62 protein-coding genes and 2 tRNA genes (1 of these 64 running past the window's edge) are annotated in these 57,671 nt (G+C 30.8%); 24 read left to right on the plus strand and 40 right to left on the minus strand.

From position 1 onward, the window contains the following. Nucleotides 1–79: 79 nt before the first annotated feature. Genes C7448_RS10170 through C7448_RS10185 form a run of 4 tightly spaced genes read right to left on the minus strand, consistent with a single transcriptional unit; the run spans nucleotide 80 to nucleotide 2,030 of the window. Entirely contained in the window at nucleotides 80–562 is a 483-nt protein-coding gene (locus tag C7448_RS10170) for a pyridoxamine 5'-phosphate oxidase family protein (RefSeq protein WP_115901278.1), read from the minus strand. Between the two features lie 3 nt (nucleotides 563–565). After that, on the minus strand, nucleotides 566–856 hold the full coding sequence (locus C7448_RS10175) for a DUF1272 domain-containing protein (RefSeq protein ID WP_115901279.1): 291 nt from the start codon (nucleotides 854–856) through the stop codon (nucleotides 566–568). Beyond that, on the minus strand, nucleotides 857–1,471 hold the full coding sequence (locus tag C7448_RS10180; protein ID WP_115901280.1) for an FMN-binding negative transcriptional regulator: 615 nt from the start codon (nucleotides 1,469–1,471) through the stop codon (nucleotides 857–859). It abuts the gene before it with no gap. A 19-nt stretch (nucleotides 1,472–1,490) separates the two neighbouring features. Further along, a complete protein-coding gene (locus C7448_RS10185) occupies nucleotides 1,491–2,030 on the minus strand; it encodes a DinB family protein (RefSeq protein WP_115901281.1) in 540 nt (179 codons plus the stop codon). Between the two features lie 82 nt (nucleotides 2,031–2,112). Here C7448_RS10185 and pdxR point away from each other — a divergent pair, with 82 nt between their 5' ends. Next, nucleotides 2,113–3,609, plus strand: coding sequence for a MocR-like pyridoxine biosynthesis transcription factor PdxR (pdxR, locus tag C7448_RS10190; protein ID WP_115901282.1), 1,497 nt, complete (start codon nucleotides 2,113–2,115; stop codon nucleotides 3,607–3,609). Here pdxR and C7448_RS10195 read toward each other — a convergent pair. The 8 genes from C7448_RS10195 to C7448_RS10230 form a co-directional block, all read right to left on the minus strand. After that, nucleotides 3,606–3,797, minus strand: coding sequence for a hypothetical protein (locus tag C7448_RS10195; protein WP_115901283.1), 192 nt, complete (start codon nucleotides 3,795–3,797; stop codon nucleotides 3,606–3,608). The two genes, pdxR and C7448_RS10195, sit on opposite strands and share 4 nt — an antisense overlap. An 11-nt stretch (nucleotides 3,798–3,808) precedes the next feature. Continuing rightward, nucleotides 3,809–4,183 (minus strand): hypothetical protein, encoded by a 375-nt coding sequence (locus tag C7448_RS10200; protein WP_115901284.1) that lies wholly within the window; start codon nucleotides 4,181–4,183, stop codon nucleotides 3,809–3,811. Nucleotides 4,184–4,228: 45 nt separating this feature from the next. After that, nucleotides 4,229–4,558, minus strand: a complete 330-nt coding sequence (locus tag C7448_RS10205; RefSeq protein WP_115901285.1) for a roadblock/LC7 domain-containing protein — start codon at nucleotides 4,556–4,558, stop codon at nucleotides 4,229–4,231. A gap of 292 nt (nucleotides 4,559–4,850) precedes the next feature. Beyond that, complete coding sequence (locus C7448_RS10210; protein ID WP_147300525.1) at nucleotides 4,851–5,102, minus strand: hypothetical protein; 252 nt, start codon at nucleotides 5,100–5,102, stop codon at nucleotides 4,851–4,853. Further along, complete coding sequence (locus tag C7448_RS10215; RefSeq protein ID WP_115901287.1) at nucleotides 5,089–5,463, minus strand: hypothetical protein; 375 nt, start codon at nucleotides 5,461–5,463, stop codon at nucleotides 5,089–5,091. Before C7448_RS10215 ends, C7448_RS10210 begins: the two co-directional genes overlap by 14 nt. A gap of 32 nt (nucleotides 5,464–5,495) precedes the next feature. Continuing rightward, a complete protein-coding gene (locus tag C7448_RS10220; protein ID WP_115901288.1) occupies nucleotides 5,496–5,834 on the minus strand; it encodes a roadblock/LC7 domain-containing protein in 339 nt (112 codons plus the stop codon). 259 nt (nucleotides 5,835–6,093) lie between these two features. Continuing rightward, complete coding sequence (gene prmC / locus C7448_RS10225; RefSeq protein WP_115901289.1) at nucleotides 6,094–6,942, minus strand: peptide chain release factor N(5)-glutamine methyltransferase; 849 nt, start codon at nucleotides 6,940–6,942, stop codon at nucleotides 6,094–6,096. A gap of 15 nt (nucleotides 6,943–6,957) precedes the next feature. Beyond that, nucleotides 6,958–7,449: a GNAT family N-acetyltransferase gene (locus C7448_RS10230; protein WP_115901489.1), complete on the minus strand. Its 492-nt coding sequence runs from the start codon at nucleotides 7,447–7,449 to the stop codon at nucleotides 6,958–6,960. Nucleotides 7,450–7,501: 52 nt separating this feature from the next. On the opposite strand from C7448_RS10230, the gene C7448_RS10235 reads away from it, so the two are divergent. From C7448_RS10235 to C7448_RS10290, 12 genes are all read left to right on the plus strand, one after another. Continuing rightward, nucleotides 7,502–7,966, plus strand: coding sequence for an LEA type 2 family protein (locus C7448_RS10235; RefSeq protein ID WP_115901290.1), 465 nt, complete (start codon nucleotides 7,502–7,504; stop codon nucleotides 7,964–7,966). A gap of 4 nt (nucleotides 7,967–7,970) precedes the next feature. After that, a complete protein-coding gene (ribD, locus tag C7448_RS10240) occupies nucleotides 7,971–9,032 on the plus strand; it encodes a bifunctional diaminohydroxyphosphoribosylaminopyrimidine deaminase/5-amino-6-(5-phosphoribosylamino)uracil reductase RibD (protein ID WP_115901291.1) in 1,062 nt (353 codons plus the stop codon). Continuing rightward, nucleotides 9,025–9,636 (plus strand): HAD-IA family hydrolase, encoded by a 612-nt coding sequence (locus C7448_RS10245; RefSeq protein WP_115901292.1) that lies wholly within the window; start codon nucleotides 9,025–9,027, stop codon nucleotides 9,634–9,636. Before ribD ends, C7448_RS10245 begins: the two co-directional genes overlap by 8 nt. Next, complete coding sequence (locus C7448_RS10250) at nucleotides 9,633–10,496, plus strand: EamA family transporter (RefSeq protein ID WP_115901293.1); 864 nt, start codon at nucleotides 9,633–9,635, stop codon at nucleotides 10,494–10,496. The genes C7448_RS10245 and C7448_RS10250 overlap by 4 nt, the downstream gene beginning before the upstream one ends. Continuing rightward, nucleotides 10,496–11,113, plus strand: coding sequence for an IMPACT family protein (locus C7448_RS10255; protein ID WP_211321910.1), 618 nt, complete (start codon nucleotides 10,496–10,498; stop codon nucleotides 11,111–11,113). The genes C7448_RS10250 and C7448_RS10255 overlap by 1 nt, the downstream gene beginning before the upstream one ends. A 108-nt stretch (nucleotides 11,114–11,221) precedes the next feature. Continuing rightward, on the plus strand, nucleotides 11,222–11,581 hold the full coding sequence (locus tag C7448_RS10260; RefSeq protein ID WP_147300526.1) for a hypothetical protein: 360 nt from the start codon (nucleotides 11,222–11,224) through the stop codon (nucleotides 11,579–11,581). Nucleotides 11,582–11,790: 209 nt separating this feature from the next. Continuing rightward, nucleotides 11,791–13,560 (plus strand): 30S ribosomal protein S1, encoded by a 1,770-nt coding sequence (rpsA, locus tag C7448_RS10265; protein ID WP_115901295.1) that lies wholly within the window; start codon nucleotides 11,791–11,793, stop codon nucleotides 13,558–13,560. A gap of 153 nt (nucleotides 13,561–13,713) precedes the next feature. Continuing rightward, nucleotides 13,714–15,108: a phosphoglucosamine mutase gene (glmM, locus tag C7448_RS10270; RefSeq protein ID WP_115901296.1), complete on the plus strand. Its 1,395-nt coding sequence runs from the start codon at nucleotides 13,714–13,716 to the stop codon at nucleotides 15,106–15,108. A gap of 31 nt (nucleotides 15,109–15,139) precedes the next feature. After that, on the plus strand, nucleotides 15,140–15,958 hold the full coding sequence (locus C7448_RS10275; RefSeq protein ID WP_211321912.1) for a hypothetical protein: 819 nt from the start codon (nucleotides 15,140–15,142) through the stop codon (nucleotides 15,956–15,958). A gap of 102 nt (nucleotides 15,959–16,060) precedes the next feature. After that, complete coding sequence (locus tag C7448_RS10280; protein ID WP_115901297.1) at nucleotides 16,061–17,527, plus strand: aminotransferase class V-fold PLP-dependent enzyme; 1,467 nt, start codon at nucleotides 16,061–16,063, stop codon at nucleotides 17,525–17,527. 6 nt (nucleotides 17,528–17,533) lie between these two features. Then, the gene (locus tag C7448_RS10285) at nucleotides 17,534–18,589 is read left to right on the plus strand and encodes a M14 family zinc carboxypeptidase (RefSeq protein ID WP_115901298.1); all 1,056 of its coding nucleotides are present in this window, start codon (nucleotides 17,534–17,536) and stop codon (nucleotides 18,587–18,589) included. 83 nt (nucleotides 18,590–18,672) lie between these two features. After that, nucleotides 18,673–19,152, plus strand: coding sequence for an Lrp/AsnC family transcriptional regulator (locus tag C7448_RS10290; protein WP_115901299.1), 480 nt, complete (start codon nucleotides 18,673–18,675; stop codon nucleotides 19,150–19,152). 97 nt (nucleotides 19,153–19,249) lie between these two features. On the opposite strand, the gene C7448_RS10295 is transcribed toward C7448_RS10290, so the two are convergent. The 8 genes from C7448_RS10295 to C7448_RS10330 form a co-directional block, all read right to left on the minus strand. Beyond that, entirely contained in the window at nucleotides 19,250–20,110 is an 861-nt protein-coding gene (locus tag C7448_RS10295; RefSeq protein WP_115901300.1) for a neutral zinc metallopeptidase, read from the minus strand. A 164-nt stretch (nucleotides 20,111–20,274) separates the two neighbouring features. Further along, a complete protein-coding gene (locus C7448_RS10300; protein WP_245939469.1) occupies nucleotides 20,275–20,982 on the minus strand; it encodes a pseudouridine synthase in 708 nt (235 codons plus the stop codon). Further along, nucleotides 20,975–22,177 (minus strand): multidrug effflux MFS transporter, encoded by a 1,203-nt coding sequence (locus C7448_RS10305; RefSeq protein ID WP_115901301.1) that lies wholly within the window; start codon nucleotides 22,175–22,177, stop codon nucleotides 20,975–20,977. Before C7448_RS10305 ends, C7448_RS10300 begins: the two co-directional genes overlap by 8 nt. Nucleotides 22,178–23,238: 1,061 nt before the next feature. Continuing rightward, entirely contained in the window at nucleotides 23,239–25,512 is a 2,274-nt protein-coding gene (locus C7448_RS10310; protein WP_115901302.1) for an ATP-binding cassette domain-containing protein, read from the minus strand. Between the two features lie 9 nt (nucleotides 25,513–25,521). Next, entirely contained in the window at nucleotides 25,522–26,085 is a 564-nt protein-coding gene (locus C7448_RS10315) for a TetR/AcrR family transcriptional regulator (protein ID WP_115901303.1), read from the minus strand. Nucleotides 26,086–26,088: 3 nt separating this feature from the next. After that, entirely contained in the window at nucleotides 26,089–26,640 is a 552-nt protein-coding gene (locus C7448_RS10320; RefSeq protein WP_115901304.1) for a dihydrofolate reductase family protein, read from the minus strand. An 889-nt stretch (nucleotides 26,641–27,529) separates the two neighbouring features. Continuing rightward, nucleotides 27,530–28,747 (minus strand): DUF5018 domain-containing protein, encoded by a 1,218-nt coding sequence (locus tag C7448_RS10325; RefSeq protein WP_115901305.1) that lies wholly within the window; start codon nucleotides 28,745–28,747, stop codon nucleotides 27,530–27,532. A 9-nt stretch (nucleotides 28,748–28,756) separates the two neighbouring features. After that, nucleotides 28,757–30,142, minus strand: a complete 1,386-nt coding sequence (locus C7448_RS10330) for an outer membrane protein assembly factor BamB family protein (protein ID WP_115901306.1) — start codon at nucleotides 30,140–30,142, stop codon at nucleotides 28,757–28,759. A gap of 637 nt (nucleotides 30,143–30,779) precedes the next feature. On the opposite strand from C7448_RS10330, the gene C7448_RS10335 reads away from it, so the two are divergent. The 4 genes from C7448_RS10335 (at nucleotide 30,780) to C7448_RS10350 (ending at nucleotide 34,007) form a co-directional block, all read left to right on the plus strand. Further along, complete coding sequence (locus C7448_RS10335) at nucleotides 30,780–31,355, plus strand: sigma factor-like helix-turn-helix DNA-binding protein (protein WP_115901307.1); 576 nt, start codon at nucleotides 30,780–30,782, stop codon at nucleotides 31,353–31,355. Nucleotides 31,356–31,404: 49 nt separating this feature from the next. Continuing rightward, nucleotides 31,405–32,304: a sterol desaturase family protein gene (locus C7448_RS10340; protein ID WP_115901308.1), complete on the plus strand. Its 900-nt coding sequence runs from the start codon at nucleotides 31,405–31,407 to the stop codon at nucleotides 32,302–32,304. A 207-nt stretch (nucleotides 32,305–32,511) separates the two neighbouring features. Further along, nucleotides 32,512–33,081: a TetR/AcrR family transcriptional regulator gene (locus C7448_RS10345; protein ID WP_115901309.1), complete on the plus strand. Its 570-nt coding sequence runs from the start codon at nucleotides 32,512–32,514 to the stop codon at nucleotides 33,079–33,081. 5 nt (nucleotides 33,082–33,086) lie between these two features. Next, nucleotides 33,087–34,007: an NAD(P)/FAD-dependent oxidoreductase gene (locus C7448_RS10350; protein WP_115901310.1), complete on the plus strand. Its 921-nt coding sequence runs from the start codon at nucleotides 33,087–33,089 to the stop codon at nucleotides 34,005–34,007. Between the two features lie 162 nt (nucleotides 34,008–34,169). Here C7448_RS10350 and C7448_RS15840 read toward each other — a convergent pair whose 3' ends face one another. Continuing rightward, complete coding sequence (locus C7448_RS15840) at nucleotides 34,170–34,325, minus strand: hypothetical protein (RefSeq protein ID WP_170137034.1); 156 nt, start codon at nucleotides 34,323–34,325, stop codon at nucleotides 34,170–34,172. A gap of 335 nt (nucleotides 34,326–34,660) precedes the next feature. Here C7448_RS15840 and C7448_RS10355 point away from each other — a divergent pair, with 335 nt between their 5' ends. Beyond that, nucleotides 34,661–35,404, plus strand: a complete 744-nt coding sequence (locus C7448_RS10355) for a slipin family protein (protein ID WP_115901311.1) — start codon at nucleotides 34,661–34,663, stop codon at nucleotides 35,402–35,404. A gap of 127 nt (nucleotides 35,405–35,531) precedes the next feature. Here C7448_RS10355 and C7448_RS10360 read toward each other — a convergent pair whose 3' ends face one another. From C7448_RS10360 to C7448_RS10395, 9 genes are all read right to left on the minus strand, one after another. Then, the gene (locus C7448_RS10360) at nucleotides 35,532–36,632 is read right to left on the minus strand and encodes a slipin family protein (protein WP_115901312.1); all 1,101 of its coding nucleotides are present in this window, start codon (nucleotides 36,630–36,632) and stop codon (nucleotides 35,532–35,534) included. A 322-nt stretch (nucleotides 36,633–36,954) separates the two neighbouring features. Beyond that, nucleotides 36,955–37,043 (minus strand) — tRNA-Arg (locus tag C7448_RS15845). Between the two features lie 2 nt (nucleotides 37,044–37,045). Then, nucleotides 37,046–37,114, minus strand: a tRNA-OTHER gene (locus C7448_RS10365). Nucleotides 37,115–37,435: 321 nt separating this feature from the next. Further along, the gene (locus tag C7448_RS10370) at nucleotides 37,436–37,951 is read right to left on the minus strand and encodes a tetratricopeptide repeat protein (protein WP_115901313.1); all 516 of its coding nucleotides are present in this window, start codon (nucleotides 37,949–37,951) and stop codon (nucleotides 37,436–37,438) included. Nucleotide 37,952: 1 nt separating this feature from the next. After that, a complete protein-coding gene (gene prfH, locus C7448_RS10375; RefSeq protein ID WP_115901314.1) occupies nucleotides 37,953–38,645 on the minus strand; it encodes a peptide chain release factor H in 693 nt (230 codons plus the stop codon). Nucleotides 38,646–38,758: 113 nt separating this feature from the next. After that, complete coding sequence (locus C7448_RS10380; protein ID WP_115901315.1) at nucleotides 38,759–40,150, minus strand: RtcB family protein; 1,392 nt, start codon at nucleotides 40,148–40,150, stop codon at nucleotides 38,759–38,761. Between the two features lie 708 nt (nucleotides 40,151–40,858). Further along, nucleotides 40,859–41,155, minus strand: a complete 297-nt coding sequence (locus C7448_RS10385) for a phage repressor protein (protein WP_099214383.1) — start codon at nucleotides 41,153–41,155, stop codon at nucleotides 40,859–40,861. Nucleotides 41,156–41,348: 193 nt separating this feature from the next. After that, entirely contained in the window at nucleotides 41,349–41,948 is a 600-nt protein-coding gene (locus tag C7448_RS10390) for a hypothetical protein (protein WP_115901316.1), read from the minus strand. A gap of 28 nt (nucleotides 41,949–41,976) precedes the next feature. After that, a complete protein-coding gene (locus C7448_RS10395; protein WP_115901317.1) occupies nucleotides 41,977–42,432 on the minus strand; it encodes a phosphatase domain-containing protein in 456 nt (151 codons plus the stop codon). A gap of 150 nt (nucleotides 42,433–42,582) precedes the next feature. On the opposite strand from C7448_RS10395, the gene C7448_RS10400 reads away from it, so the two are divergent. Beyond that, nucleotides 42,583–43,596 (plus strand): helix-turn-helix transcriptional regulator, encoded by a 1,014-nt coding sequence (locus tag C7448_RS10400; RefSeq protein WP_115901318.1) that lies wholly within the window; start codon nucleotides 42,583–42,585, stop codon nucleotides 43,594–43,596. 71 nt (nucleotides 43,597–43,667) lie between these two features. On the opposite strand, the gene C7448_RS10405 is transcribed toward C7448_RS10400, so the two are convergent. Both C7448_RS10405 and C7448_RS10410 read right to left on the minus strand, forming a co-directional pair. Further along, nucleotides 43,668–46,961 (minus strand): M1 family aminopeptidase, encoded by a 3,294-nt coding sequence (locus C7448_RS10405; RefSeq protein WP_115901493.1) that lies wholly within the window; start codon nucleotides 46,959–46,961, stop codon nucleotides 43,668–43,670. Nucleotides 46,962–46,974: 13 nt separating this feature from the next. After that, nucleotides 46,975–47,847, minus strand: a complete 873-nt coding sequence (locus tag C7448_RS10410; protein WP_115901319.1) for an ABC transporter ATP-binding protein — start codon at nucleotides 47,845–47,847, stop codon at nucleotides 46,975–46,977. A gap of 210 nt (nucleotides 47,848–48,057) precedes the next feature. Between C7448_RS10410 and C7448_RS10415 the strand changes: the two genes are divergently transcribed. From C7448_RS10415 to C7448_RS16100, 3 genes are all read left to right on the plus strand, one after another. After that, a complete protein-coding gene (locus tag C7448_RS10415; protein ID WP_115901320.1) occupies nucleotides 48,058–48,852 on the plus strand; it encodes a sensor histidine kinase in 795 nt (264 codons plus the stop codon). Continuing rightward, nucleotides 48,849–49,550 (plus strand): LytR/AlgR family response regulator transcription factor, encoded by a 702-nt coding sequence (locus tag C7448_RS10420; RefSeq protein WP_115901321.1) that lies wholly within the window; start codon nucleotides 48,849–48,851, stop codon nucleotides 49,548–49,550. The genes C7448_RS10415 and C7448_RS10420 overlap by 4 nt, the downstream gene beginning before the upstream one ends. Before the next feature lie 111 nt (nucleotides 49,551–49,661). Continuing rightward, entirely contained in the window at nucleotides 49,662–49,793 is a 132-nt protein-coding gene (locus C7448_RS16100) for a hypothetical protein (RefSeq protein WP_262510986.1), read from the plus strand. Between the two features lie 40 nt (nucleotides 49,794–49,833). Here C7448_RS16100 and C7448_RS10425 read toward each other — a convergent pair whose 3' ends face one another. From C7448_RS10425 to C7448_RS10455, 7 genes are all read right to left on the minus strand, one after another. Continuing rightward, a complete protein-coding gene (locus tag C7448_RS10425; RefSeq protein WP_115901322.1) occupies nucleotides 49,834–50,022 on the minus strand; it encodes a hypothetical protein in 189 nt (62 codons plus the stop codon). A 168-nt stretch (nucleotides 50,023–50,190) separates the two neighbouring features. Next, on the minus strand, nucleotides 50,191–51,081 hold the full coding sequence (locus C7448_RS10430; protein WP_115901323.1) for a pirin family protein: 891 nt from the start codon (nucleotides 51,079–51,081) through the stop codon (nucleotides 50,191–50,193). A 71-nt stretch (nucleotides 51,082–51,152) separates the two neighbouring features. Beyond that, nucleotides 51,153–52,025, minus strand: a complete 873-nt coding sequence (locus C7448_RS10435; protein WP_115901324.1) for a pirin family protein — start codon at nucleotides 52,023–52,025, stop codon at nucleotides 51,153–51,155. A gap of 20 nt (nucleotides 52,026–52,045) precedes the next feature. After that, nucleotides 52,046–52,387 (minus strand): hypothetical protein, encoded by a 342-nt coding sequence (locus tag C7448_RS10440; RefSeq protein ID WP_115901325.1) that lies wholly within the window; start codon nucleotides 52,385–52,387, stop codon nucleotides 52,046–52,048. A 94-nt stretch (nucleotides 52,388–52,481) separates the two neighbouring features. Beyond that, entirely contained in the window at nucleotides 52,482–53,078 is a 597-nt protein-coding gene (locus C7448_RS10445) for a Crp/Fnr family transcriptional regulator (RefSeq protein ID WP_115901326.1), read from the minus strand. Nucleotides 53,079–53,125: 47 nt separating this feature from the next. Beyond that, nucleotides 53,126–53,680 (minus strand): DUF4251 domain-containing protein, encoded by a 555-nt coding sequence (locus tag C7448_RS10450; protein ID WP_115901327.1) that lies wholly within the window; start codon nucleotides 53,678–53,680, stop codon nucleotides 53,126–53,128. Nucleotides 53,681–53,760: 80 nt separating this feature from the next. After that, nucleotides 53,761–54,312: a 1-acyl-sn-glycerol-3-phosphate acyltransferase gene (locus tag C7448_RS10455; RefSeq protein ID WP_115901328.1), complete on the minus strand. Its 552-nt coding sequence runs from the start codon at nucleotides 54,310–54,312 to the stop codon at nucleotides 53,761–53,763. A 105-nt stretch (nucleotides 54,313–54,417) separates the two neighbouring features. Here C7448_RS10455 and rmuC point away from each other — a divergent pair, with 105 nt between their 5' ends. Continuing rightward, a complete protein-coding gene (gene rmuC, locus C7448_RS10460; RefSeq protein ID WP_115901329.1) occupies nucleotides 54,418–55,797 on the plus strand; it encodes a DNA recombination protein RmuC in 1,380 nt (459 codons plus the stop codon). Between the two features lie 65 nt (nucleotides 55,798–55,862). Here the strand turns inward: rmuC and glyA are convergent, their stop codons facing one another. Beyond that, complete coding sequence (gene glyA, locus C7448_RS10465) at nucleotides 55,863–57,137, minus strand: serine hydroxymethyltransferase (protein ID WP_115901330.1); 1,275 nt, start codon at nucleotides 57,135–57,137, stop codon at nucleotides 55,863–55,865. 171 nt (nucleotides 57,138–57,308) lie between these two features. Here glyA and fahA point away from each other — a divergent pair, with 171 nt between their 5' ends. Continuing rightward, nucleotides 57,309–57,671: the beginning of a fumarylacetoacetase gene (gene fahA / locus C7448_RS10470; RefSeq protein WP_115901331.1), read on the plus strand. It continues 915 nt past the right edge of the window; only the first 363 of its 1,278 coding nucleotides appear in the window; the start codon lies at nucleotides 57,309–57,311; its stop codon lies off the right edge, out of view.

Genomic DNA, 57,671 nt, shown 5'->3' on the forward strand with positions numbered 1-57,671 from the left:
TATTATTATAATCAAGAAAGACCACACCAAAGTTTAAATGGTGTGCCTCCTAATATTTTTAACCAAAATTGTCAACGAATTAGTTAACCTTTACAATTTCTACTACTAGAGTTCGTTCTAACTCTTCCGGTTTCATAGGTCTAACACCATCCCAACGTCCCTTCATCATATATTCCATAAAACAATATAAAGCAGCTTCTTTTTCTTTAGGTTTTTCTATTTTTTTTACTGAACCAAATAATGTAGCTGAACGATAATTTACTGAATGATGTAACCCTGAACGGGCTAACACTAAGGCATCTAAATGCATAACAGTCATACTCATCTGTCCAACTTCTAAAAGTGATAATAACATTCTATTTGCTTGTGAACTATGTAAGTAAACTTTATTATCTTTTCTTCCGTAAGCCATAGGTAAGGAAATAGCTTTCCCTTCATATGTGAAGCTTACAAAACCAATAAATCCTGCATCTAAAATAGTGTTGATTTTTTCAACATCATACACAGCTCTTTTTTGGCCTCTTTTAACTCTATTAAGTTTTGACTTTTGGTACTCATTCATAACTTATCTGTTTTCGGGTAAAACATCTATAAATTTTAAACGCTTTTCTTTTGCTTTACCAATATTCTTAGGGTCATAAACCCTTTTTAAAGATGCTGGATTATTAGCTATGTATTTTTTTGGTCTGATTGGTCTAGGAGCAAAATTTCCTGAGCATGTTGGACATACATTTTCGAACAGGTTTATAGCACAATCTTTACAATAAGTACATTCAAAAGTACAAATCATTGCTTCAGTAGAAGTATTGGGTAAATCTTTACCACAATGTTCACAATTTGGTCTGATCTCTAACATTTATAAATTATTTTTTGATTTAATATATTTAGCTAACTCTTTTTCAGTTCCTATTTCACTGTTCTCTAAATGTTCAGCTATTCTTCCTATTTCTGCTTCTTTTCTATTTTGACTTAATTTTTGTTGTCCTTGTAACTCAGTTACTTCTAATTCAAAAGCAGTAATTCCTCTTAACATACCTTTTTTATAGTTCTCAGGTAAATTATTCCATTGTTTTTGATAATCTTTCTCATAGAAGTTTATCATTTCTTTAATAGCTTCTAATTTCTGAACCTCATTATGAAGAATATTTGCTTTACCATAAGCATGCACAGAAATATAGTCCCAAGTAGGAACGTTTTTCTTTTTCTCATAATGAGAAGGTGAAATATAAGCGTGTGGTTCAGTAAAAATAACCAGCGAAGTATTGTTTTCTATATGATTTACTTGTTCGTTAGTTGCTCCAAAATGACCTGAAAGAACTAATTTATTTGAATTTTCTTTGATAACAAAAGGTAATTGAGTTGCAATTGGAACATTACCTTTATTAGTCACAATTGTAGCGAAGCTATACTTTTTCATAAAAGCAATTTTCTCCTTTTTATCATCAAACTTAAACATTGGAGGTATGTGCATTTTTATTATTGTTTTTATGTTAAAAAGTACCTTGTTGGAATTGTAAATAACGTTCTTTAATAATATCCATATGCCAAATACTATGACCTATTAAAATAAAAGCACAAGCTCTAACTGAAATGGGAGAGTTATTAGTCACTCCCATATTATTAAAACTTTTTGTAGGAATGCTATTTATTAAGTTTATAGAATATAAACGTGTTATTTCAAATTCTTTTAAAAGTTCTGCTAAACTTTTATTATTAACTCCTGAAGGTTTTATATAAGAACCTTGATCAAAACCATGTGATGGGGTTTTATCTTGTCTAGCAATTCGTAACATGCGATACATAAAGATACGTTCAGTGTCAATTATATGCTGTAATATTTCTTTAATATTCCATTTTTCAGGTAAATAACGATAGGGTAATTTTTCTTCAGGAATGGAGTTAAAAAATTCAATCAGCAAATCTTTATTCTCTACAATTCCTTTTTTTAGAATTGTTTCATTAGGTATTTTCGATATATAACCAGCATAATATTCACCGTATTCTGTTGGTTGTAATTCTTGTTTTTTCATTGTTTATATTATTTAGATATTCAAATGTATTATATTTATGGTCTATTTTGTTAATCCAGATTTTAAATAATTAATAGTCCAGATGTTTCCTTATAAAACTTCATTAAAACTTAGTAAGTGCCTTAAAGAACCTTTATACTTACAGTTAGCAAATCAATTTATTTTATTAATCCGAGAAGGGAAGTTACTACCAGGAACAAAGCTAGTAGGCTCAAGAACTTTGGCTGATTTACTAAAAGTACATAGAAAAACTATTGTTGCTTGTTATGAAGAATTGTTACTACAAGGTTGGGTAGAAAGTATTCCTAAAAAGGGAACCTTTGTAAATAAGAACTTACCTTTAATTCAAAAAATAGCATTGGTAGATGTAACTAAAACTTCTAAAAAACAAAATTCAGGGTTCAGTTTTTATGAAAATGAAAATCTATTAAAGAAAAATGCAGAGAAAAGAGAAGGGGTTATGTATATTAATGATGGTACATCAGATACAAGACTCACCCCAACAGAAGAAATTGCAAGGATTTATAGAAAATTAGCTTCCAAAAAGAATATTCATACTTTTTTAGATTATAATTCTACAAAAGGAAATATAAAGTTACGAGAAGTATTAGCTACGTATTTAAATAATTCTCGAGGGTTAAAAATAACAAAAGAAAACATTTTAATTACCAGAGGCAGTCAGATGGGAATGTGGTTGTCTTCTCAACTACTCTTAAAAGAAAACGATATTGTAGTTGTTGGAGAAACAAACTATTCTTCTGCTGATATAACTTTTCAATATCAAAAAGCACAAATTAAAAGAGCTTCAGTTGATGAGAATGGTCTTGTAATAGATCAAATTGAAAAATTATGTAAAAAACAACCTGTAAAGGCAGTTTATGTTACCTCACACCATCATCATCCTACAACTGTTACTTTATCTGCTGAAAGGAGAATTCATTTATTAAATCTAGCTCGGAAATACAGTTTTGCAATTATTGAAGATGATTATGATTATGATTTTAATTATGATCATGCTCCTATTTTACCATTAGCGAGCCATGATACTTGTGGAAATGTAATTTATATAGGTTCCGTTTGTAAAACTGTAGCTCCTGTTTTTAGGATTGGGTATTTAGTAGCTTCTGAAGACTTTGTAAATGAAGCAGCTAAACTAAGAGGTTATATTGATAGGCAAGGAGATGCTTTACTTGAGCTAACTTTTGCAGAGTTTATTAAATCAGGTGATTTAGATAGGCACATACGTAAATTAATGAAAATATATTTACAGCGCAGAGACTTGTTTTGTAAATTATTAAAAGAAGAATTAGGAGGTTATTTTCAGTTTAATATTCCTAAAGGAGGAATGGCTATTTGGGGTTATTTAAACAAAGAATATTCTTGGTATGAAGTTTCAAAAGAAGCCAGAAAATATCAACTTGAAATAGGAGAGTGGCAGCGTTATGATTTGGCAAATAAAAAACATAATGCAATCCGAATTGGTTTTGCTAGTTATAATGAGGAAGAAATAAAGTTATTAGTTGACAAGCTGAAACGAACATTTAAGAGCATAAAAAAAGTGCCTATTAAGCACTTTTAAAACATATCTTTTACTAAATCATTCATACTGTCATATTCTTTGAATAAGAATCCGAAAAAGTCTTTTCCTTTCTTTTTTTCGGATTTTAATTCCCCTTCAGAAAACCTAAACTTACGAAACTCTTTTAAGGTTTGGTTAAGGTGTTTTTTTAAGGGTTTATCTATATGTAAATGATTCGAGTTTTTCACAGTTATATTTTTTATAAAGCATTATTTAACTCTACTTTATACTTGTTTAATAAAGCTTTTGTAATACCTAGGTTAGCTTCTTTTGAATCTACAGCTAAGTAAACAAAATAAGTACCACTAGGGGCAATATTGATAATATGTACTTGACTAGATAAAGTAATTGTAATGTCTTTAATTTCTTCATTTAACCCTAATGCATCGATAGCTTTTAATTTAGCTTTAACAACTCCTAAATTGTAAGCTGATGCTAAGTTTGGGTCAAAATCTGGATTCACTGTAAAAGAATCATACGACTCTCCAGAACCAACATCAGTTATTGAAACAGCAATAAACCCTGGAACATTACTCTTTAAATTTTCGATAAAATCATTTAAAATTTCTTTCATTGTAAAATAGTTATTATAATAATTAATAAAAAAAGACTAGGTATTTTATTGAAGGGTTACTTTTTTAAGGGTTAGTTTTATCATGGCAGCTTTAGAAACATCATCTGCTAATAAGCAAACAATATGATTCCTGTCATATTTATTGATAATTACTAATCCTTCTTTTGAAGTTAAAACTAATTGGTCAAGGCTTTCAGAATCTAAAGTATCTTGAAAAAATTCATGAGTCATTGTAACGATGACGTTTGCCATTGCTGCAATATTGTTTTCTTTAGAAATATTGTAAGAATCAATAACTTGTCCCTCAGAATTAAAAACAAGTCCTTTGTCTGCTTCAGACTCTTCTATTAATGTTTGTAAGCTTACTTCCCCCATTTAAGTTTAAACACTTTGTAATATTATTTGTTTTCTTTTGTTTCCCCTTTTTGTTTAAGACACTATTTTTTTAGAAAGGGTCACAAAAATACTACCTTATTTTTTTATTTTTTTTCACAACCATTGCTTTGTGATTTTTTTAACAGTTTTATAAGCGTAATAAACAATAGGTTAGTGATTAAAATAGGTTAAATAAAGAAGTAGGAAAGGAGAATAATCTGTTTCTGTAGAAATAAACAAAAGATATTATATAAACAAAGAAGACTAGATAAAAATCTAGTCTTCCTTATGGTTAATCATCTTTCGGTTTTTGCTTTTTGAACTTAACTAAATCGAGAACATTCTCAAATCTAGGCTCAAAAAAGAAATCATAAACAGCGTTTTTTAAGTCGTTAACATTGTTAATGTTAGTTCCATTATAATCGATAATTGATTCATCTAACAAGACTTTAGTCTTATATTCATTTTGAAAAAAGCTTATATATTTTTGAAACTCACTATCGATACTTATTTTTTTTATATCAATAGCTTTATAAGACATCATTTAATTCTTTTTTGTACTTTTTGAGCATTGTTCTTGTTAAAGCTAAATTAGCTCTGTTGGAATCAACAGCCAGATAGATAAAATACTCTCCACTTGGAGACATATCAACAACATGAATATGATTATCAAGTTTAAAATGAATATCATTAATGTTTTCTTTTAGACCTAAAGTGTCTATAGCTTTTCGTTTGGCGTTTATAATTTCTACATTATAAGCACACGCTAAAGCAGGATCAAAATTTGAATCAGCAGAATCAGAAGCTAAAGATTCGCCCGAGGCTATTTCAGCTACACTAATTGCAATATACCCAGGTATATTTTCTTTTACATTTTGAACTAAGTTGGTTAGGATTTTTTCCATAAATTCCGGGGGGTTAGGTTAGGTAATAATTATTAAATATTAATTGTATTTGTCTCTTTTTTAAACATTAAATTTAAAAGACCTATGTTCGTGTTTTTATCAGCTAAGAAACAGAGCACATATTCTTTATATTTAAATAGTAAAATGGCTTCTTTATCAGATTTTAAAATCATTTCATTTAATTCTGTTTTAAAAAAAAGATTAAAAAAATTGCTAGACATGTTAAAAACAACAGCATCAAATGCTGCTATCTTATCTTTAATTTCCACTAAATCATTCTCATGAGGATAGAAGTCTACAATTTTACCCTCATTATCTATTAGGTAAATAGCTCTTGTTTTAGTCTCTATATGCAGTTTTTGTAAATCCAATTTCTATATAACTTTTTTAGCTAATATAAACTTTTTATTACTCAAAAAAAACTTTAAACCGTGTTTTTATCAATAAAACACATTTTTTATGTTAAAAAAATAAATAAACAAAAACACTATAGTTTTATTGTTGAGTATAATATAATTACAGCTAATTGTGTTTTATGTTCTAAAAATCTTGGTATTATAAAAATTAGCTAGAAAAATTAAGAAATCTACAAACTTAAATATTGGATAAGTATGTCTATATAAAAAAGTTTTATGCTTGAGCTCTAATCATTCGATCATTACCAAACAAGTCTTTACGAAGCTCAACTTTTGTAAAACCTTTACTTTTTAACATATCAACAGTTTCTTCACCTAAATATTGATTAATTTCAAAGAAAAGTAGTCCGGTTTTAGTTAAACTATTTTTAGCTAAATCGGCTATTTTTTTATAGAAAAGTAGCGGATTGTCATCTTCAACAAACAAAGCCAAGTGTGGTTCGTTTTTTAATACATTATTCTTTATTTCAGTTTTTTCTAATTCACGTACATAGGGAGGGTTAGAAACAATAATATCAAACTTGCCGCTTAACTCTTTAGCTTTTAAAATATCTTGATATATAAAAGAAACTTTAACATCATTTAATTCTGCATTTTTTTTAGCAACAGTCAAAGCCTTTTCAGAAACATCAATAGCACTTACGTTTACATCAGGAAGTTGTTTCTTTAGGCTAATAGGAATGCAGCCAGTTCCTGTCCCAATATCCAGAATAGATAATAGTTTTTGAGATTTCTCAATTTCTTTAATTACCCATTCAACCAATTCTTCGGTTTCAGGACGTGGAATAAGTGTGTTTTTATCAACATTAAAAGGAAGTCCATAAAATTCTGTTTTTCCCAATATGTATTGGATAGGTTCTTCTTTTTTTAACCGAGCTAAAGCTTCATCTAACAACCTCTTTTTATCAGAAGGAACTTCAAAAGTAGGTTGAAGTGTAAAATCTATGCGTTGAAAACCTAAATATTCTTCTATTAATAGAAAGAAAAAAGTATTAATTTCTGTCTGAGGAAAAATTGAACTTAATTGTTCTGAAAAGTAAGATTTGTATTGTTTTAATAGCATTTCTATAAAGTGATTTTATAAATCTTTTAGCATCCACACATTACAAGAATAATGACCTGTGTTTCCTAATGGTTTTTCTAAGTCTATAAAACCATTTTTTCGATATAGTTTTGTTGCAGCTTTCATATATGGTAAGGTTTCTAAATAACATTGCTTAAAACCTTCTTCTTTAGCCTTGTTCAAACAGAAGTTGATTAGTTTGCTTCCTAAACCTTTACCTCTTGCTATAGGTAAAAAATACATTTTTTGAAATTCACAAACACTTCCTTCAGAGTTATCCAATTGAGCAAAACCTGCACCACCTACAACAATTCCTTTATGCTCAACAACAAAATACCCCGCTTTTTCTTTTTGATAGCTTTCATACATTTCATCAGTAGCTTTATCTTCGTAAGCAGTTCCTACTTTAGGAGCGTCAAGTTCGATTAATACTTCACGAATTACGGTAGCCATTTCGGCATTATCTTGTGGTTTTATTTCTCTAATAATAAAATCAGAAGGAGTCATAGGAATATAGTATTTTTGCAAGAGCAAAGTACCCAAAAAAACACGAGTTTTCATGAGGAAAATCATTTATTTTTTACCTTTTTTATTGTTAATAGTTAGTTGCTCAGTAAAACAAAAACCAATCTTTTTAAAAGTAGATGATATAAAGCTTTTATCAGCTTCTACTGATACTGTTAGAATAGGTGCCAACGCTTATTTTGAAAACCCAAACGATATAGGTGGCAAAATAGCTACTGATGAGATAAAAGTATTGATTGATCAAGTAGAAGTAGCACAAGTTTCTTCTGAAGAATTTAAAGTTCCTGCTCGTAAAGAATTTCATATTCCTTTAAAGGTAGTAATTCCTGCCAAAAAAGTCTTTGAAAATAATAAAAACGGAATTTTAGGAGGAATATTAAATTCGTTAATAAATCAGCGTTTAAGAGTTCATTTTAAAGGAGATTTAAAATATAAAGTTTTAGGTTTTTCACATATATATCCTATTGATAAAGTAGAAGACTTAAAAATTAAATTTTAAAGCTGTGAATCACGAAAAGTATATACAACGTTGTTTACAACTGGCAAAAAAAGGGGTAGGAACTACGCGACCTAATCCATCTGTAGGTGCGATAATTGTGCATAATAGTAAAATAATAGGTGAAGGTTTTACCTCTCCTTACGGTGGGTCGCATGCAGAAGTAAACGCTATTAACTCAGTTCAAAATCAAGAACTATTAAAAGAAGCAACTATTTATGTCACGCTAGAACCTTGTTCACATCATGGAAAAACACCTCCGTGTGCCGATTTAATAATCAAAAAAGGAATTCCGAATATTGTTATTGGGTGTATTGATACCAATAGTTTAGTTTCAGGAAAAGGTATTGAACGACTTAGAAAAGCTGGTAGAAATGTGATAGTAGGTGTTTGTGAAGAAGCTTGTAAAGAACACCACAAACGTTTTTTTACCGTTCAAAATAAAAAACGTCCATATATTATTTTAAAGTGGGCAGAAACCAAAGACGGATTCATAGCTCCTTTAACCAAAGATGAACAAAAACCAGTATGGATTTCCAATAAATATTCTCAACAGCTAGTGCATAAATGGCGTAGTGAAGAACATGCTATTTTGGTGGGAACTAATACAGTGATAGCAGACAATCCGTCATTAACTGTTCGTAGCTGGAAAGGTAACAACCCTGTAAGAGTTGTTATTGATAAAAACTTGCGAATCCCGTCAGAAGTAACTGTTTTTGATGAAGACGTACAAACAATAATTATAACAGAAGCAGAGAAGGAAATAAGTGTCATTTCGAACGATAGTGAGAAATCTCAAAAACTCATTTACGAACAAATCGATTTTTCTTCTCAAGTAGCAAAACAAATCTGTGAGGTATTACATAAACATCAAATACAATCCGTAATTATTGAAGGAGGAGCACAAACATTACAAACATTTATCGATGCAAATTTATGGGATGAAGCTAAAGTGTTTATTGGTGATGTAAGCTTTGGAGAAGGAGTAAAGCGTCCAATTATTAACACTAAGCTATCTTCCGAAGAAAAAATAGATAACGACATATTAAGAATATATAGGAATGATTAAAAACATCATTTTTGATTTTGGTGACGTGTTCATCAATTTAGATAAAGAAGCAACTTATAAAGAACTTGCAAAATTAGGAGTAACAGAAATCTCTGAAGATATGATGCAACAATATTATCAGTATGAAATGGGATTAATTTCTACCGATGAGTTTGTATCTTTTTTTCATGATAAATTCAATATTTCAAAAGAAGATTTAATTCGCTCTTGGAATGCTATTTTATTAGATTTTCCTAAACACAGATTAAGCTTTTTGAAAGAATTAGCTACTAACAATCAATACAGGTTGTTTTTACTAAGTAATACCAACGATTTACATATTTCTTGGATTCAAAATGACTGGGGTAAAGAGCTCTATAGCGAGTTCAGGGATTGTTTTGAGCAATTTTACTTATCGCATGAAGTCAACTTTAGAAAACCAAATGCAAATATCTTTGAGTTTGTATTACAAAAGAACGACTTACAACCTTCTGAAACTTTCTTTATAGATGACACCAAAGAAAATACCGATACTGCACAACAGTTGGGTATCCATGTATGGAATAACTGTCCAAAAACAGAGGATGTAGTTGATTTACTAAAACGAAAAGAGTTTGCATCGTGATATACTTAATTTTTAGCATTCTTATTTCCAGTTTACTATTTGTTATTTTTAAACTTTTTGATGTTTGTAAGGTAAATACATTACAAGCAATTGTTTTAAACTATGCAGTAGCATTGTCTTTTGGCTTCGTCCATACAGAAGTTTCTATACCCGTCACTGAGATACCAGGTCAACCTTGGTTTTTAGGTGCTTTTATTTTAGGTTTTTTATTTATAGCTGTGTTTAATGTAATGGGAATTACAGCACAAAAAAATGGACTCTCAGTAGCTTCAGTAGCGGGAAAAATGTCGGTAGTAATCCCTGTAGTTATTGGAATCTTCTTATATAATGAGAGTATAGGTACTGTAAAAATTATTGGAATAATTTTAGCGTTAGTAGCTGTGTACTTATCCTCTGCTAAAAGTGATACTTCTCCTGTGGCGTTTAAGAATTTATTATTTCCGCTATTGCTTTTTTTAGGTTCAGGGAGTATTGATACATTATTAAAGTACACAGAAACCACTTATGTAGCTAAAGAAGCTGTACCTATGTTTCTGTCAACTATTTTTGGCTGTGCGTTGCTTTTTGGTTTTTTTATTTTTATAGCTCAATTACTAAATAAAAAAGGACGTTTTGAATGGAAAACACTACTTGGAGGAATTGCTTTAGGGATTTCTAACTATTATTCTATGGAGTATCTATTAAAAGCATTACAAACAAAAGGACTCGAAAGTTCTACAGTTTTTACTATAAATAATGTATCAATAGTGATACTAACCACAGTATTTGCTCTTGCGTTTTTTAAAGAAAAGTTGGTTAAGAAAAATTGGATTGGTATTGGGCTTGCCATAATTAGTATTTTATTAGTAGTTTCGGCGTAATGAATGAAGAGATAAAAGACACTTACAAAACAATTACAAAACCTTCGGAAGAAACCTTGTTTAAAGACCGAAACAGCAAGTTTTTCGGGTATGCCTTTCCTGTTTTTTCTGAAGAAGATATCAAAGAATGTTTAGAAGGACTTCGTAAGCAGCATCATACGGCGCGTCATCATTGTTATGCATGGCAATTAGGAACTGAAAAGACTCGTTTTCGTGCGAATGACGATGGAGAACCTAGTAATTCTGCTGGTCAGCCAATTTACGGACAAATACAATCTTTTGAGGTAACTAATGTTTTAATTGTTTCGGTACGTTATTTCGGTGGAACAAAACTTGGAGTGGGAGGATTGATTAATGCCTATCGGACTTCTGCGCAACTTGCTTTAGAAGCTTCTGATATTGTAGAAAAAACCATCGATATTCATTATAAACTAAAGTTTGGTTACGATATGATGAACAAGGTGCAACGTATTATTAAAGAACGAAACCTAAATATCATCAATCAAAAATTAGAATTAGATTGCGAATACACTATTTCAGTACGAAAAAAAGAAGCAGAAAACATTTTCGAAACTTTTGAAAATTTGTTTAAGGTAGAGATAAAAGAGATGGAATAATAAAATTTATTTTAATATATACTAAGTATACTTAAGTTAATATTTTACTTTCGTAACAATTTGAAATGCATTAATTTAGTGTTTTAATAATTAACTAAAAAAATGAACATGAAATTAAAAAACTTGTTAATTGTCGCATTTCTTTTTCTCTCTTTTCAGCTGTTTTCTCAAAACAGTCAACAAACAATACCAACAAAAGAAAATATTTGCAAAGGAGCAGCAATTAGTGTTGTAGCAAATGTTAAACCTTTTGTAGAAAGAGGTTTCCCGAAATCTGAAATAATAGAAATAGGGAAGGAGCTCGTAAAAGATGTTATAAAAGATTCACCTGCTAAAGCCTACGACTTATTAAAAGATAAAAAATCTAGTGAGGAAGTAACAAAAGTACTTTACAACGATTTTATGAAATTAGATGACAAAGTGGTTTCGAAATTCTTACTTAAACCACAACCTGATGATGATTATTGATTTAGAACCATCTATGTAATACAATTAACTAACTTACTAAAAACCAAAACATTTTAGGTAACTTCAAGAATTATTCGTAAATTTGCACGCCTTTTTACGAGTACAGATTTAAAAAGGGTAGAAAATAACATTTATTAAGTTTAATTTCTCTTGGCGTTAGTATCGTTAGAAATCTGGTTAACAAAAAGATACAAATATTTATTTCAGACATGTCTGAAGAAACAAAAAACACAGCAGAAGCTGTAAATCCAGCAGAATTTTTAGCAACCTTTAACTGGCACAAATACGAAGAAGGTATTGATGAAGTTGATGAGTCTAAATTAAAAGAATTTGAAAAAGCCTTAGAAGGTACTGTAGGGTTCGTAAACGAGCGCGATGTTATTGAAGGTGAAGTAGTACGTATTACTGATCGTGATGCTATTATCGATATTAATTCTAAGTCTGAGGGTGTAATTTCGTTAAACGAATTCCGTTACAACCCAAGTTTAGCTGTTGGAGACAAAGTAGAAGTATTAGTTGACAAAAGAGAAGATGCTTCTGGTCAATTAGTATTATCTCACAAAAAAGCACGTGTAATCAAGGCTTGGGACCGTGTTAACAATGCACACGAAACAGGTGAAATCGTTAACGGTTTTGTTAAATGTAGAACTCGTGGAGGTATGATCGTTGATGTATTTGGTATTGAAGCATTCTTACCAGGTTCTCAAATTGATGTGAAGCCTATCCGTGACTACGATCAATATGTAGAGAAAACTATGGAATTCAAAGTTGTGAAAATCAACCACGAATTTAAAAACGTAGTAGTATCTCATAAAGCGTTAATCGAAGCTGATTTAGAAGATCAAAAACGTGAAATTATCGGTCAATTAGAAAAAGGACAAGTACTAGAAGGTGTTGTTAAAAACATTACTTCTTATGGTGTATTTGTTGACTTAGGAGGTGTTGACGGATTAGTTCACATTACTGATTTATCTTGGTCTCGTATCAACCACCCGAATGAAGTTGTTGAATTAGATCAAAAATTAAACGTTGTAATCTTAGACTTTGATGATAACAAGTCAAGAATTCAATTAGGATTAAAACAATTATCTGCTCACCCTTGGGAAGCTTTAAACTCTGACTTAAAAGTTGGTGATAAAGTAAAAGGTAAAGTAGTTGTTTTAGCTGATTATGGTGCATTTGTAGAGGTTGAAGAAGGAGTAGAAGGATTAATCCACGTATCTGAAATGTCATGGTCAACACACTTACGTTCTGCGCAAGATTTCGTAAAAGTTGGTGATGAAGTAGAGGCTCAAATCTTAACATTAGACCGCGAAGAGCGTAAAATGTCTTTAGGTATGAAGCAATTACACCCAGATCCATGGACAGATATCACTACTAAATATCCAGTAGGTTCTAAACACACTGGTACTGTACGTAACTACACTAACTTTGGTGTATTTGTAGAGTTAGAAGAAGGTATCGACGGATTAGTGTATATCTCTGATTTATCTTGGACTAAGAAAATTAAGCACCCATCAGATTTCGTAACTGTAGGTGATCAATTAGAAGTACAAGTATTAGAATTAGATGTAGAAAACCGTAAATTAAACTTAGGTCATAAGCAAACTCAAGATAACCCTTGGGATGCTCATGAAGCTACGTACAAAATCGGATCTATGCACGAAGGTACTATCAAAGAGAAAAATGATAAAGGTGCAACTGTAGTATTTGCTGATGGTGTTGAAGCTTTCGCTCCAACTCGTTTCTTAGAAAAAGAAGACGGAGGTAAATTAGCTAAAGGTGACGAAACTAAGTTCCAAGTAACTGAGTTTAGTAAAGAGTACCGTAGAATTGTTGTTTCTCACACTTCTATCTTTAGAGAAGAAGAACAAAAGAACATTAAAGCTGCTGCTGCTAAAGCTCAAGATGTAGAAAAAACTACTTTAGGAGATATCGGTGGATTAGCTGAGTTAAAGAAGAAAATGGAAGGAAAATAATCCTTACAACTTCTTGAAAATTAAAAACCGTTAAACTTTACAGTTTAACGGTTTTTTTAGTTCTTTATGTAACAAATGTTACAGTTAAAGCTCTCCCATTTTAAAGGATACTTTCTTAAATAGCTTTATATTTGCTTACCAATTAAAATTAATATGACACTTATAAAATCTATATCAGGTATTAGAGGTACTATAGGCGGAAATACAGGTGATAATTTAACACCTATAGATGCAGTAAAATTCGCTGCTGCTTATGGTACATTTATAAAAAAGAAAAACTCAAGGAAAGAAAAAATAACGATAGTTATAGGTAGAGACGCTCGTATATCGGGTAAAATGATAAGTAACTTAGTAGCTAATACCTTAGTTGGTTTAGGAATTGATGTAATCGATTTAGGGTTATCAACTACACCAACTGTTGAAGTAGCTGTTCCTCTTGAAAAAGCTGATGGAGGTATCATTTTAACCGCATCACACAACCCTAAGCAATGGAATGCCTTAAAGCTTTTAAATGGAAAAGGAGAGTTTTTAAATGGTGAGGATGGAGCAGAAATTTTAAAGATCGCTGAAAATGATGCTACTATTGAATTTGCTCAAGTTGATGACTTAGGAGTGTATAAGAAAAAGAAAGATTATATAAAGAAACACATAAAAGAAGTCTTAAAACTTAATTTAGTAGACGTAGAAACTATAAAAAATGCTAACTTTAAAGTAGTTGTTGATGGTGTAAACTCTACAGGAGGTATAGCAATACCTGCATTGTTAGAAGAGTTAGGCGTAAACTGTGTAGAATTATACTGTGAGCCAAATGGACACTTTCCACACAATCCAGAACCCTTAAAAGAACACTTAACAGATATTTCTGAATTAGTAGTTAAAGAAAAGGCTGATTTGGGTATTGTAGTAGATCCTGATGTAGATCGTTTGGCTTTAATTTCTGAAGACGGATCTATGTTCGGAGAAGAATACACTTTAGTAGCTTGTGCCGATTATGTATTAGGTCAATTAGGTGGCGGTAATACAGTTTCTAACCTATCTTCTTCAAGAGCTTTACGTGATGTTACTGAAAAACATGGAGGAAGATACACAGCTAGTGCAGTAGGAGAGGTGAACGTAGTACAAATGATGAAAGATACCAATACAGTGATTGGAGGAGAAGGTAACGGAGGTATTATTTACCCAGAATCTCACTATGGACGTGATTCATTAGTTGGAGTAGCTTTATTCTTATCACATTTAGCACATAAAAAAATATCTTGTAAAGAGTTAAGAGATTCATATCCTAGTTACTTTATGAGTAAGAATAAAATCCAATTAACACCACAAATTGATGTTGACAAGATTTTAGAAACGATGGCTAATAACTATAAAAACGAAGATGTAAATACCATTGACGGAGTAAAAATTGACTTTACTGAAGAATGGATACACCTACGTAAATCGAATACTGAGCCTATTATCAGAATTTATACAGAAAGTACTAGTCAAGACAAGGCAGATGTATTAGCCAAAAGATTTATCACTGAAATACAACAAATAACACAATAGTTTTTTGAAATTAAAAATAGTAAGTTTATTAATGCTGATCGCTTCAGTATCAATAATAGCACAGGAGAAAAACGAGGAAATTCTTCCAAAGAAAAAAGTAACTAACAAAGGAAAATTCTTCGTTTATTGGGGATGGAACTGGTCTAGTTATTCAGATTCAGACATCCGTTTTAAAGGAGCAAATTACGATTTTACGTTACAAAATGTAAAAGCTCAAGACAGACAAACAAAATTTTCATTTAATGATTACTTCAATCCAGGAAGAGTAACTATTCCGCAAACAAATTATAGAATAGGGTACTTCTTTAAAGAAAATTACACCATTTCTATTGGGGTAGACCATATGAAATATGTAATGATAGCCGACCAAGATGTAAAGATTAATGGAAACATTAATACAGGAAATGCTAAATATGATGGAACATATAATAACGAAACAATCAATTTAGCAGCAGATTTTTTACGTTTTGAGCATACTGACGGTTTAAACTATGTAAATGTAGAAGTAAAACGTTTTGATGACGTAAGTCACTGGTTTGGTTTAAACTTAGAAAACTTACAAATCAACTTAACAGAAGGAGTAGGAATGGGAATTTTGTATCCAAGAACTAATACAACTTTATTAGGAATGGATCGTCATGATGACTTTCATTTATCTGGGTACGGAGCTTCTATTGCAGGGGGGGTAAATATCACGTTCTTAAAGCACTTTTTTGTACAAGCAGACTTAAAAGGAGGATATATTTATATGCCAGATGTTAGAACAACTAAAAGTCCTGTAGATTCAGCATCACAAAGTTTTTACTTTTTTGAGAACACTATTTTAATAGGAGGTAAGTTTAGACTTTAATAACAAAGTGTTATAAATACGTTAATATTATAACTATTTTAGGCTAACAAGTAGTATACTGCTAATTTTACACAACATAACAAACAACTAGAGATTTCAACTATGGATTTAGAACAGTATTTTGATAAGTTTAGAAAAAATATTGTAGGTATAGATCAAACTTTTCAAACACCTTATGGCGAAAAGAAAATGATTTATACAGATTGGACTGCAAGTGGAAGGTTATATCGACCTATAGAAGAGCAGCTTTTAAATAAGTTTGGTCCTTTTGTAGCCAATACTCATACAGAAACTTCAACTTCTGGAGCAGCTATGACTTTAGCATATCATGAAGCACGAAATATTATCAAACGTCACGTAAATGCATCTTCAAACGATGTGTTAATTACGGAAGGATCTGGTATGACAGGTGTTGTAAATAAATTTCAACGTATTTTAGGATTAAAAATAAATGAAAATTTAAAAGAAAACACACAAGTTCCAGAAGAAAAAAGACCTATCGTTTTTGTAAGCCATATGGAACACCACTCAAACCAAACTTCTTGGATTGAAACTATAGCAGATGTGGAAGTAGTTCCTTGTAATGATGAAGGTTTAGTATGTTTGGATAAGTTTGAAGAAACCATAAAAAAATACCTAGATAGACCTATTAAAATTGCTTCTATAGTAGCAGGGTCTAACGTAACAGGAATTAAGACAGACTACCATAAAGTAGCCTCATTAATTCATCGTTATGGCGGTTTATGCTTTGTTGATTTTGCTTGTTCTGCGCCTTATGTTGATATAAATATGCATCCAGAAAAAGAAGATGAGTATTTAGATGCTATTTTCTTTTCTCCACACAAATTTTTAGGAGGACCGGGAAGCTCTGGTGTATTGATTTTTAATAAAAAACTGTATAAAAACATGGTTCCTGATAACCCTGGAGGAGGAACCGTTAGCTATACAAACCCTTGGGGACAGCATGATTATTTTGACGATGTAGAAACGCGTGAAGATGGAGGTACACCAGCCTTTTTACAAACAATTAAAATAGCCTTATGTATTCAGGTAAAAGACCAAATTGGTACAGATAAGATAAAAGAGCGTGAAGACGAAATCAATCCTGTAATCTTTAATTGTTTAGAAAATTTAGAAGGAGTTAAAATTTTAGCTCCCAATCATAAAGATCGTTTGAGTATTTTTTCTTTCTATTTTGAAAAATATCACTTTAACCTTGTTGTAAAATTATTAAACGATCGATTTGGTATTCAAACAAGAGGAGGATGCTCATGCGCTGGAACCTATGGTCATTTCTTACTAAACGTAGATCAAATAAGGTCAAACGAAATAAAAGGGCAAATTTTAGAAGGTTGTAATACAGAAAAACCAGGTTGGGTACGTTTATCAGTACACCCAACAATTACAAATGAAGAAGTACAATTTATTTGTGAGTCGTTACAAGCATTAGCAAATAATATTGAAGAATGGTCTAAAGACTATATGTACGACATTACTAAAAATGATTATGTACACAAAACTATTGAGTCTGTTGAAAAACAGCTAGTAACTGATTGGTTTTCGTTATAGAATGATATGACACACTTAAGCAGCTCTTTTTTAGAAGACAACTATTCAAAAATTAAAGAAGACTCTATATCTGGAAGGTGGATAACATTAACAGATATAGAGCCTTTATATTTAGGCTTGCAAAACTCTGAAATTCAAACAAAAACTATTGGAGAATCAGAAGAGGGAAGAGCCATTTATCAATTAAAATTAGGAAAAGGAGAAAAAAAAATTCTCATTTGGAGTCAAATGCATGGAAACGAAAGTACAGGCACCAAAGCTGTATTTGACTTTTTAAACTTTATTAAACGTTTTCCTACCCACGAAATAACTCAATCTATTTTAGCTAATTGCAGCATTACTATTGTACCAATGTTAAACCCAGACGGGGCACAAGCGTATACACGTGTAAATGCTAACAATGTAGATTTGAATAGAGATGCTGTAAAGCTACAAGCAAAAGAAAGTAAACTTTTGCGTAGTATTCTAGAAGAAGTAAATCCTGGATTTTGTTTCAATCTTCATGATCAAAGAACCATTTTTGGTGTTGAAGGAACAGAAAACCCAGCAACAATATCTTTTCTAGCTCCTTCAGAAGAAGAAACAAGAACAATTACTGAAGGAAGAAAGGAAACCATGAATGTAATTGTAGCAATGAATAATTTGTTACAAGAAATTATACCAAATCATGTGGGTCGTTATACTGATGAATTTTATCCAACTGCTACAGGAGATAATTTTCAAAAGTTAGGACATAATACTATACTTATTGAAGCGGGTCATTTTGCAAATGATTACGACAGGGAGGAGGTTAGGAAATATAACTTTTATGCCCTATTACAGGGAATTTATCACATTTCTTTAGCAAAAAACTTCAATAATTTTGAAAAATACTTAGCTATTCCTAACAATATCAAGAACTTCTATGATGTGATTTATCGATCAAAAAATAATGAAAAAGATGTCGCATATCAGTATGTAGAAAGTGTAGAAAATGATAAATTTGCACTCGTTTTAACAAAAGAAGAAGAAGGGAACTTATCTATGTATTTATCCCATAAAGAATTCATAAAAAATAGTTAAAAATTCTTTTTCTATCAAATAAAACTTATTTTTTTTAGAAAAAAATCATATTTTAGCAATATTACTTGAAGAAAACAAAAAGAATGAAGAAGTTCATACTAGATGAGATTGATCATCAAATTTTAGACATTTTAATTGAAAATGCTCGTACACCATTTACAGACATCGCAAAAAAACTGTTAGTATCTGCGGGTACTATACATGTACGTGTAAAGAAAATGGAAGACGAAGGAATTATTCAAGGCTCTACATTAACCTTGAATTATGAAAAAATGGGGTATTCGTTTATTGCTCATGTTGGGATTTTTTTAGAAAAAACATCTATGACACAACATGTGCTTGATAACTTACGCTTAATTCCAAATGTAACCGTTGCATACGTAACTGCAGGAAAGTATAATATTTTCTGTAAAGTGCGTGCTAAAAACACTAATGATGCAAAAGATATTATTTATAAAATAGATGATGTTCATGGTGTAAATAGAACGGAAACAATGATTGCTCTTGAAGAGAGTATCAATGATAAAAAACGTTTAATGCACGCTATTTTTAAAGATATTTAAAAACTATTTTTATAAAATGTAAAAGGGTAGCAAAATTTTGCTACCCTTTTTATTGTTTAACTAATTAAACTTTTTAGAATATAAGTTTTTTGTTAGTTTATTTTAAATTTTCAAATTCTTCCTTAGAAATTTCACCAGAATTAATTTTTCTTAACTCTTCCATTTTTGATAAGATAAATTTGTGTAAACTTTCGTCAATATCATCTGGTTTCTTTAAATCCTGACGTAAAGCTCCTGGTAATACATAGTTATCATAGTAATAAAAGAAGTTATAATCAAAACTACTTACAGTTAAGTCATAATCTCCCAGTAAATATCCTAAACGAAAAGCTGAACGACGTTGCGCAGGTGTACCATGGTGTCCAGGGCTAGTTGTATTATAGTCACCAATAGAAGCAGCAAAGTTATATGCTGGTGCTGCTTGTGTCCAAGTAGCGTTATAACCATTTGGCTTTTTAATGTAATAACCAGCAAAACCATCAGCTTCTAATTCAGTTGCTCTAGCGGTACTTTCCGATCTTGAAGGTAAGCTATTTTGATATTGTAACTGATGTCCGACTTCATGAGCTTGAACCATAGCACAAGAAATTCTTCCTCCTTGGCTTAAGGCCATGTTATATAATTCTTCTCCAAAAATAACATAACCAGCACCATAAGAAATAGCATTTGCTGTTCCTGAACCTTTAGCAAAGTATAACGGAACAGTATTGATATTAAACACGTCAGCTATTTTAACGTTTTGGTTATTTAAGAAGTTTGTTTCTGATTGGTTTACAATAGTTGAACCAATGTAAGCGTTTTGTCCCCAGTTACCATCAATATAGCTACATACTTCATGAGAATGGGTGTCAAATAATTTAGCATTTGGATTATCAACAGGGTTAGTGTCGTTATCACTACAGCTTACCATTAATATGGCTGCTGCTGTTGCTAATATGAAGGGTTTTAAATTTTTCATTTTTCTTTGATTTAAATCATGTAAAAAAGTTAATTAATTAAACAATCAATAATCTAAGCGTTAAAATGATAAAAATATTGCCTTCTGTTTTAAAAAAATAAAAATTACATAGTTGTTAATTAAGGTTAACTATTGAAAATGAGAACAATAGGACATGTACCTTTTTATAAACTCCAATTAAACTTTTCAAAAATCACATACCAATCTTTAGGAAAATCTGACTCTATAGATAGTTTTTTATTTGAATAAGGATGAGTAAACCCCAAAGAATGAGCGTGTAAAAAAAGATTTTCACAATTAAAATTATCAATAAACATTGTATTATGGTTCTTATCACCATATTTTGGATCTCCAATTAGAGGGTGACTGATTTTATTCATGTGAATCCGTAACTGGTGTAACCTTCCTGTTTTAGGTAGTAACTTAACTAAGCTATACCTTGATGTATCGTAAGGTTTAACAGGAATGTCTACTATAACATTTTTTACAGTAAACAAATGTGTTTCAGCATTTTTATGCACATTAGCATCTCTTCCTTTAACAGGAGAATCTATAATTTTAGTTTCAGGAGCATGACCTCTAACAATTCCGTAATACGTTTTTTGTATTTCGTTCTTGGTAAATAGTTCTTGAAACTTAGCTACAAATTCTGTTTCTTTAGCTAGTAATATAATTCCTGATGTCTTTCTATCAAGACGGTGAACAGGATACATTTTTTGCTTGAATTGTTGCTGAATTAGTTGTAACAAAGAATCTTCATCTACAACGTTTCTTGAATGGTGTGCATGATGCACTACTACATTATTAGGTTTTGATACACAAAGAATATAATCGTCTTCGTAAAGTACATCTAAGTTCATTATACTACTCATTTACGGGTTTTAACTTAGTAAAGTTTAATAGAAGTAAAGACAATAATCCACATATAAAAAAACCTATAAAAAGCGGTAGAGTAGTGGTATCAACATATCTTCCTATTAAAGTAGCAATTGGTACAGCCATGATAGTGGATACAAAACCGTTAATTGCAGCGCCAATACCTGCAATATGCCCAACAGGTTGCATAGCTAATGCACGAAGGTTTCCAAATAAAAATCCGATTGAGAAAAATTGTAAAGCAAAGAACACCAACAATATTGCAATACTTGGGTTTTCTTTTTGATAAAATAATACGATATAAATAACTGGAACTATTGAAAAAATAATTAAAAAGAATGATACGAGTTTATGCATTCCAAACCTCATAACAAACGAACCATTTAAGAAAGTTGCAAAACCAACAGAAATAGCCAATCCAGCAAATATGTAAGGAAATTCATCAATTAATAAATATTGTTCTTGAAAAATTTGTTGTGAAGCACTTAAATACACCATAAACGATCCAGTAATAAAACCAGAAATTAAGGTAAAAATGGTAGCTTGTTTGTATTTTACAAACTCTTTTAATCCATCAGAAAATAAACCAAAAGAAAATTTAACTCTATTTTCTTCTTTTAGTGTTTCTGGTTGACGTTTCCACAACCAAAACATGACTAAAACTCCAAATATTAACTGGCTATAGAATATAGATTTCCAGCCGTAAGCATCTAACATTAATTTACCTATGGCAGGTGCTACAACAGGAACTAAAATAAATATTACTACTATAAATGACATAATTTTTGCCATATAGTTTCCACTAAAACTATCACGAACCATGGCAATACTTATAGTTCTTGGAGCAGAAAGTCCAATTCCTTGTAAAATTCTTCCGAAAACCATCATTTCAATGCTTGTAGCATTAACACAGACAAAACTAGCGATAACAAAGAGTACAAAACCTCCATAAATAACTGTTTTTCTTCCTAAACTATCAGAAATTGGTCCAGAAATTAATTGACCAAAACCTAAACCTAAGAAAATCATGGTTACTAGTAACTGACTGTCATGTGATTCTTTTTGAACACGAATACTAATTCCTATTTGTTCTAACGCCGGGAGTAATGCATCTATTGATAAAGCGACTAATGACATTAAGGAAGCCATTAAAGCAATAAACTCTAACTTTGATTGATTATTTTTTTGCATTAGGCAAAAATACTGCCTTTATTTTGTTTTGAAGTGTGGATTGAAGTTAAAAAAAGGCTGTTTTTTAACAGCCTTAAACAAACAATATCATAACTTTATAAGTCTAATAAAAAGACGCTGTCAAGAATAAAAGTGTAGTAAAACAAAAAAATTGTAAAAGTGAAGGGGCATTTTATTCTAAAACAGCGTCATATTCTATATACATCTTACAGTTTATAAAACAGCTATAATTTAAATAACCCTACTTTTTTTGTTAAAAATTTTTAAATTTATTTTTTTTATAACATAAGCATTCACTTTATCATTTATATGAAAATAAGTTACACTCAATTTTATTTAACATAATATTAATTATAGTACATTTGATAGCTATAATGTAGTATTATGTAAAATATCCCAGAAGCATTTGTTTTCAAAAGAACAATTGGAACTTGGGTCATTAAACTAATAAGCGGTTTGCTTCGCAGAGTTTTTTAAAACATTATGTATCTATAATTAGACGTTATGTAAAATTGCCGCTCGCAAACGCTCGATTGCTTTTTAAAAATAATTATGCTGTCGCAGTAATTTTTTTAAACACAATTATCCATCGCTTGCCAACGCCAAAAAAAAGCAAAACCTTTTGGGTTCTAATTAAATGTTGAAATGCATTAAAGTTCTTGTTATAAAAAATCTCATAAACATTTAGTTAGCTTCACGCAACAGTATAAAATTTTCCAGCCACATTTTCCATGCTTTAAAATTTCTATACACTTGCTCGTTTCGTCTTTCAATTAAACCTTTTAAATTGTAACTATTAATATTATGTAAAATAGAATTTGAACTTTTGAACTCTCAATCTTTTCATTCTTATCTTTTTTTCTTAATAAAAAAAGAAACAAAAAAATCAAGACTGCACAAAACTTTGGAAACAATTACGGTTCGTTACACTATATTTTAGGAAACATTGTAACTTATTCAGATTGCTTTGAGATTATTGTATAATAAGAACTATTAAGAAAATTTATTGCTAAACCCCTAAAATATAAACGCTCCACTCACCTATTGTTTTAGCCAAAGTTTTATGAGGTCGGCAAATTCGAACTATTATAAAGGTTTAGGAATTTTGAAGTATAACTTTCACTTTTCATTTGAAGTTCTATTGGTGTTCCTTCAAAAATCAATTCGCCTCCATTTTTGCCTCCTTCAGGACCAATATCTATAATCCAATCTGCATTATTCATAATATCTAAACTATGCTCAATAACAATTACTGAATTCCCTTTATTTACTAATTTTTCTAATAGTTCAATAATCTTGGTGATATCAGATAAATGCAAACCTGTTGTTGGTTCATCCAGAATATAAATGTTTCCTTCTTTATGTAGCTCACTTGCCAATTTTACACGTTGGCATTCACCTCCAGATAAAGTTGATAATGGTTGTCCTAATTGTAAATAACCTAATCCTACTTCTTGAAGCACATTTAGTTTTTTTAGAATCTTACTATCATTGAAAAATTCGATTGCTTGACTTACAGTTAATTCTAAAACATCTACAATTGTTTTACTATTTAACTTATGTTTTAAAACGTCATCCTTGTAACGATTACCATTACACTTTTCACAAGTAGTTTTTATTGGGTCCATAAATGCTAAATCCATTAAAATGCACCCCAATCCTTTACAATTTTCACATGCTCCATCTGCATTAAAACTATATAACGAAGATTTGGTTCTTGGATTTTTCTCTGCAAATAAATCTCTTATTTGGTCAAATACTCCAGTATAAGTTGCTGGATTTGAACGAATGGATTTACCAACAGGAGATTGGTCGATAACTACAGCATTCGGATATGAATTTAAAAATTCCTTATGAATTAATGAACTCTTACCAGAACCTGCAACACCAGTGACACAAACAAATACACCTTTAGGAATCTTAACATTTATATTCTTTAAATTATTAGCTGTGGCATTATTAACCTCAAAATAATTAGACCAATTTCTAAAGTTCTTTTTTACTGAGATTTTTTGATTTATATATGTACCAGTTAATGTTTTAGCTTTTAATAATTCATCAAAACTTCCTTGAAATACCACTTCTCCTCCTCTACTTCCTGCGTGTGGTCCCATATCGACAATGTGGTCGGCAATTTTTATTAAATCTGGGTCGTGCTCTACCATTAAAATTGTATTTCCTTGACTACGTAACTCTTTTAATAAATCTGCAACTAAATCTACATCTCTTGGATGTAAACCGACACTTGGTTCATCTAAAACATATAGCATTTCTGTTAAACTATTACCTAACTGTTTTGCTAACTGAACGCGTTGTGCTTCGCCACCAGATAATGTTCCTGTTGCTCTGGACAAATTCAAATATCCTACACCAATCTTAATCAGGTTATTTGTTCGCTTAATAAGTTGTTCTAAAACTGTTTCTGCTTTTTTACTTTTAATAGATTTTAAAAAACTATACAACTCTGTAAGTTGTAGATTCCCTAACTCATAAATATTTTTGCTATTAATCCTGCATTCTAAAGCTTCTTTTTTTAATCGTGCTCCATGACAATCATTACAGGTTGTCGTTTTCACAAACTGTGTAATAATTTTTTGTCGTGATTTAGAAAGACTATTAAAATCTTTCTTCAAAAAGCCTCTATTGATTTTTGTAACTATACCATTAAAATTAGCATCAAATCCTTGTTCTCCTTCACTTAATTTAAACTTTAGTCCATCTGCATAAAACAATATTTCTTTTTCCTTTTCGGAATACTCTTTTAATGGTTTATCCATATCAAAAAAACCAGAGTTAACTATCAGTTTCCAAGCTAAAGAATTCACTTTAAAATCTGGAAAGAGAATTGCTCCTTGCTTTAAAGATTTATTCCAATCAATAACTCCATTAATATCTAAATCATTTATTGAACCAGCTCCTCCACATTTTGGACACATACCTTCTGGTGAATTAGGAGAGAAATGATTAGACATGCCAACTTCTGGAGCACCTATTCTTGAAAACAGCAATCTTAAAAATGCAGAAATTTCAGATAATGTTCCAACATTTGAGCGTGAATTACCTACAATTCGTTTCTGTTCTAAAAGGATGATTGGAGATAAATTTTCAATGGAGTCATAATCTGCTTGGTCATATTTTGGCAAACGACTACGTGCAAATGTGCTAAAAGTATCATATAACTGTCTTTGAGCTTCAGCAGTTATAGTTTCAAATACTAAAGAAGATTTTCCAGAGCCTGATAATCCTGTAAAAACTACTATTTGATTTCTTGGGATTTCAACATTGATATTCTTTAAATTATTCTGCCTCGCTCCTTTTATCTTTATATGCTTCATTCTGTTGTGTTATATTCTTCCAAGTATCCAATCAATACCTTTATAAAAATCTTCAATAGTTAATACTCCTAAATCTGTTTTTTCATTTTGAGAGGCAGCAGCCAATGCAAAACCGTGTGTGTAATCTACAATTACATCAGCAAACAGAATACCTTCAGTTTCATCATTAACTAATAAAATGGCGTGTTGTCTAATAGAATTAGTTAAGTCAATTAATTCTTTATTAATTAAGGAATGGTCAGTTAGCAACAATCTTGATACATTTGGATGCTTAAACACACATTTACAATAGTTTCCTAACAATGTTCTAATAACATCTTTAGAGTTGTTAGTTATAGTGATTTCGTTCACATTCTTATAAACAATTTCCACAAGACTTTTTATAAAATTTTGACGTGAACCAACATGATGTTTTAAAGCCATTGCAGTGACTCCGAAGACATTCGCCAATTTTCTAAAAGAAAGTCCATTTTCTCCATGTTCATCAAGAATTTTAAGTGCTTCTTTTAAAATATCATCTTTTGATAATATCAATTTATCATTTGTTGGTCTGCCTAATGATTTACTTGTCATTTTCTATGTATTTAAAACTTCGTAGTGATTTTGTATAAAGCCAAATTTCATAGATTTTGAGTTGATTAATTTTAAATCAATATCATTATTTATTTCTCCAAACAAGCGTTTCCCTTTGCCTATTAGTATAGGAATTTGTGTGAGCGTAATTTCTTTTACAAATCCATCATTAATAAATGATTGTACTAACTTACCGCCATCTATATAGGCTTTTTTAAGACCTTTCTCATAAAGAATTTGCATTAGCTCTTTTGGTTTTAGAGCTTTAATAATTACTTGCTTTTGTAATGATTCAGGAACATCATCTTGAGTTAATCTTCTACTTAAAACATATACAGGCATTTTATAAGGCCATTGTTCAAAACCAAGTACCGTTTTATATGTACCACTTCCCATTACTAATACATCTATTTTTTTTGTAAACTCTTCAAAGCTATTATCATCTTCGTCTACACCATACTTCATTAACCAATCTAATGAGTTGTCTTGTCTAGCTACAAAACCATCTAAACTTGAAGCCATAAAGACGTAACCATTTGAATACTTATCCTCCATATCATTTAAATTAAAAATGTAAATATACAGTGTATAATTTTAACATCAAAACGATACTTTCCATTCCACACATATTACACTTCCCTCCTACGTCGTCGTGTAAAAAGTGTTCCATTAACATTGCAGAAGAAACTTTCGATAAAGATTTTTTTTGAGAAAATTTGGTAAGAAACTTTGCTTTACCAAAGCAAAGTTACATAACGGAAAACATTATAGTACAAATGTTGTATATAGTTTATATGAGAGGAATCCATTTGATAGTTATAATTTGTCGTTATGTCAAATTGCCGCATGCCAATGCGCTCGATTGCTTTTTAAAAATTTAAATGCCATATAAGGCATTTATTTTTAAACACAATTTCCAACCGCTTTGCCAGCGCCAAAAAAAAGCTAGCTTTTAGATGTTATCATAATTCTCGTAATTGATTTATAGATAATATTTTTTTCTACGCGATTCTCGTAAGCTTGCCATAAGAGCTTAAATTTTATGAAGGATAAAATTCTAAGCACTTGTTATATTTAGAACTTCAATTTATCCTTTTTTATTTTTTTCATTATTAGGTATTTTAAAAATTGATACTCAATCAATTCTTTAAAATAGTGTCTTGAAACAGAAGAAACAAAAAAATCAAGACTGCATAAAACTTTGGAAACAATTAACGGCTCGCTCCACTATATTTTAGGAAATATCTAAACTTTTAAGATTATTTGATAATATTATGTAAAATAGGAATACTTAATAAACTGTATTACTAAACCTCTAAAATATGGACGCTCTACTCGCCTATTATATTACCCAAAATTCTAAGAGGCCAGATTAATGAATTCAATTGAAGTTTTTTTCGTCCAAAACCCCGTTAAAACAATTTCGAAGTCCCCTAATCTGAATTTATTTGAATATTGTATTAACTGTAGTACCAACTCTACGATTTGGGCCGTATAATATAATCGTTTTTTCTTCTTCAGATCTTCCAAAATAAGAAGGAAATAAATATCCATAATCCAATGTAAGAGTTAACTTTGTTTTTTCATTATTTACAGTTAGGTCATAATTGTTAGAGTTCTCAATAATAAAAGTAGACCCATTTGAAGGAATAGAAATTGTACTGGGTAAATTCTCGCCAGTGATAATTAATATATCATTTCTAACGTATAGTTCTTGATTTAATGAAGTAATAACAGGTACATTTTCTGCTAGAACATCAATATTAAAAGTTGATATCGTTTTTACTTCCCCATCTATCAAATATTTAAGTTTGTAATCTGTAGCTGTGGCTATATTATCTGGAAGACTAAAACTAAAGGCATTAAAAGGCATTCCGTTTGTATAAGTAGAAGTGTTCGTAATATTTGTATCTTGTAGAATATAAGAATTTTGTTCATTCTCTAACACAACAGATGAATTTGGTACAGATAGATCAATACCTGTTCCTGAAGTACTTGCGGTCGCATTGCTATAAAACACCTTATAGTTATTATCAAAAAAATTAAAAGCTTTGACTGTAAGCGTGTATGTGACAGTTGTACCATTTTCAGCAGTTACTATATACTCAACCGGTAAGTAGAAGTTTTGTGAACCTTCTTCAACCGGGGCAATTGACGCCCCCTCAGGTAAAGAAAATACAATATCAGCCATATCTAATGTATTATCCGTTTCGACATATAAAGTTTTAGAATCATTATCTACTGCACCTTCATAACTTTTGGTATCAATTAATAATTGAAAATTGAGAATATCTTTGTTAGAACTTACATTGTTTACAACAACTCGATATATACTTGATTCTCCGTTCTCGGCTATAACTGTATATGCAACCTCATTATTAAAATTTTGCGCCTCGTTTACTGCGGGAGATATGGTTGATTTTTTAGAATACTCTATTTTCGGAACCAGTGAATTTAAATTCGCATCTTCCGTATCTAATGTAATTAGTTTTTCATTCTGATCAATTGTGCCAACAACGGATACTCCTTCAATAGTTAATTCAAAAGATGTAATTTCATGTTTATCGCTTAAAACAGCAGGAGGTGTTTCTACAGCATCGTCTTTTTGACACGAAGTGAGTATCCCAAAAAATAACACCAGAATAAAGATCGTATTTTTCATTTTTATAATTTAATTTTTTAACCCGCTAACGCTTGGGTAAATGATAGCTTTCCCTTCTCCAACAACAATTGTCGGGGATTTAAATATAATTTCTTCAGTTTTTATTTTCCAATCAAGCAGACCTGTTTCAGCATTAACAGCATACATGTTTTTTTTCCAATCTCCTATGTAAACAATATCCTCAAATACTATGGGAGAAGATGTTGTGTTGTTTTCTAAGGCATAACGCCAAATTACCGATCCATTAGTTGCATTTAGGCATAATAATTCGCCACTTCCATTCTTTGATATTCCAATATATACCTTGTCATTATAAATAAACGGAGATGTTTCTAATGAACCACCAGTTAGCCCATATTCCCATATAATGGCACCCGAATTTATATTATAAGAATAGAGCGTACTATATGTACCCGTAATAATTGATTCGTTAAATTGTGTTGGAGAGGAATAGAATGAATTAAATTGACCAGCGTTGACACTCCAGTTTTCAGTTCCCTTATTTTTATCAAAAGAATAAAACCTGCCAATATTATCACCAAAAAAGATATCACTATTAACTATCAACGGATTTGTTTTTATGCTTGGAGCAGCACCTGTACTATTACTCAGTCTATAGCTCCAGTCTGCCAGTCCTGTTTCTTTATTAATGGCATATAAATGATCATTATTCCTACTACTCACAAATATTCTATCTGAATCAATAGACAAGGGTGCGTAATAATTAAGAAAGCTTCGTTCCCATAGTTTTCCTCCTGTAACTTTATCTATACGATACAAGGTAGAATTAGAACCAAAAGCATAGATATGAGTTTCGTCTACAATAATGTTTCTATACTCGTCGTTGTTGTTAGCATTTGGCGTGCTCGTCCATTTAATTTCTCCTGAAAGAATATCTAAACCATTAACACCACCCAAACCCGAATAAATAAGACTCTCGGATATCGTATGGCTTTCGATAAATGAAGTTTTAGCTGCCCACATGGGCGTTGATGTATAAAGATCTAATGCATAAAGAGTTCCTGAACCATCTGAATACAATAGTAGTTTACTATCAGAGCTTGAAAACTCAAAACTGAACTCAGTAATACCACCTTTTCTATCAGTACCAATTATTCTTCCAGTATATCTTTCATTATATGCTAAAGTTGTAGAACTTATCGATTCAGTAGTTTCTGAAATGAGTATTGAATTTATATATAATTTATAAAATATTTGATCCCCGTCTTTATCTATTGCATCACTCCAGTCAATAGTAATTGTTGGACCATCTAAAATAATATCATCAATTTTTATAGATTCTGGTTCAGAGTTTGGTATAACTGTAGAACTTCCATCATCAGACGAACAAGATAAACATACAATAAGTAGTATCATAAAAGTGATGTATTTCATTAAAATTATTTTATTATGAACTAAATTTAAACAATATTATTTACAGGTTTTTATTAAAAATAATAGTGTGCAAATATAGTAAGTTTTACAAAGGTATATTTAATAAAAACTTGTATAAACAGAAACTATATTTAATTTATATCATTTCACACATATTATGCTTCCCCCCTACGTCGTCGTATAAAAAGTGTTCCATTAACATTGTATAAGAAACTTTTTAGAATAATTTTTTTCAAGAAACTGTAGAATAACTTTCGCTTTTAACCAAAGCTCAAGTTACATAACGCGGAACATTATAGTACACTTTATTAAAACAATGTTTAGTTAAAGGTTTGATGTATGTTACTATGTAGCTATAATTCTATATTATATAAAATATCCCACAGTATTTAGTTTTCATAATAAACGTTTGTATTTGGGTCATTAAACTTCATCATTTTTGTTTCTCGCATAATTTTAGAAACTTATCGTTTACACATTTGTAGCTTTAATTTGCGCCAGTATGTTAAAATTGCCGCACGCCAATGAGCTCGATTGCTTTTGGGGTCATAAAACAGTTATCTTTTTTGCTGTTCATATAATTTAAATATTCCGTACTTTCGAGTATGTACAATTTGAAAATTAAAATGTAGAACTAATGATCTTCAATACAATTTGGAACAACCATAAAAGTCATTTACATAATTTCATCAAAACAAAAATTGATAATGATTATATCGTTAATGATATAATGCAAGAAGTGAGCATAAAGTTGCTAGATAACATCAATAGAAAAACAGAAATCAAAAACTATAGAAATTGGCTTTTTCAAGTTGCTAGAAATACGATTGCAGATTATTATAGAAAGTATAAAAAGCATACTAACCTAGTTGCTGAAAATACTGAATTAAACTCAGAGTCAACTACTTGTGTTTGTGATTTGTCAGGTTTTGTTATTCAAAACTACCTTCCAGAAAAATATGGAAAGCCTCTTTATTTAAGCGATATTGAGCAAAAGCCACAACAAGAAATTGCGGATATTCTGCAGTTAAGTTTAACCGCAACAAAATCTAGGATACAAAGAGCTCGGAAACAATTAAAGGAATTGATTTCTGATTGTATTGAGGTAACATATAATACTAAAGGACAGATTTCTGATTTTCAACTAAAAAAATACTGTGAGCTTCCACCGGAATTAAAAAACGAAATGGAACGATTAAATATAAGCCTTTAATCCTGCGTCTTTTTGCCATCTCTTTACGACTACAAGAGAAAGTAAACACATGAAACATAAAATAATAGCAACAGCTGTTGTACCATCCTTATTAATTTTAACAGGAATTATTAGTTATTTAACCATCAGAAATAATTGGAATTTTGAAATAGCCTCCTATATTATATTTCTTTTTACAGGCATCTATATCTTAATTTTAGAACGTATTATTCCTTTGAAGCAACAATGGAAATCCAAGAAATTAGAACTTCTTACAGATTTGAAACACTTTATTTTTTCAGCAGCTATTTTTGATGCTTTAGGTAAAATGATGGCTCTATCATTGGTTCTCTATCTTCAAGAGCATTTTTTTAAGCTATCTTATTTTTGGAACGTTTTCCCTTTTTTTATTACATACATCATCGCAAATTTAATTGGCGAGTTTCTACCTTATTTATACCATAGATTAAGCCATAAAGGAAACCCTAATTCGTACATAAGTCTTTTGTTGTGGAAAATCCATTCTATTCATCATTTGCCAACACGTTTAAATTGGTTTAAAACAAATTGGATACATCCAATAAATATGCTCTTAAACACATTTTTAAAGATGATGCCTTTATTAATTTTAGGTTTTAATAAAGATATTATTTTTTTAGTTGGCGTAACTCATGTTGTTATTGCTCATCTATCTCACGCCAATATTAGAACTACACATAGTTTTTTGGACTATGTAATTGTTACGCCACAAATTCACCATTTTCATCATAGCATTAAAGTGGAAGAAGCCAAAAATTTTAGCAATATTTTGCCGTTTTGGGATTTACTTTTTGGAACATATTACAACCGTAAAGGAACTGTCGACAAAGTTGGAGTTATGAAGTATTTGAAAGCAGATTACCCAAAAAGTATAGCGTATGTTAAACAACTCACCTATCCGTTAACCACATATAAAAAATGCTGTCCTTAAAATATATTTTAAAACCTTAACGTTTTTATAAACAGTTACGTATAATATACCATAGATCAAGTTACAGAACTCAGAACATTCAATTCTTGTCTTAGTATCTTTTCTAAACCTTAAATGACCTTATTCAACATAAGTAACTTCAAAAAAACAAAATAAATTTGTCTCACTCGTGCGACATCTGTATTTTTGTCTCATAATTGAGTCATTATGAATGATACTAAAACTAAAATTATAGCTGCTGCAATTGAAACATTCAGTAAAGACCCTAACGCATCGATGGAAGAAATTGCTAAATCTATCAATTTAAGCAGAAGAACGCTTCATCGATACTTTAGTGGTAAGTCAGAACTTGTTGAAGAAATAATAAATTATGCAAGTAGTCTTTGTTTACAAAAAACAAAAGAATCAATACAATCTTCTACTGATCCAAAGATTCAACTCTATACAATGTTTCTGTGCGATATTAAAAGTGGGCATCAATTTCGTTTTTTATATAGCTACAGAGAAAGCTATAAAGGAATGGAAAATGAGTCTTCAGACTTTAGAGATATGATGCAGGTTTTTAGAGACTTGTTAAAAAAGTTACAAACTAATGGTTTATTTAATTCACAACTTACAATGGATTGGATTGAGAGCCTCTATTTCTCTACAATTGATGCCGCTATAAATCTGATTCTTGAAGATGAATCAAAAGTACAAGAGATTGTTGAAATGGCTTGGATATCTTATTTCAATGCTGTCAGTCATTCAAAAAATAAAAACAAATTAAAAAAATAAAAGATATGAATTATGAAGTCATAATTATTGGTGGTGGTCCTGCAGGAATGAGCGCTGCCTTGGTTTTAGGTAGAAGTAGAATAAAAACATTGATTTTAAATACCGAAAGCCCCAGAAATAATATAACAACACATTCACACGGATTTTTAACCCAAGATGGTAAGCATCCTTCTGAAATATTCAAGGTAGCTAAACAACAGTTAACAAAGTACACATCTGTAGATTATAAAAAGGAAAAAGCGATATCGGTAAAGGGTGAAAACAGTAATTTTTTGGTTGAAACAGAACGCGATATATATTCAGCTAAAAGAGTTATTGTCGCAACAGGACATAAAGATAACATTGCAGAAGTTGGAATTGAAGGTTTAACAGATGTCTATGGAAAATCTGTTTACCCCTGCCCTTTTTGCGATGGTTTTGAAATGGCCGATAAAAAATTGGCGGTATTTGGAGATGCTGTAATGGCTCCAATGTTTTCAAAAACAATATCGCATTGGTCAAAAAATATTATAGTTTTCACAAATGGCGAAAAAGTTGAGGATAAAGAATTACTATCTAACCTTACTAAAAATGGAATACAGATAGTTGAGAAAAAAATTAAAAAGCTGATATCAATTGAAGGTCAACTTACAGGTGTTGAACTTATTGATGATACAGTTATTGAAAGAGAAGGTGGTTTTTTACCAGACACGAAATCTACAGAGAGTACTGACTTCGTTAAAAAAATGAATATTTCAACTGAAATCGGTCATTTTGGAATGGAACTTTATAAAGTTGATGACAATAAAGAAACAGAAATCAAAGGATTTTATATTATTGGAGATGCCAGAACTGGATGGAGCGGTATTGCGTCTTCAATAGCTGAAGGTAGTGAAGTTGCTGCTGCCATTACACATCAAATAATTGAGGAAAATTGGAAATTATGATTAATTTATGAGTATAAAAAGGTCTGTTTATCAGACCTTTTTATAGTATTGAGAATTAGTAAGAGGTTATAGTCTTACTTCTCTTAAAGAAAAAAATGGGTTAAACACTATTCATTTACACAAAAAAACGGACTTTTAATCCGCTTATATTATTTACCTCTGTTAATTATCAGGAGGGCAACCATCTGGTAAATGGCAACACCAATCAGTACTAGGATCTGCACTAAATTCACATTCCTTTATACCACCACCTCCATTAATAGCTTTTTGTGCTGTTTTGTTTAGGGAAGTACCTAAGTTTGTAATCTTTTTTAACATCATATAAAGTTTTAAGTTTCTCAAATTTAAACAACTACAAATAAGAAGAGAGCTTAAAAACCATAATAGAACTACGGTAAAACCGTAAATTTTTAATTGTAAAGATTTTTAACAGATATTTTTATAAATCTTCTACACCTTAATGTTAATTCATTGATTTACAAAACATAAAACAACTGTTAAGTTTTTATTTCCATTGAAAAATTCGTAAATTTATAAGGAACACTCAATTTACTTATCGAATAAGTACAATTAGGATAACAAAAGTAAAAACATTGTGTAAGGGATAGCCTTTTTCTTAAAGTATATAGTAACATACCATAATACTAGGAACCATGAATAGATTTACAATCCTTTTCGTCATTTTAGGCATATTATTACTTGCTGGAATTCGTATAATTTTTGAATATAAAAGAGCACTAAAATTTAGGTTTGGAAAATACATCAAAACTTTAAACCCTGGATTTAGATGGATTATTCCGTTTATTGAAACCATTCAAATTGTTGACATTAGAGTTATTACTTTCAATGTAAATTCTCAGGAAGTGATGACCGAAGATAATGTGCCTTGTAGTATAGATGGAGTTGTTTTCTTTAAGATTAATGACCCTGAACGTGCCGTTTTAGAAGTGGAAGAATACAAGTTTGCTATCACGCAACTAGCACAAGCAGCACTTAGAGATGTATGTGGTAAGGTTGAGTTAGATACCATACTTTCTAAGCGAGAAGAAATGGGAAGGAACATTAAAGAAATTGTAGAATTGGAAACTAAGGAGTGGGGAATTGAAATAAATGATGTTAAAATAAAAGACATTCAATTACCAGAAAACATGCGTCGTATGATGGCAAATCAAGCTGAGGCTGAACGTTCTAGAAGAGCACGTATCATTCTTGCTTTGGCAGAAGAGCAGGCAGCGAGAAAGCTTCTTGAGGCTGGTAAACTTATAGATCAATCACCTTCGGCTATTAAACTACGTTTATACCAAACATTATCTAATATAGCAGCGGAGAAAAACTCAACAATACTATTCCCTTTTCCTGAGGAAGTATTGCCAACCAAAAAAAAGAAGTCTAAATAGGTTGGTTATTATTAGAACTGAGTTACGCTTATCGTTAGCTAACTCATAGAATCATAAATAAAAACGAGAACTTGTATAATTAAGTTCTCGCTTTTTAGAATTTAAATCTAATATAATCAGCCATATACTACTTATTGGTAACAAATATTTCTTTTAATTGCTTAATTACATTTCCGTTTCCAGTGACTGTAATTTCTCCAATTTTATCGGCTATTTTCTCCACATACTCCATTTCTTTTAACTTAAACAACATTTCGTTGTCTTCCATTAATTTAGCAGTATTTAATAAGCTTCTTGTTGAAGCTGTTTCTTCTCTTCTAGTAATAATATTGGCTTGTGCTTTCTTTTGTGCTACCAATACCTGATTCATGATTTCTTTCATTTCTCCTGGTAAAATAACATCTCTAATTCCGCAACCTTGAATTACTACACCTAAATTTTCAGCATTTTCCTTCGTTTCTTCAAAAACTGCTTTTGACACATCTTCTTTATTGGCTAATAATTCATCTAATGTATAGTGTCCTACATATTTTCTCAATGCCAATTGCATGTTTACATACAATTGTTTTTCATAATCTTTATTAGCTAATAATACTTTTTCAATATCAATTACTTTGTATTGCGTATAAAAGTTAACTCTAACATTTGCTTTGTCTTTGGTTAACAATTCCTGACCTGCAACTTCTAATTGCAATTGTCTGGTATCTACTTTCGCTATTTTAATAGTTGTTTCATTTTTCCAAAACCTATACGTCCCTCCTACCAATGTTTTTTGATAGGTATCATTTACTAATAATACAGCTTTTTCATAGGCAGCAACTTCAAAAGTTCTAACATATTTGCTCACTTCATAATTATTGAATAAAGATGTATCTACTTTTTCAGTAATCTCGATCTTGCTTAGATCTATTTTTTGAAAGGTTCTAGTAATAAATCCTTTCCAGAAAACGTGTCTTCCTGCATTTAAAACTCTTTGAAAGTTGTTGTTTTCGTACATAAAAACTAACTCGTTGTCTTGTACTTCTACAACCTCTAACATTGCTGCTAAAGTTGTGTCTTGTAACAACACTTCTAAGGCTATTGATGCATAAAAATCTTTTGTTAAATCGTATTCTACCATTGTTTGATTAAACCCTAACCAATGTGTACCTGCTTTGATTACTTTTATGTAATCTCCTTTTTTAAATACTAATCCTACTTTTCCTTGGTTAATTGTTATTCTTTTCATAATCTTTTTGTTTTTAATTGTTTATACGTTGTTTTCTCACCCTAGAGAAATTTGTTTGTTTTTGTAAAAAGTATTGAATGTTAATGCTTATAAGCCTACGGAAATAATAAGATTGCATAGCTTTTGTATTGTTGTTTACTACATGGGTTATACTAATTAATACTATAACTGATATACTAAAGTTCAATACATTGTTTATGTAATGGTTATTATTTCAAAGTACGTTTATAAGTGTTTATTTAAAAACTCATTAAATATTCAACACTTTTGGTTCATCAGTTTTACAAGGTGATGAGCTTCCTGATGACTTTTACTCAAGTCGTGAGGTCGGACTCGAACCAACATGCCGTTAGGCTTACCATAATTACTAGAACCGAAATCTAGTGCGTTTGACCACTCCGCCATATCCTCTCAGATAGTGGGATTCGAACCCACGAATTTTAAATGTCTATTGTTCTACCTAATTGAACTACATAACCTTTCAATTATGACGGGACTCGAACCCGCAACACATAGAGTGAGATTATTTTTTGGTGAATAATCAAAACCTTCAAGACTAGTTGCATATACAATTCTAATACATATACTGTAAGAATGTATACAATGGTGCTATACAGAAACACGCAACAAGACTTGCTTGATATTTTTATCTATTTATGTAAATGAACTTTTATTATCACCTCATTACACTGCTCGTTATAATGAGGCTTTTCTTAGCAATTTTTCCAGCTCTTCAAATATCTTTTTCATAATTACACTGCAAATATTACGTTGTACTACGCAATGTTTTTGCGTACTAAAAATTATTTTTGTTTTTTCTTACTTTTTTTCTTCTTTTTCTTAGGAAGCTTATCCTTTACTCTTTCTGTATGCTCTCTTAGGGTTCGCATATAGTCTTCGTTATAGGTGTGTGTTTTAGCAACCTTTAAAGTCTGCAATGATTTTTTATACGCTTGTTTTTGTTCATATAGTTGAGCTTTTCCAATGTATAGAATTGCTTTATCGGATCCTTTTACCGTTAATGCGAAATCAATGAATCGCTCAACTTCCTCATAATCTTCATTCCATAATAACACATTGATGTAATGCGGATATACGTTAAAAGCATACATGTTTTCTGCTAAAGCTTCTGTATAATACAGTTTTGCTTTTTCAAAATCACCTAAGTGTTCTGCGTAAATGCGTCCCATTAAGCACAACGCTACTACATTTTTTTCTTCATACGCCAAAGCATACGTTAATGCCTCCATTGTTTCTTCTAATTCATAAGGAAAAGCATCTAATGCTTTAAATATGTAATTGTTTGCTAATGTTTTCATCTTATTCTAATTGTTTACGCAAATCGCTTTTTAATTGATTACGTGTTGTTTTAAATCTTTTTTTGTTGTTTTTAACTTTAAAATCAGTTCCTACAAATACTTTTACTGGATTTCCTCTTTCTAAGTCTAAATGGTTTTCCCATTCTTGTTTTATAGTGTGTTGTAATTGATTTATATTATGATTCGCTATCAAGTTTTTTAAACGTTGTACAGCTATTTTTTTATTCTGATGCTGTGAACGACTTTCCGAGACCAATACTTGAATTCCTGTTGTGTTATGTTTTGCTCGTACAGCAGAACTTACTTTATTTACATGTTGTCCACCAGGGCCAGAACTTCTAATTGCCTGATACTCGATGTCCTTTTCTTTTATGGTTAACTCATTGTTATACTGCAATTCAAAACAACCAATAAACCAGTTTTTACGTTTATGGTATTTTCTAAAAGTGGATGTTCCTATCCATTGAATAGTTCCTGCCCAATCTTTTAAAAATAAAGACAGGTTATTTCCTTTTAGTTGAATACTTACTGATTGTATGGTTCCATTCTCTATTCCATTTTCTTTATGAAGAATGTCATACGTTATATTATGTTCTACTACAGCTTTTATAAATGCTTTGAGCACTTTTGCTACTACCCAGCAGCATTCTGAAGGTCCACGACCCGCTGTAAATTGTATTATTTTTATGTCCATTTTAATTTTCTATTCATATCATTACGAGTATGAAACGAAGCAACCTGTTAATTGATAGACAGATTACTTCATTATCTCATTTTGTTTCCTTCATCGTAAAGACAATTGTTCTTTTACTTATCCATTCGTACAATTTTAGGCGTAAAAGTTCCTAATACTTCAACCAACTCTTGCTGATTAGCCATTACTTTTTTGATATTTTTATACGCCATAGGTGCTTCATCTACTCCACCTCCAATAAGCGTAACTTCATTCATTTTTAACTGATGTTTCATATCACTTTTAGTAAATTTCTCTTTACACGTTCTTCTTGAATGTTTTCTTCCTGCTCCGTGTGATGCCGATTGTAAACTCTCCTGATTTCCTAAACCTCTAACAATGTATCCTGGTGCGGTCATAGACCCCGGAATTATACCCAATGCTCCTTTATTAGCGGGTGTTGCTCCTTTTCTATGTACAATACATTCAACTCCATTTAGCTGTTCTTTCCAAGCAAAATTGTGATGATTCTCAATCATTGCTAAAGATTTTACACCTAGTAATTTCGCTATTCGTTTGTGAATATTATCATGACATGCTTTGGCATAATCACCTGCTAAATTCATTGCTAGCCAATATTCTTGTCCGTCGTGCGTATCTAAATCTAACCATGCTAAATGTTGTACATTTTTAGGTAACGGACATTGTTTACTCGCTAAATAGGTATAGTGTTTTGCTATGTTTGCTCCCAATCCACGTGATCCGCTATGCGTTAACAATCCTACATATTCTCCTACGGGCACATTAAATTCATTGTGTTCATCTGTTATGGTTACCATTCCGAACTCCACAAAGTGATTTCCACCTCCAGAAGTTCCTAATTGATTATATGCTTTTACTTTTAACCGTTTTAGTAAAGGGATGTCTTGGAACTCATTCCGTTCAAAAATTTCATAATCTTGTTTTTTATCATGTGTTTCATACATTCCAAACTTGGTATGTTCCTTCAAGATATTTTCTAATTGATGCTGCTTCCCTTTTAAATAAGAAGCGTTCATCGGAAAAATACTCAATGCCATTCTACAGCCAATATCTACTCCTACCCCATACGGAATTACTGCATTTTCAGTAGCAAGCACGCCACCTATGGGTAATCCGTACCCAGAATGTGCATCAGGCATTAAAGCTCCTTGTACCGCAATTGGTAATTTTAAAGCATCATACAACTGAAACTTAGCTTGCTCATCAATTTCATTTTCTCCATAAATAGAAAACGGAGCTCTTGTATTTCGCAATTCATGCATTTTAATTTCAACAGGCTTGGTTAAGCCTTCAGCAACTTTACCCCAAATAGCATTTCCTTGATATTTTTCTGGATAAAGCAATACATTTTTTGCTTCTTCTAAAATACGTTCTTTCTTTTCTTTTTTTCTATATCGGTTGATTTGCCCTAAGGCAATATTTATACTATTATTTTTTGGAAAGCCTAATTTGATTAGATCTTTTCCTTTTAGTTTATTTCCCATGTTGAGACATTATAAGGTTGGGCACCAATGTTCTAATTAGTGCTTTGTATCAATATTTTTCTCTTTGCTTCGGAAATTGAAAACTATACGGAAATGTGTCGCATAAAAAAATCCGAAACGTTATTGAGGCTTCGGATTTTTCATATATAAGTTGTTGTTATTTCTATGTATGAAGAAAATCGCGAAGCATGTGTACAAAAGAACCTGGTTCTTTTATTGTACTTATGTTTAATTGATATTTGAACATGGTTACTTCGTTTTTAAAAATTATTATTTTGTTATTGAGTATGTTTATACTTGAACTGCGCTCTGTAAAAAAATTACTGGTGCAAAGATGTGAGCCTTTTTTGAATTACACAAGTTTAAATCGATTTTATTTTACTGAAAATCAAACACTTATATTAAATTAGAGATATAAGTGTCCTGTCCGAATTTCTTCAGATTAGTAACCTATTGGTTGTAAGCTATGTAGCATTTTACATATTGATTTCAAAGGCTTGAATTTTTTTATAAAAAAAGCGTCCAAATTTTATAATTTGGACGCTTTTAGTGATTTTATACTACAATAACCTTATTGATAACTCCATAAAAATCGCTTTTGAGCGTCCGATATGTGTATGAATTGCATTAGCATAGGTTAAAATTTCGTTTAATTAATTTATAAAATATGTGAGAATCTTCATTCTCTTTTTTTCTTTCTTAAAATGCCTATGGCATTGGTAATATCTCTACTACTATTCCATATACATTCTTAGTCCATCCGTTTATTCTTCCATGATTATTTCCTATTAGCAAACCTCTTTTGTTATTTTTTCCTTTTACAAGGTGCGTAAAACAGTTTCCACGAACTTTGCAATACACAATATCGCCAACCTTACAATCTTCCCAGTTTATCGGTTTTAGTTTTACAGGTTGTTTAGATTTTAAAATAGGCAACATAGAATTACCTGGCTCTTTTGAAATAATGGTTTCTCCATTATTTAATTTTTGAATTTTCCAATTCATTAGTATTATATTTTATAAATTATGTAAAACACTATTGCCTTACATATCTCATAAAATTTCTAAGCCATTTCAATGAACTGCTGCAAATATGATATTTTTAGTTGATTTTACCTATTAGATTTATTTTAAATTAAGTATTACTAGTTTAACCTACTCCTAAAGCTTGTTTAAATAAATCGATACTCTTTCTTATTCAACTTTTGTTTTCATCTAGTTTTACTTCTTTTATAACATTATTTTGTTTTAAGACCTTATCATCACTTTTTACTTCTATTTCGCAATTTAAAAATCCATACCAATTTTCATTTTCTTTGAATGAATTAAATTTTGAAATGACTTTTTCTGAAAATAATTTTGCTCTATCTACCACCTGCTCATTTGTTAATGAATAATAATAGAAGCCATCCCCTAAAATATTGTCATTTAACATATAAAATTCAAATAATATATCATATTGATATTCAGTTTGTGAATTTAAGCTTGATAATGAATTAATTGCACTTAAAACAACCTCATTTTCATTAGAACTTGATAGTGTCAAACATAAAGAATACACTTCTAAACTTAATAGTTCTTCCTCAGAGCTGTTATCTTTTATAAGGTTTAATAACCTTCTTCTATAATCATTAGATTTATAATTAATATTTATAAAGTCAAATAGTAAACCTTCACTGTTGAATTCGTTATTTTCTACCAGTTTGTATAAAAAGCTTTCAAAAACTTCTATGTCAATTTTATCTGCCAAAAGCCGATATGCCTTTTGTTTTAACTTTTGAGTTATTTTTCTTTCCATTATTTTTTAATTAATTGTTCATGATTTTTTAAAAATCACCATAAAACACTTGTAAACAAGGGAGTTTTAATTCTTTTCTCCATAAATCAACCACCTGATTTCTATCATCTAAAACAAACTCAATAAAGTACTTATGCTCTATTTTCCTTTTAAATAGTTCTTCTTTAATAATAGCATCTTTTCTATTATCTCTTGATTTACGCATCCATAAATTGTCATAAGCTATTTCATGTTTTTTTAACCAAGACTCTGTTTCTGGTTGGTATTTAGCTTCTCTACCTGATAAAAGAAGTATTTTATATCCTAATTGTTGGTAATTCTTTACTAAATTAACAATAGGTACATTAGGTAAATCTTGTTCACACCTACTACCATCAAAAGGACTTCTGTTATTTATCAAAGATAAAGTTCCGTCTAAATCACAAATAATAGCTTTTGGTAAAGCTTCATCTTGATTTCTATATTCATTTTTAAGTTTTTTCATTTTTCTACGTTTTAAATATTTTCATATCCATAACAATTTCCCCACTTAAACGACCTCTTTTTCTTAATCACACTGCAAATATTTCATTTTATTGCGCAATCTTTTTGCGTACTAAAAAAGAATTCATCATTTTTACTAAAAAATTATAAAATGGCTTCTAATAAAAACGCCCTAATTCGATATAAAACAATTGATCAATGCCTCCGAAACACCATGCGTACTTGGACTTTGAATGATTTAATTAATGCTTGTTCTGATGCTTTGTACGAATACGAAGGGAAAGATATTTATGTGAGTAAAAGAACCGTTCAGTTAGATATTCAATTGATGCGTAGTGATAAATTAGGGTATAATGCTCCAATTGAAGTCTATCAACGAAAATATTACCGTTATGCTGAAGAAGGGTATTCTATTATGAATATTCCTGTGACTGAAAACGACGTTAAAGTGATGAATGACGCTATTCAAGTATTACGTCAGTTTAAAGATTTTTCTTTATTCAAAGAAATGGGTGGAGTGCTACAACGTTTAGAAGATTCAGTATACTCTTCTCAAAAAAACAATAGGGCTATTATTCATTTAGATAAAAACGAACAGCTAAAAGGTTTAGAATTTATTGATCCTTTATATAATGCAATACAACAACAAAAAGTTTTAGAAATAACCTACCAATCCTTTAAAGCTAGAGAAGCTAGGAATCTAACAATTCATCCACAGTTGTTAAAAGAGTTTAATAATAGATGGTTTTTACTTACTTATCATAAAAAAGGTTTTATGAATTTGGCGCTAGATAGAATTATAAGTGTAACTGAAGCTAGCAATTCAACCTACATTGATAAACACATAAATGGTGATGAGTATTTTAAAAATATAATTGGGGTAACCGTATCCAACTCAAAAGTTAGAAGAGTAGAATTCTGGATTGAAAGAAGATTAGCTCCTTATGTTATTACTAAACCATTTCATCATACGCAACGAGTTATTAAAGAAACAGATGATTGGGTAGTTTTTAATATTTTAGTCCAAATTAATTTTGAATTAGAACGCCTATTACTTAGTTATGGAAGCTCTATAAAAGTGACGAAACCTATAAACTTGAAAAATAGAATTATGAATCAACTAAAAGAAGCTCACAGTTCTTATAACGTAAAAAATGAACAGTAATCAAAGAAGTGAAAATTAAAATATGCTTTAGTTCTCACTTCTTTTAAACTATAAAACCATATAAATACTGATTATTTATCAACTTTTTCTAGTACAACAATTTCTTTGCTATCTACGGTTTCAAATAAATCATGAATAACGTACTGTAACGAACTAGGAGTTACTTCTTTTAAGTAGTACAATAAATCCTTCGTGGTAGCATATCTGTTCGTGGTTACTTTTATTTTTCCGTTGTAGGTATTCCAATCATCAATAAATCGTTGTAACGCCAAATTCACCTTATCCTCTCCAATCTTATCCTGTAGTATGTACATTGCTAAAGCACCCTTATTATAGTACACATAGTCCTGATTTCCTACCAATGCTAAAGAAGGTTCTGACATTTTAGGTTTCTTTCGCTCTCTTTTATAGGTTTCTTCTTGATATGCTAAAAACTGTGTTACTTTTTCCTTCGGATAATTGTTTTTTAACACCATTAAGGCTCCGTATTGTGCTAGTGTTTCTAAAATCATGTGTTTTCCTTGCACATTAGCAGCTTCTACTTGCATTCCCCACCATTGATGTGCTACTTCATGCGCTGTTACATAAAAAGCCATGTCTACATCTTTTTTATCATCAATATCTAACACAAAACCTATCGCTTCCGAAAACGGAATTGTACCCGGAAAAGATTGTGCAAATTCTGCATACCTAGGAAACTCCATTATACGTAGTTGCTTGTACTGGTACGGACTGAAATGAGTACTAAAATAATCGAGTGACTTTTTCATAGAATGCATCATTCTATCCAGATTATAATCGTGTTTTTTATGATAATAAATCTCTAAATCGACCGTGTTGTCTTTATACAGCCATTTATCTTTTAAAGTAGCATATCTCGCAGAAACAACGCTATAAAAATTAATCATTGGCTGGTTCATTTTATAATGAAAATAGTTGCGTTTTCCTTTTCTCCATTGCTTGATTAAATTTCCAGGAACCACCGCAGTTTGATCTGAAGCTGTACCAATAATCATTTCAAAGTGTATTCCGTCAGAATCACTTCCTGAGCGTGCATTTACAAGTTCATGAGTGTCTTCTCTCCTAACCTTATTTAATCTTGGTTCTAGTTTAAATTTTGCTCGTTCGTCGGTATCTCGAAGCTCATACTTTCTATTGTAACCTATTGTGGGGAATTCCTCATTGTTAAAAAACGTTCCGTTCTGTACAATATGAGTTTTTATGTTTTCATCGGTAAACCCTATTGGACTAAAGGTTTGTTTGAAACTCATCTTTATAGAGTCGTTAGGTTGTAACTCTTTAGATAAGGTGTAAACAGTATATTCAAATGGATTGTACTCTGTTTTTTCTGTCGTAACCCCTTCAAAACTTAGAGAGTCTAGCTGTACATGAGATGCGATTAGTTTTTGAATATGAATTTCATTGATAGGTTTATCAAACGTATTTTTCAGCATATAATAACCTTCAACTTCATAAGCTCTCCTATTAGGATACAGTTCTACTTTTAAGTTTACTGATGTAATCTTTGGTAGCGAAAGGTATTCAAAAGGTTTCAATGTCTTTTCATACTGAACTCTAAACGCTATTTCTTCAGCATTTGTCCAATATTCATTAAGAATGTTTGTGTTATAAAATATATAACTTCCTATACCTATAAAAAACATACTTACAATCATTATGTATCGTATCAATGGCTTGGTTATACGGCTTTTTAAGGCTTTTACACGTTTTATAAGGGTCGTTTCCGAACCTCTTGTTATTAATAGTGAACTTATGAGTAATAGTAGGCTACCAAACAGAAACCAATAGGCTTTAATCCATAAATAAGGTTGTAAAAAGTGTCCATAACCATTCATTTCAGAATACGTTCCTAGAGTTTTTCCTCCAAACTTGTATAAGCTATGCTGAAACCCTAAATATTCTGAAGCAATATTTGTAATGAAAAAAAGAAGTACTAAAAAAATACCAACAAATTTGTTATTACTAATTGCTTGGAAGAAAAAGGCTACAAAAGTGTACAGTATCAAGAAAGGTAATATTTCTACAAAGAACCCGAAAAAATATACATCAAGCTCAAGTTGATAGTATCCATTAGCTACCTGAAACAGGATTCCTGTAGCAATCAAACTCAACATCAATACTATATAAATAACAATAAGAGCAATAAACTTACTTGTTAAAGCAATTGCATCAGAAATAGAAGTAGCATCGTATATCAAATTCAGCTTCACAGTGCGTTCTTTCCAAATAAGTTCCCCTGAATAAAATATAAGAATGATGATGAAAAAATACATCGACATTTCTTGTAACTCTTCTACTATAAAGTAAGTTGCAGGGTAACTATCTACATCGTAAACTGTTCCTAAATTCACAGAATTAATTAAAATGATGATAATTCCACAAATAGCAATCGCCCAAAACGATGTTTCCTTCAGTAAGGATTTGACATAAAACTGAGAAAGTTTTAGTAATTGTATGCGCTGTGTTTTAAAATTATAATTGATGTTTATCTTAGGAATTGGATAATTTGTTTTTGTAGAGTTCTTTGACTGTTTCTCTAACTCTACTCTTTTTCGTTTTGGTACTTTTGTTACTAAGCTAAATGAAAATTTACGGGAACCAATTAGTAAGATAACTACCCCTAAACCACTCCAAAGCAACTTATTGTAAAGCAGCACCCCACTAAACGGTATACTAAACACACTACTTTCTACAGCTGATAAATCCTTAGCTACCTGTGTTAATGTTGTTAATGAAAAAGGGTCTAAAATTGCTTGTAAAAACTCGTTTGTTACCGCTTTGGTTAGTAAAAAGACCACAAACAAAATAATACCTTGTGTGTAAACAACTAACAATTTTCTACTCAACATTCCTGACACAAAAAATAGGCAAGCCCCAAAGAACAGTATGGGTAAAACAATAATTGTAAACAATTGTATATAAGTAGCAGCGTTAAACGGTAGCATATCTTTATGCCAAGGTAGATACTCGCCCACCATCATACCAAATAGTATTCCGCTAAAGATGATTAGCAACACCGTAAAAGAACCTACAAATCGTCCTAATAAATAATCTCGCTTTTTAATAGGATTTGTAAACAGTAAAGCTTCTATATTATACTGATAATCTCGAAGTATGGGAACTCCCATAATCATAGATGCCATAATCATAAAAATTCCCGTAATGGCTCCCATGGTTTTAGCAATTATTAATGGACTGTTTTTTTTCATCAACCCTATTTCTACTCCTTGAAAAATAAAATCGACACCTACGATTGAAAACAAAAAAAGAAATACAAAAAACACATACGTTTCCGGACGTTTAGCTCTATATTTTAGTTCAAATTTGAATATTTCGTACCACATAATTTTAGCTGTATTAATAGTTATTAATTTGTGAGAAATACACATCTTCTAATCCAGCTGGTACAGAGGTAAACCCATTTTTAGGGTCAGATTCGTTCAAAATATTTATGATTGGTTTTCCTAGGAATAGCTTTTCATTAATAACCCTATACTCTTGCTTATAGTGATCTAATTCTTGTTTTTGTATTGTTTTTTGGTATACTTTTCCTTCTAAGTTTTCTATTAGTTTTAAAGGACTCCCTTTTAATGCTACTTGCCCTTGATTAATGATGGCCATGTTGGTACACAATTCTTTAACATCCTCTACAATATGTGTAGATAAAATAACAATCGTGTTTTCACCAACTTCACTTAATAAGTTGTAAAATCTATTACGTTCAGTAGGGTCTAATCCTGCAGTAGGTTCATCAACTATAAGTAATTTAGGGTTGTTCAATAATGCCTGAGCAATACCAAAGCGTTGCTTCATTCCTCCTGAATACCCTCCAAGATTTCGCTTTCTTGCTTCATAAAGGTTTGTTTTATGTAAAAGAGCATCTACTAGTTCTTTACGCTCACTTTTATTAACTATACCTTTTAAAACAGCAAAATGATTGAGTAGTACTTCCGCAGTTATTTTTGGATATACACCAAATTGTTGTGGTAAATAACCAAGTACTTTTCTCACGGCATTCTTGTCGTTCGCTACATTTAGATTGTCAAGCATTACAGAACCTTCATCAGCATCTTGTAAAGTAGCAATGGTTCTCATTAAAGTTGATTTTCCTGCTCCATTAGGTCCTAATAACCCAAACATTCCTTTAGGAATATCTAACGATACATTTTGTAGTGCTTTGACACCATTTGCATATGTTTTACTTAAATTTTTAATAGTTAAACTGTTCATTTTTTTGAGTGTTTAATTGATATTGAACAAACCTAACATTACAGCTTGCACTATTAAAAATTATGTGATGAACCTATACTGTAATGTGATACAAGTAGTACTCTGAGTCTATAAAAGTATTTTGTCACAGTTAGTCACATTCTCATCCCTATTAAAGATACGTTTATCAACTAATTTGTGAGGCATCTTTTATTTAACTAATATTGACTTATGAATTTTAAAATTACGGATAGAAAGAAGGCTGTTATAAAACGAATTTATAGAGTAACACTTGTTTTAACAGGTATAATCATTGTGCTTTTTAATGACACTTTTGGTAAGCTAGAAGGCTTTCCAGAATTCATTACATTATACTTTCTAGCCATACTTGTAACTATTTTTTATTGGTTGTTTAAACAAATAAAATCGATTATTCGATTGAAAAATGAAAAAACGAAAACAGAACTGATGCATTTAAAGAGTCAGGTTAATCCCCATTTCTTTTTTAATATGCTTAATAACCTTTATGGTTTAGTAGATAAAGATGCTAAAAAAGCGCAAGAGCTTATCTTAAAACTTTCTGACATGATGCGTTATAGTGTGTATGATGGCGAAAAAGACACGGTTTTACTTTCTGAAGAAATAATATACTTACAAAATTATATAGAGCTTCATAAAATGCGCTATCATAAAGCTATTGACATTCAATTCAATATTGATGTTGCAGATAACGATTATAAAGTGATGCCTTTGCTTTTTATTATTCTTTTAGAGAATGCTTTTAAGCATGGTGTAGAAAATTTAAGAAACAATGCGTATGTCTACTTAAATTTAACAGCTCACAATAATGCTATACATTTTGAAATTGAGAATAATTTTGATACTTCAGAAGAAAATCAAGATAAAGGTATTGGTTTACAAAACTTAAAAAGAAGATTAGAATTGGTGTATCCTAAAAACCATACACTTACTACTTCTATAACTGACGATATTTATTACGCTAAATTGAATATTAAAAACGTATGATTAAATACATAATTGTAGATGATGAGCATATTGCTCACGATATTATTAAGGGCTATTGCGATTTATTACCAACTATGGAACTTCAAAAGCATTGTTATGATGCAATTGAAGCTTTAGAATATTTAAATAAACACCAAGTAGATTTAATTTTCCTTGATTTAAACATGCCAAAACTAAAAGGATTTGAATTTTTAAAAACATTGGCTTCTCCTCCTAAAGTAATTGTTACTACAGCTTACAAAGAGTTTGCGCTTGAAGGTTATGAACTTAATATTGTTGATTATTTACTTAAACCTTTTGGTTTTGAACGCTTTTTAAAAGCTGTAAACAAAGTTATTGGTACCCCACAAAAAACTCAAATACAAAATATTCCAAAAAATAATACTGAAAACACCAACAGTATTTTTCTTCGTAGCTATAAAAAATATATTCAGGTTACTATTGATACTATTCAATATATTGAAGCTGCTGGAAACTATACCAAAGTAGTTACCACTGATGATACCATTACTATAAGAGAAAAAATATCCAATGTGTTACTATTGTTATCTGAGAATGATTTTTTACAAGTGCATAAATCGTTTGCTGTAACAAAAAAACATATTAGTAGTATAGAAGGTAATAGAATTTTTATAGGAAATCATATAATTCCAATTGGAAAAATGTACAAAATGAATGTCGATAAATTATTGATTTAAAACTCAAAGGAAGTTTTATTTCGTTTTATCTTATTATGATAGGTCATTTTGGAAATGTTCTCAGAAGTATGGGATAGAAACATCTTTAAGCTTAACTAACATGCGTACTTTATGTATAAACAACTTTTTTCTAATACTAAATCAATAAGAGATTTAAAGATTGAATACCTACCTATTAATAAGGCTATAGATGGTGCTATTATCTATTTTTCTAAAGTAATTAACAAAAAAGACTTTAGTTAATACACCAAAGTCTTTTTCTTATATTCTTATTAAACAGTTTTTAACAAATATAGTCCATAGTGGTAGGTCTGTAACAACATACCTTTACACCATCTTGATAAATGAAAGAACCATCTCCTCCACATTCTTTAGGAAAAGGAAAAGGTACTGCATTTCCTCCTTTAATGTTTTTTAACGTTGTTTTTGTTAACTCTTGTGATCCTTCTACGTTTAAAATTACTTTTTTCATTATAAAGTTTTTTTGGGGTTATAAATATTATTTTGCCCTCCGAAAATAATCTTAAAAAAATAGTTTACCCTAAAAAAAACCATACTTTTAGTACGGAAAAACCATACTTTTATTTTTATTCCCCTTAACCTTTTTTCTCTCTAGAGTTTACTTAATAAAGTAATCCTTTTATCCACCAAAACGTCTTTGTTTTAGTAATGGAATTCGCTCAGTTTCATTTGGTACAGGAGGAAATTTATCATTTTTCCAATCTTCTTTTGCTTTTACTATCAATTTTTTATCAGAGGCCACAAAATTCCACTCAATAAAACGCTCTTCTTTAAAAGGTTCTCCTCCAAAAATATATACAGTAGAGTTAGCAGAAATTTCAAAACTACATAAGGTAGTATCTTTTGCTACCAATAATTGTTTGGCTTCATAAGTATGTCCATCACTAGTAATACTTCCTTCTAAAATATATAAAGCGCTTTCACCAAACAGATGTTCTCCTATAGTAACTACTTTCTTTTCATTTGATTTAATTTCAATAAAAAATAACGGGCTATACACTGGAACTGGTGATTGTTTTCCAAACGCTTTTCCTGCAATAAGTTTAAATTGTACTCCATCAACTTCCTCCCAACTAGGAATTTCATCCACAGAAATATGTGCAAAAGAAGGTTCACATTGTTCTTTTTCTATAGGTAAAGCTACCCATATTTGCAATCCGTGAAGTTCTTTGGAAGTATTTCTTAGATGTTCAGGAGTTCTTTCTGTATGTACTATTCCTTTTCCTGCTGTCATCCAATTTACAGCTCCTGGTGTAATTTCTATTTCAGTTCCTATACTATCTCGATGCACAATAGCTCCCTCAAACAAAAAAGTAAGTGTTGATATACCTATATGAGGGTGCATAGCTATATCTAAATTATCTTTTTCGCTAAGTTTTACGGGGCCCATATGATCAATAAAAATAAAAGGACCTACCATTCGTTTTTGTCTAAAAGGTAACAAACGCCCTACTAGAAAATTACCAATACTCGCTGCTCGTTCTTCTATAATCAATTGTGTATTTGACATGTTATATACTTATTGAGGATTTTATCAAAAAAAGCAACTCAAAATAAGAAAGTTGCTTTTTAAATTTATTGTTAATCTTCTAAATACCCAAACTTTCCAGTATTGAAATCTTGAAATGCTTCTATCAACTCTTGTTTGGTATTCATTACAAACGGACCATGTGCTGCAATAGGTTCGTTTAAAGGCTCTCCGCTTAATACTAAAATTACCGCATCTTCTAAGGCTTCTAAAGTAAATGTATCTCCATCATTTTTGAACAATGCAAAGTGATCTTCTAAAACATTATTTGATTCATTAACTTTAACACTACCTTCAACTGATAAAATAGCTGTAGTATATTTTTCTGGAAAGGTTAACTGGGTTTTTACTCCTTTCTTTAACTTTACATTAAACATATTAACGGGCGAAAATGTAGATGCAGATCCTTTATTTCCTTTATATTCTCCTGCAATTACCTCTATTTCTCCTCCTCCATCTGTTAATGGTATTTTAGCCATTTCTGCATTAGCTATTGCTTGATATTTTGGCGGACTCATTTTATCCTTAGCTGGTAAATTTACCCATAACTGTACCATTTGAAATTCTCCTCCTGTTTTACTCCATTCGGTTTCATGAAACTCTTTATGCAAAACTCCTGAAGCTGCCGTCATCCACTGTACATCTCCTTCACCTATAATTCCTCCACCTCCAGCACTATCTCCATGCTCAACTCGCCCTTTATAAGCTATTGTTACCGTTTCAAAACCTCTATGTGGATGAACTCCTACGCCTTTTGGTTTATCTGTTGGAGGAAAATTATATTTCGAATTATAATCCAACATAATAAACGGATCCATTCGTTGCATTGTTGAGGTTCCTGGTATAAAATTATGAACTCTAAATCCGTCTCCTACAAAATGTGGGGTTCCTGGTTTTACTATTTTTTCTATACTTCTTGTTTTCATTTTAAATTCCTTTTTAATTACTATAAACTATTAGCTAATTCGATTTCAAATGAATTGTCTAAATAACTACGCTGTAACTGAGGTTTATTTTTAGACCAATATCCACTCTTAACGCTTTCGGAGAGTGTAGACTCATTACTAAACTCAACTAAAATCGCATTAGGAAATAGCACAGTAATAATCTTTTGTAATTTATTTTTATCTATTTCATTGGTATCTTTTGAAATAGCTAAAACCTTGTATGCCTGTTGATATAATTTTTCAATGGCTGTTTCAACATTAGGAACAGTTGAAACTTGCCAATTCAAAATTTTGGCTATTGTTGTATTTTGGGTTACAACTAATGCATTTAAATGTCTCATAATAAATCCTTTTTTATTTCATTGTAAAATTACGGCAACAAAAAAAGATATGCATTGACCTATGGTAAGAAGTGATTTGTAAGTTGTAAGTCAGTTATTGGGGTTTAAAGTTTTCTTCAGCAAGTGATTTACGAACGCGACTCAGACTTTCTGGAGTAATTCCTAAGTAAGAAGCAATCATCCATTGAGGAACTCGTAGCATAATGTCTGGATACATCTGTACAAAATCTAAATATCGTCTTTTAGCTGAAGCTCCTAATAACTGGCTAATACGTTTGTATAGTTGACGGATATGTTTTTGTAATAATTGTTCATTTTTTCTTCTAAAATCAACATTTATTTTTGATACTTCATTGATAAAGTCTTCATCTAACATTACAACTAATGTTTCCTCCACTGCATCAATGTAATATGTTGAAGGTTCTTGAAAATATACACTACCTCTATCGCTCACAATCCAATTCTCAGTAGCAAACTGTAAAATATTTTCTTTTCCCTCTTCATTTAGGGCATATAAACGTAACAAACCTTTTTCTACAAAAAAGAAATGTGAACACACATCTCCCTCTTTTAATAAAAAATCACTTTTAGAAACGTTTTTTACAGTAATAAACGATTGTATTTGAAGGTAATCAGTTTCTGATAATCCTCCTTTTTCAATAAGATACTTTTTAAAGTTAGATAGCTCCATACATTGTTGTAATGAGCTACTAAAAATACAGTATTATATACAATATTCTACTTTTCTTTTGAAGTTTTAAGTACTTTACCTCTATATCTAATTGAGTTTTTTTGCGTACTATTTACATAGATAATACTCGATAAGCTAGGATATACTCTAACTATAACATTATAGTTTTCAGTTGATGTATTTTTATCCTTTATTTTAAAACTAATTTTGTAACTATTTTCTTTATCTTCAGATATAACTAAGTCTTCAGGAGTTCCTTCAAATTCAATTCCAATATCTGTACTTCCATAAGAACCTCCCATTTGCCGCTCACCAAAATATGGTAAATATGCCGCAACAGTATCTTTTTTCATTTTGAAAAAATTACTATTTCCTACTAAATTAATGTTTCCAGCGTTACTTCCTATAGGTAACAAACCTGCATTAGCTATTTGTGCCATTGCATATGTAACCATTGGTTCAGCCCATTCTACTTCTATTTCAAAAGTTTTACTTTCTATAAGAGCGTTTAAGTTATCTATTTCTGACTGAGTTATGTTTTTAGAAGATGCACAACTAAGTAGTATAAAAATCATACTAATAAAAAAAACAAATCTTTTCATACCTTACTGTTTTTAAACCTTTTACAAGATACTTAAATATCGTAAAACTTTCAAGAAAACAAGACTATTTAACGTTTGTTTTACTCTTTATTAGGTACAGAGAACAGCTCCGGTTTTGCTCCTTTGATATCTCTATAAAAATCATAAAAATGATCCATGTCAGCATTCATGTCTTCTGTTAAGTAATAAGGAGGTGCTATTATAATTTGTTTGTTTTTAAAATCGAAAGCAAACATTACCACAGGTACATTGGCCCCTTTTGCGATGTAATAAAATCCGGTTTTCCATGAAACTACTTTAACACGAGTTCCTTCAGGAGATAACGCTAGACGAAATTCATCATGCTGATTAAATACAGACACAATTGCATCTACTTTATTAGTGCTTTTGCTCCTATCAACAGGAGCACCTCCTAAAGCTCTAAAAATAAAACCAAAAGGAGGTTTAAATAGTGACGATTTTCCTATGAAGTTGATTTTTACACCGATAGTATTTCTAGCCAAAATAGCAATTGGAAAGTCTTTCCAACTGGTATGTGGAGCTCCAATAACAACGTATTTTTTTAAGTCTCTTGGAAAATCTCCAACTACCTTCCAGCCTAAAACTTTGTGAAATATAAATTTAGATATCATTTATTAGGTATAAAGGTCAATGATACGGTTTTCCCAACAAAAATCAAATAAATTTAACCTATCTTGTCCTATATTTGTTCACTTAATAAACTTTTATTTATCCAAATGAATACCACTCTTTTACTTATTTTAATTGCTACTAGTACCTTACTAATTGGATTTGTTATTGGAAACCTACTCTCTAAATTGAAGTTTAAACAACAAACATCTGATTTAGAAAAAGAGATTGTAACACTTCAGAATCATCAAACTAATTGTGAAATTCAGAAAAAAGAAAAAGAAGACTCATTTTCTCAGCAAAAAGAAGACTTTTTAAACCGATTAGATGAAAAAACTAAAGAGAATAGTGAATTACGTCGTGAAAAAGAGTTTACTGCTCTTGAATTAGCTAGAAAGAATGAAGAGTTAAAAAACGTACAGTTAAAACTTCAAGAAAATAAAGAAGAAGTAGAAAAACTACAGGATAAATTTACCAAAGAGTTTGAAAACTTAGCAAACAAGATTCTAGATGAAAAATCGAATAAATTTACTGAACAAAACAAGAAAAATATAAAGGATATTTTAAACCCGCTTCAAGAAAAAATTCAAACTTTTGAAAAGAAAGTTGAGGACACTCAAAAAGAGAGTATTTCAATGCATTCTGCTTTAAAAGAGCAGTTATTAGGGTTAAAAGAGTTAAACGCTCAAATGAGTAAAGAAACCTTAAACCTTACCAAGGCTTTAAAAGGTGATAGTAAAACGCAAGGAAATTGGGGAGAACTGGTACTTGAACGCGTTTTAGAAAAATCTGGTTTAGAAAAAGATAGAGAGTATTTTGTACAACAATCTTTTACCAACGATGAAGGAAAGCGTATTATGCCCGATGTAGTGATTCACTTACCAGACAATAAAAAAATGATTGTCGATTCAAAAGTATCTTTAACTGCGTACGAACAATATGTTAATAGCGAAGATGATCTTGTAAAGGAACGTTTTGTAAAAGAACATGTAAACTCGTTAAAAAGACATGTTGAACAACTTTCAGAAAAGAAATATGAAGATATTTATAAAATAGAATCTCCTGATTTTGTACTCTTATTTGTACCAATAGAACCTGCTTTTGCAGTAGCTTTAAACGAAGATAATACCTTATACAACAAAGCTTTTGAAAGAAACATCGTTATTGTTACTCCTACTACTTTATTAGCTACCTTACGTACTATTGACACAATGTGGAATAACGAAAAACAACAACGTAATGCCTTAGAAATTGCACGACAAGCCGGAGCTTTATATGATAAATTTCAAGGATTACTGACAGACTTAGTAAGTATTGGAAAGAAAATCGATGGCACTAAAGCTGATTATGCCGCTGCGATGAATAAACTAGTAGAAGGTAGAGGAAACTTAATTACCAGTGTAGAAAAGCTCAAGAAAATGGGTGCAAAAGCTAAAAAAGCGCTCCCTGAAAAAATTCTCGAACGAGCTCAAGATAATGACGAATAAAAAAAATCGCTCTAAAATGTTTTAGAGCGATCTTTTTATTTATACTTGCATGAAAACACTGCCTTCTACATAATAAACAAACGTCTGTTATGCATTAAGTCATATACCTTCTCTCCTACTGTTTCTAATACTTCTTCTTTCTCAGCATTCATTAATGCCTCATCAATCAAGCCTACGATTACTTCCATATCGTCTTCTTTCAAACCACGTGTAGTAACTGCAGCTGTACCCACACGGATACCTGAAGTTACAAATGGTGATTCAGTATCAAAAGGAACCATGTTTTTATTTACTGTAATATCTGCTTTACCTAAAGCATCTTCAGCAGCTTTTCCAGTAAGCTTTTTATTTCGTAAATCAATTAACATACAATGGTTATCTGTACCTCCAGAAATAATTTCATATCCTTTAGCTGCAAATGCTTTCGCCATTGCCTGTGCATTTTCTTTTACCTGAATTTGATATTCTAAAAACTCATCTGTTAATGCTTCACCAAAAGCAACAGCTTTTGCGGCAATAACATGCTCTAATGGTCCGCCTTGATTTCCTGGGAATACAGCAGAATTAATCAATGTAGACATTTTCTTTAATTTTCCTGATTTTAATTTTAATCCGAACGGATTTTCAAAATCTTTTCCAATCATAATCATTCCACCACGAGGTCCACGTAATGTTTTGTGAGTCGTTGTAGTAACTATATGACAGTGTGGTAACGGATCAGATAAAATTCCTTTTGCTATTAGTCCTGCTGGATGCGAAATATCAGCCATTAAAATAGCACCAACGTTATCAGCAACTTCTCTAAACTTTTTAAAATCAATATCACGAGAATAAGCTGAAGCCCCTGCAATGATTAATTTAGGTTTATGCTCTTTTGCTTGTTGTTCTAAATGATCATAATCAATATACCCTGTTTCTTTTACTACTCCGTAAAATACTGGGTTGTATAATTTTCCTGAAAAATTTACTGGTGAACCATGTGTTAAGTGACCTCCGTGAGATAAATCAAATCCTAAAATAGTATCACCTGGTTGTAAACAAGCTGCAAAAACTGCTGTATTTGCCTGGCTCCCAGAATGTGGTTGTACGTTTACATACTCTGCTCCAAATAATTCTTTTGCTCTATCAATGGCTATTTGCTCCACGACATCTACTACTTCACACCCTCCATAGTAACGTTTACCAGGGTATCCTTCAGCATATTTATTTGTTAAAACTGATCCTTGGGCTTCCATTACCTGGTTGCTTACAAAATTTTCAGAAGCAATTAGCTCTAACCCATTTAGTTGACGTTCTTTTTCTTCTTGAATTAAATCAAATATTTGATGATCTTTTTGCATGTTGTTTGTTTTGCTGTGTAAAGTAGCCAAATGTACTAAATTTTATGTATCCTTTTTTGACGATTTTTAAAGAAGTTTACTCTAAAATACTTTCACATTTTTTTTACTCATCTTTTTGGGGTAAATTGAAAAAAATATGTAGGTTTGATGAAAATATAACAAAAACGATAAATGGAAATAACTGCTAATAACCCGAATAGAAAATCTTGGTTAACTGTAGCTGAAAACTCAGATTTTCCTATTCAAAACATACCTTTTGGGGTTTTTCTTACAAAAGATGATATTATAACGATTGGTACAAGAATCGGTGATTATGCGATTGATTTAGGTGCCTTACATCAATTAGGATATTTTGATGGGATTCCGTTAACAGACGATATTTTCTTACAAGATACCTTAAATGATTTTATTGCTGACGGACGCAAAACTTGGCGTTTAGTTCGTAATAGAATCGCTGATGTTTTTGATGTAAAAAACAGTAAGCTACGAGATAATGCTGAGCACAAAGACAAAATAATCTTTAGAATGGATGAA

Source organism: Tenacibaculum gallaicum (genome assembly GCF_003387615.1).
Taxonomy (GTDB): domain Bacteria; phylum Bacteroidota; class Bacteroidia; order Flavobacteriales; family Flavobacteriaceae; genus Polaribacter; species Polaribacter gallaicus.

Bases quoted from the DNA above. Each gene is read 5' to 3' on its own strand.
- C7448_RS10430 (WP_115901323.1), bottom strand. From the start codon at position 51,081: ATGTCAAATACACAATTGATTATAGAAGAACGAGCAGCGAGTATTGGT.
- C7448_RS10315 (WP_115901303.1), bottom strand. From the start codon at position 26,085: ATGACAAGTAAATCATTAGGCAGACCAACAAATGATAAATTGATATTA.
- C7448_RS10435 (WP_115901324.1), bottom strand. From the start codon at position 52,025: ATGAAAACAAGAAGTATAGAAAAAATAGTAAAACCAGGAACCCCACAT.
- C7448_RS10325 (WP_115901305.1), bottom strand. From the start codon at position 28,747: ATGAAAAATACGATCTTTATTCTGGTGTTATTTTTTGGGATACTCACT.
- C7448_RS10415 (WP_115901320.1), top strand. From the start codon at position 48,058: ATGAATTTTAAAATTACGGATAGAAAGAAGGCTGTTATAAAACGAATT.
- C7448_RS10440 (WP_115901325.1), bottom strand. From the start codon at position 52,387: ATGAGACATTTAAATGCATTAGTTGTAACCCAAAATACAACAATAGCC.
- C7448_RS10285 (WP_115901298.1), top strand. From the start codon at position 17,534: ATGACACACTTAAGCAGCTCTTTTTTAGAAGACAACTATTCAAAAATT.
- C7448_RS10445 (WP_115901326.1), bottom strand. From the start codon at position 53,078: ATGGAGCTATCTAACTTTAAAAAGTATCTTATTGAAAAAGGAGGATTA.
- C7448_RS15840 (WP_170137034.1), bottom strand. From the start codon at position 34,325: ATGTTAAAAAAGATTACAAACTTAGGTACTTCCCTAAACAAAACAGCA.
- C7448_RS10410 (WP_115901319.1), bottom strand. From the start codon at position 47,847: ATGAACAGTTTAACTATTAAAAATTTAAGTAAAACATATGCAAATGGT.
- C7448_RS10230 (WP_115901489.1), bottom strand. From the start codon at position 7,449: ATGACTCCTTCTGATTTTATTATTAGAGAAATAAAACCACAAGATAAT.
- C7448_RS10260 (WP_147300526.1), top strand. From the start codon at position 11,222: ATGAAATTAAAAAACTTGTTAATTGTCGCATTTCTTTTTCTCTCTTTT.
- C7448_RS10280 (WP_115901297.1), top strand. From the start codon at position 16,061: ATGGATTTAGAACAGTATTTTGATAAGTTTAGAAAAAATATTGTAGGT.
- C7448_RS10185 (WP_115901281.1), bottom strand. From the start codon at position 2,030: ATGAAAAAACAAGAATTACAACCAACAGAATACGGTGAATATTATGCT.
- C7448_RS10170 (WP_115901278.1), bottom strand. From the start codon at position 562: ATGAATGAGTACCAAAAGTCAAAACTTAATAGAGTTAAAAGAGGCCAA.
- C7448_RS10360 (WP_115901312.1), bottom strand. From the start codon at position 36,632: ATGAAAAGAATAACAATTAACCAAGGAAAAGTAGGATTAGTATTTAAA.
- C7448_RS10300 (WP_245939469.1), bottom strand. From the start codon at position 20,982: ATGAGTAGTATAATGAACTTAGATGTACTTTACGAAGACGATTATATT.
- C7448_RS10450 (WP_115901327.1), bottom strand. From the start codon at position 53,680: ATGAAAAGATTTGTTTTTTTTATTAGTATGATTTTTATACTACTTAGT.
- C7448_RS10205 (WP_115901285.1), bottom strand. From the start codon at position 4,558: ATGGGGGAAGTAAGCTTACAAACATTAATAGAAGAGTCTGAAGCAGAC.
- C7448_RS10395 (WP_115901317.1), bottom strand. From the start codon at position 42,432: ATGAAAAAACTTAAAAATGAATATAGAAATCAAGATGAAGCTTTACCA.
- glyA (WP_115901330.1), bottom strand. From the start codon at position 57,137: ATGCAAAAAGATCATCAAATATTTGATTTAATTCAAGAAGAAAAAGAA.
- C7448_RS10275 (WP_211321912.1), top strand. From the start codon at position 15,140: ATGCTGATCGCTTCAGTATCAATAATAGCACAGGAGAAAAACGAGGAA.
- C7448_RS10175 (WP_115901279.1), bottom strand. From the start codon at position 856: ATGTTAGAGATCAGACCAAATTGTGAACATTGTGGTAAAGATTTACCC.
- C7448_RS10400 (WP_115901318.1), top strand. From the start codon at position 42,583: ATGGCTTCTAATAAAAACGCCCTAATTCGATATAAAACAATTGATCAA.
- C7448_RS10350 (WP_115901310.1), top strand. From the start codon at position 33,087: ATGAATTATGAAGTCATAATTATTGGTGGTGGTCCTGCAGGAATGAGC.
- C7448_RS10405 (WP_115901493.1), bottom strand. From the start codon at position 46,961: ATGTGGTACGAAATATTCAAATTTGAACTAAAATATAGAGCTAAACGT.
- C7448_RS10345 (WP_115901309.1), top strand. From the start codon at position 32,512: ATGAATGATACTAAAACTAAAATTATAGCTGCTGCAATTGAAACATTC.
- C7448_RS10310 (WP_115901302.1), bottom strand. From the start codon at position 25,512: ATGAAGCATATAAAGATAAAAGGAGCGAGGCAGAATAATTTAAAGAAT.
- C7448_RS10235 (WP_115901290.1), top strand. From the start codon at position 7,502: ATGAGGAAAATCATTTATTTTTTACCTTTTTTATTGTTAATAGTTAGT.
- C7448_RS10420 (WP_115901321.1), top strand. From the start codon at position 48,849: ATGATTAAATACATAATTGTAGATGATGAGCATATTGCTCACGATATT.
- C7448_RS10200 (WP_115901284.1), bottom strand. From the start codon at position 4,183: ATGAAAGAAATTTTAAATGATTTTATCGAAAATTTAAAGAGTAATGTT.
- C7448_RS10455 (WP_115901328.1), bottom strand. From the start codon at position 54,312: ATGATATCTAAATTTATATTTCACAAAGTTTTAGGCTGGAAGGTAGTT.
- C7448_RS16100 (WP_262510986.1), top strand. From the start codon at position 49,662: ATGTATAAACAACTTTTTTCTAATACTAAATCAATAAGAGATTTAAAG.
- C7448_RS10380 (WP_115901315.1), bottom strand. From the start codon at position 40,150: ATGGGAAATAAACTAAAAGGAAAAGATCTAATCAAATTAGGCTTTCCA.
- C7448_RS10245 (WP_115901292.1), top strand. From the start codon at position 9,025: ATGATTAAAAACATCATTTTTGATTTTGGTGACGTGTTCATCAATTTA.
- C7448_RS10180 (WP_115901280.1), bottom strand. From the start codon at position 1,471: ATGCACATACCTCCAATGTTTAAGTTTGATGATAAAAAGGAGAAAATT.
- C7448_RS10255 (WP_211321910.1), top strand. From the start codon at position 10,496: ATGAATGAAGAGATAAAAGACACTTACAAAACAATTACAAAACCTTCG.
- C7448_RS10385 (WP_099214383.1), bottom strand. From the start codon at position 41,155: ATGAATTGGAAAATTCAAAAATTAAATAATGGAGAAACCATTATTTCA.
- C7448_RS10330 (WP_115901306.1), bottom strand. From the start codon at position 30,142: ATGAAATACATCACTTTTATGATACTACTTATTGTATGTTTATCTTGT.
- C7448_RS10370 (WP_115901313.1), bottom strand. From the start codon at position 37,951: ATGAAAACATTAGCAAACAATTACATATTTAAAGCATTAGATGCTTTT.
- pdxR (WP_115901282.1), top strand. From the start codon at position 2,113: ATGTTTCCTTATAAAACTTCATTAAAACTTAGTAAGTGCCTTAAAGAA.
- C7448_RS10340 (WP_115901308.1), top strand. From the start codon at position 31,405: ATGAAACATAAAATAATAGCAACAGCTGTTGTACCATCCTTATTAATT.
- prfH (WP_115901314.1), bottom strand. From the start codon at position 38,645: ATGGACATAAAAATAATACAATTTACAGCGGGTCGTGGACCTTCAGAA.
- C7448_RS10215 (WP_115901287.1), bottom strand. From the start codon at position 5,463: ATGGAAAAAATCCTAACCAACTTAGTTCAAAATGTAAAAGAAAATATA.
- C7448_RS10320 (WP_115901304.1), bottom strand. From the start codon at position 26,640: ATGGAGGATAAGTATTCAAATGGTTACGTCTTTATGGCTTCAAGTTTA.
- C7448_RS10355 (WP_115901311.1), top strand. From the start codon at position 34,661: ATGAATAGATTTACAATCCTTTTCGTCATTTTAGGCATATTATTACTT.
- C7448_RS10210 (WP_147300525.1), bottom strand. From the start codon at position 5,102: ATGATGTCTTATAAAGCTATTGATATAAAAAAAATAAGTATCGATAGT.
- C7448_RS10335 (WP_115901307.1), top strand. From the start codon at position 30,780: ATGATCTTCAATACAATTTGGAACAACCATAAAAGTCATTTACATAAT.
- rmuC (WP_115901329.1), top strand. From the start codon at position 54,418: ATGAATACCACTCTTTTACTTATTTTAATTGCTACTAGTACCTTACTA.
- C7448_RS10305 (WP_115901301.1), bottom strand. From the start codon at position 22,177: ATGCAAAAAAATAATCAATCAAAGTTAGAGTTTATTGCTTTAATGGCT.
- rpsA (WP_115901295.1), top strand. From the start codon at position 11,791: ATGTCTGAAGAAACAAAAAACACAGCAGAAGCTGTAAATCCAGCAGAA.
- C7448_RS10295 (WP_115901300.1), bottom strand. From the start codon at position 20,110: ATGAAAAATTTAAAACCCTTCATATTAGCAACAGCAGCAGCCATATTA.
- glmM (WP_115901296.1), top strand. From the start codon at position 13,714: ATGACACTTATAAAATCTATATCAGGTATTAGAGGTACTATAGGCGGA.
- C7448_RS10290 (WP_115901299.1), top strand. From the start codon at position 18,673: ATGAAGAAGTTCATACTAGATGAGATTGATCATCAAATTTTAGACATT.
- C7448_RS10390 (WP_115901316.1), bottom strand. From the start codon at position 41,948: ATGGAAAGAAAAATAACTCAAAAGTTAAAACAAAAGGCATATCGGCTT.
- C7448_RS10425 (WP_115901322.1), bottom strand. From the start codon at position 50,022: ATGAAAAAAGTAATTTTAAACGTAGAAGGATCACAAGAGTTAACAAAA.
- prmC (WP_115901289.1), bottom strand. From the start codon at position 6,942: ATGCTATTAAAACAATACAAATCTTACTTTTCAGAACAATTAAGTTCA.